Origin of the sequence: Nonomuraea sp. NBC_00507, assembly GCF_036013525.1 — a bacterium.
Lineage (GTDB): Bacteria > Actinomycetota > Actinomycetes > Streptosporangiales > Streptosporangiaceae > Nonomuraea.
In genome coordinates, this window is sequence record NZ_CP107853.1 from 8,538,240 (window position 1) to 8,594,111 (window position 55,872).

53 protein-coding genes, 1 pseudogene and 2 riboswitches (2 of these 56 running past the window's edge) are annotated in these 55,872 nt (G+C 68.2%); of the genes and pseudogenes, 34 read left to right on the forward strand and 20 right to left on the reverse strand.

The annotated features are described in order from the left end of the window. Positions 1-734, reverse strand: the 5' portion of a protein-coding gene (locus OHA25_RS41160; protein WP_327582319.1) for a formyltransferase family protein. The gene continues 151 nt to the left of window position 1, outside the view; the window shows 734 of its 885 coding nt (coding positions 1-734); the start codon lies at positions 732-734; its stop codon lies off the left edge, out of view. A 182-nt stretch (positions 735-916) separates the two neighbouring features. On the opposite strand from OHA25_RS41160, the gene OHA25_RS41165 reads away from it, so the two are divergent. Further along, on the forward strand, positions 917-1,081 hold the full coding sequence (locus tag OHA25_RS41165; protein WP_327582320.1) for a hypothetical protein: 165 nt from the start codon (positions 917-919) through the stop codon (positions 1,079-1,081). Here the strand turns inward: OHA25_RS41165 and OHA25_RS41170 are convergent. Next, complete coding sequence (locus tag OHA25_RS41170) at positions 1,072-2,454, reverse strand: sensor histidine kinase (RefSeq protein ID WP_327582321.1); 1,383 nt, start codon at positions 2,452-2,454, stop codon at positions 1,072-1,074. The two genes, OHA25_RS41165 and OHA25_RS41170, sit on opposite strands and share 10 nt — an antisense overlap. A gap of 2 nt (positions 2,455-2,456) precedes the next feature. Continuing rightward, a complete protein-coding gene (locus OHA25_RS41175) occupies positions 2,457-3,128 on the reverse strand; it encodes a response regulator transcription factor (protein ID WP_327582322.1) in 672 nt (223 codons plus the stop codon). 376 nt (positions 3,129-3,504) lie between these two features. On the opposite strand from OHA25_RS41175, the gene OHA25_RS41180 reads away from it, so the two are divergent. The 11 genes and pseudogenes from OHA25_RS41180 (at position 3,505) to OHA25_RS41230 (ending at position 14,125) form a co-directional block, all read left to right on the forward strand. Next, positions 3,505-4,971 carry a hypothetical protein gene (locus tag OHA25_RS41180; protein WP_327582323.1) on the forward strand — a complete coding sequence of 489 codons (1,467 nt, stop codon included), beginning with the start codon at positions 3,505-3,507 and terminating at the stop codon, positions 4,969-4,971. A gap of 16 nt (positions 4,972-4,987) precedes the next feature. After that, positions 4,988-5,551 carry a TetR/AcrR family transcriptional regulator gene (locus OHA25_RS41185; protein ID WP_327582324.1) on the forward strand — a complete coding sequence of 188 codons (564 nt, stop codon included), beginning with the start codon at positions 4,988-4,990 and terminating at the stop codon, positions 5,549-5,551. A gap of 45 nt (positions 5,552-5,596) precedes the next feature. After that, positions 5,597-5,995, forward strand: a complete 399-nt coding sequence (locus OHA25_RS41190) for a hypothetical protein (RefSeq protein WP_327582325.1) — start codon at positions 5,597-5,599, stop codon at positions 5,993-5,995. Between the two features lie 91 nt (positions 5,996-6,086). Continuing rightward, positions 6,087-7,619 (forward strand): multicopper oxidase family protein, encoded by a 1,533-nt coding sequence (locus tag OHA25_RS41195; RefSeq protein WP_327582326.1) that lies wholly within the window; start codon positions 6,087-6,089, stop codon positions 7,617-7,619. A 187-nt stretch (positions 7,620-7,806) separates the two neighbouring features. Next, positions 7,807-8,085: pseudogene (locus tag OHA25_RS41200) on the forward strand (plastocyanin/azurin family copper-binding protein); the annotation flags it as partial. Between the two features lie 235 nt (positions 8,086-8,320). Continuing rightward, positions 8,321-8,461: riboswitch (cyclic di-AMP (ydaO/yuaA leader) on the forward strand. A 4-nt stretch (positions 8,462-8,465) separates the two neighbouring features. Continuing rightward, positions 8,466-9,458 carry a coiled-coil domain-containing protein gene (locus tag OHA25_RS41205; protein ID WP_327582327.1) on the forward strand — a complete coding sequence of 331 codons (993 nt, stop codon included), beginning with the start codon at positions 8,466-8,468 and terminating at the stop codon, positions 9,456-9,458. Between the two features lie 11 nt (positions 9,459-9,469). Further along, positions 9,470-11,143 (forward strand): murein biosynthesis integral membrane protein MurJ, encoded by a 1,674-nt coding sequence (gene murJ, locus OHA25_RS41210; RefSeq protein ID WP_327582328.1) that lies wholly within the window; start codon positions 9,470-9,472, stop codon positions 11,141-11,143. Between the two features lie 54 nt (positions 11,144-11,197). Further along, positions 11,198-11,863: a GNAT family N-acetyltransferase gene (locus tag OHA25_RS41215; protein WP_327582329.1), complete on the forward strand. Its 666-nt coding sequence runs from the start codon at positions 11,198-11,200 to the stop codon at positions 11,861-11,863. Next, positions 11,860-12,855 carry a hypothetical protein gene (locus tag OHA25_RS41220; RefSeq protein WP_327582330.1) on the forward strand — a complete coding sequence of 332 codons (996 nt, stop codon included), beginning with the start codon at positions 11,860-11,862 and terminating at the stop codon, positions 12,853-12,855. The genes OHA25_RS41215 and OHA25_RS41220 overlap by 4 nt, the downstream gene beginning before the upstream one ends. A 21-nt stretch (positions 12,856-12,876) precedes the next feature. Continuing rightward, positions 12,877-13,245, forward strand: coding sequence for a BlaI/MecI/CopY family transcriptional regulator (locus OHA25_RS41225; RefSeq protein ID WP_442941946.1), 369 nt, complete (start codon positions 12,877-12,879; stop codon positions 13,243-13,245). A 13-nt stretch (positions 13,246-13,258) separates the two neighbouring features. Further along, entirely contained in the window at positions 13,259-14,125 is an 867-nt protein-coding gene (locus OHA25_RS41230) for a M56 family metallopeptidase (RefSeq protein WP_327582332.1), read from the forward strand. Here the strand turns inward: OHA25_RS41230 and OHA25_RS41235 are convergent, their stop codons facing one another. Next, positions 14,126-14,917 (reverse strand): class I SAM-dependent methyltransferase, encoded by a 792-nt coding sequence (locus OHA25_RS41235; RefSeq protein ID WP_327582333.1) that lies wholly within the window; start codon positions 14,915-14,917, stop codon positions 14,126-14,128. 102 nt (positions 14,918-15,019) lie between these two features. On the opposite strand from OHA25_RS41235, the gene OHA25_RS41240 reads away from it, so the two are divergent. From OHA25_RS41240 to OHA25_RS41255, 4 genes are all read left to right on the forward strand, one after another. Beyond that, on the forward strand, positions 15,020-15,664 hold the full coding sequence (locus tag OHA25_RS41240) for a class I SAM-dependent methyltransferase (RefSeq protein WP_327582334.1): 645 nt from the start codon (positions 15,020-15,022) through the stop codon (positions 15,662-15,664). A 282-nt stretch (positions 15,665-15,946) separates the two neighbouring features. Continuing rightward, the gene (locus tag OHA25_RS41245; RefSeq protein WP_327582335.1) at positions 15,947-17,611 is read left to right on the forward strand and encodes a VanW family protein; all 1,665 of its coding nucleotides are present in this window, start codon (positions 15,947-15,949) and stop codon (positions 17,609-17,611) included. A gap of 509 nt (positions 17,612-18,120) precedes the next feature. Continuing rightward, complete coding sequence (locus OHA25_RS41250) at positions 18,121-19,209, forward strand: PLP-dependent cysteine synthase family protein (RefSeq protein ID WP_327582336.1); 1,089 nt, start codon at positions 18,121-18,123, stop codon at positions 19,207-19,209. Further along, the gene (locus OHA25_RS41255; RefSeq protein WP_327582337.1) at positions 19,206-20,450 is read left to right on the forward strand and encodes an MFS transporter; all 1,245 of its coding nucleotides are present in this window, start codon (positions 19,206-19,208) and stop codon (positions 20,448-20,450) included. The genes OHA25_RS41250 and OHA25_RS41255 overlap by 4 nt, the downstream gene beginning before the upstream one ends. Here the strand turns inward: OHA25_RS41255 and OHA25_RS41260 are convergent. Continuing rightward, positions 20,434-21,216, reverse strand: a complete 783-nt coding sequence (locus tag OHA25_RS41260) for an alpha/beta fold hydrolase (protein WP_327582338.1) — start codon at positions 21,214-21,216, stop codon at positions 20,434-20,436. The genes OHA25_RS41255 and OHA25_RS41260 overlap by 17 nt on opposite strands. A 91-nt stretch (positions 21,217-21,307) precedes the next feature. On the opposite strand from OHA25_RS41260, the gene OHA25_RS41265 reads away from it, so the two are divergent. Together OHA25_RS41265 and OHA25_RS41270 are read left to right on the forward strand one after the other, a co-directional pair. Beyond that, complete coding sequence (locus OHA25_RS41265) at positions 21,308-21,907, forward strand: class I SAM-dependent methyltransferase (RefSeq protein WP_327582339.1); 600 nt, start codon at positions 21,308-21,310, stop codon at positions 21,905-21,907. A gap of 16 nt (positions 21,908-21,923) precedes the next feature. After that, entirely contained in the window at positions 21,924-22,520 is a 597-nt protein-coding gene (locus OHA25_RS41270; protein ID WP_327582340.1) for a DUF2218 domain-containing protein, read from the forward strand. Positions 22,521-22,686: 166 nt separating this feature from the next. Here the strand turns inward: OHA25_RS41270 and OHA25_RS41275 are convergent, their stop codons facing one another. The 3 genes from OHA25_RS41275 to OHA25_RS41285 all read right to left on the reverse strand — a co-directional run bounded on the left by OHA25_RS41275 (position 22,687) and on the right by OHA25_RS41285 (position 23,923). Further along, positions 22,687-22,998 (reverse strand): LuxR family transcriptional regulator, encoded by a 312-nt coding sequence (locus OHA25_RS41275; RefSeq protein ID WP_327582341.1) that lies wholly within the window; start codon positions 22,996-22,998, stop codon positions 22,687-22,689. 11 nt (positions 22,999-23,009) lie between these two features. Continuing rightward, positions 23,010-23,450, reverse strand: coding sequence for a cupin domain-containing protein (locus tag OHA25_RS41280; RefSeq protein ID WP_327582342.1), 441 nt, complete (start codon positions 23,448-23,450; stop codon positions 23,010-23,012). A 146-nt stretch (positions 23,451-23,596) separates the two neighbouring features. Next, positions 23,597-23,923, reverse strand: a complete 327-nt coding sequence (locus OHA25_RS41285) for a class I SAM-dependent methyltransferase (protein ID WP_327582343.1) — start codon at positions 23,921-23,923, stop codon at positions 23,597-23,599. Positions 23,924-24,032: 109 nt separating this feature from the next. Between OHA25_RS41285 and OHA25_RS41290 the strand changes: the two genes are divergently transcribed. Next, complete coding sequence (locus OHA25_RS41290) at positions 24,033-25,496, forward strand: zinc ribbon domain-containing protein (RefSeq protein ID WP_327582344.1); 1,464 nt, start codon at positions 24,033-24,035, stop codon at positions 25,494-25,496. 29 nt (positions 25,497-25,525) lie between these two features. Here the strand turns inward: OHA25_RS41290 and OHA25_RS41295 are convergent, their stop codons facing one another. Then, positions 25,526-26,374, reverse strand: a complete 849-nt coding sequence (locus OHA25_RS41295; RefSeq protein WP_327582345.1) for a hypothetical protein — start codon at positions 26,372-26,374, stop codon at positions 25,526-25,528. A gap of 17 nt (positions 26,375-26,391) precedes the next feature. Continuing rightward, complete coding sequence (locus OHA25_RS41300) at positions 26,392-26,610, reverse strand: hypothetical protein (RefSeq protein WP_327582346.1); 219 nt, start codon at positions 26,608-26,610, stop codon at positions 26,392-26,394. A gap of 107 nt (positions 26,611-26,717) precedes the next feature. On the opposite strand from OHA25_RS41300, the gene OHA25_RS41305 reads away from it, so the two are divergent. Then, a complete protein-coding gene (locus OHA25_RS41305; protein ID WP_327582347.1) occupies positions 26,718-27,374 on the forward strand; it encodes a response regulator transcription factor in 657 nt (218 codons plus the stop codon). After that, positions 27,371-28,594 carry a sensor histidine kinase gene (locus OHA25_RS41310; RefSeq protein ID WP_327582348.1) on the forward strand — a complete coding sequence of 408 codons (1,224 nt, stop codon included), beginning with the start codon at positions 27,371-27,373 and terminating at the stop codon, positions 28,592-28,594. The genes OHA25_RS41305 and OHA25_RS41310 overlap by 4 nt, the downstream gene beginning before the upstream one ends. 294 nt (positions 28,595-28,888) lie before the next feature. On the opposite strand, the gene OHA25_RS41315 is transcribed toward OHA25_RS41310, so the two are convergent. Further along, positions 28,889-30,598 (reverse strand): LVIVD repeat-containing protein, encoded by a 1,710-nt coding sequence (locus tag OHA25_RS41315; protein WP_327582349.1) that lies wholly within the window; start codon positions 30,596-30,598, stop codon positions 28,889-28,891. 495 nt (positions 30,599-31,093) lie between these two features. Here OHA25_RS41315 and OHA25_RS41320 point away from each other — a divergent pair, with 495 nt between their 5' ends. Further along, the gene (locus tag OHA25_RS41320) at positions 31,094-32,458 is read left to right on the forward strand and encodes an LVIVD repeat-containing protein (RefSeq protein ID WP_327582350.1); all 1,365 of its coding nucleotides are present in this window, start codon (positions 31,094-31,096) and stop codon (positions 32,456-32,458) included. 87 nt (positions 32,459-32,545) lie between these two features. Next, positions 32,546-34,351 carry a choice-of-anchor B family protein gene (locus OHA25_RS41325; RefSeq protein WP_327582351.1) on the forward strand — a complete coding sequence of 602 codons (1,806 nt, stop codon included), beginning with the start codon at positions 32,546-32,548 and terminating at the stop codon, positions 34,349-34,351. Positions 34,352-34,465: 114 nt separating this feature from the next. On the opposite strand, the gene OHA25_RS41330 is transcribed toward OHA25_RS41325, so the two are convergent. After that, the gene (locus OHA25_RS41330) at positions 34,466-37,036 is read right to left on the reverse strand and encodes a tyrosinase family protein (protein ID WP_327582352.1); all 2,571 of its coding nucleotides are present in this window, start codon (positions 37,034-37,036) and stop codon (positions 34,466-34,468) included. A gap of 190 nt (positions 37,037-37,226) precedes the next feature. On the opposite strand from OHA25_RS41330, the gene OHA25_RS41335 reads away from it, so the two are divergent. Then, on the forward strand, positions 37,227-37,601 hold the full coding sequence (locus tag OHA25_RS41335) for a hypothetical protein (protein ID WP_327582353.1): 375 nt from the start codon (positions 37,227-37,229) through the stop codon (positions 37,599-37,601). Positions 37,602-37,618: 17 nt separating this feature from the next. Here the strand turns inward: OHA25_RS41335 and OHA25_RS41340 are convergent, their stop codons facing one another. The 3 genes from OHA25_RS41340 to OHA25_RS41350 form a co-directional block, all read right to left on the reverse strand. Further along, the gene (locus tag OHA25_RS41340) at positions 37,619-38,719 is read right to left on the reverse strand and encodes a C40 family peptidase (RefSeq protein WP_327582354.1); all 1,101 of its coding nucleotides are present in this window, start codon (positions 38,717-38,719) and stop codon (positions 37,619-37,621) included. Between the two features lie 115 nt (positions 38,720-38,834). Continuing rightward, positions 38,835-39,989, reverse strand: coding sequence for an FAD-dependent monooxygenase (locus OHA25_RS41345; RefSeq protein WP_327582355.1), 1,155 nt, complete (start codon positions 39,987-39,989; stop codon positions 38,835-38,837). Further along, positions 39,986-41,398, reverse strand: coding sequence for an MFS transporter (locus OHA25_RS41350; RefSeq protein WP_327582356.1), 1,413 nt, complete (start codon positions 41,396-41,398; stop codon positions 39,986-39,988). The genes OHA25_RS41345 and OHA25_RS41350 overlap by 4 nt, the downstream gene beginning before the upstream one ends. A 92-nt stretch (positions 41,399-41,490) precedes the next feature. Here OHA25_RS41350 and OHA25_RS41355 point away from each other — a divergent pair, with 92 nt between their 5' ends. From OHA25_RS41355 to OHA25_RS41375, 5 genes are all read left to right on the forward strand, one after another. Further along, a complete protein-coding gene (locus OHA25_RS41355) occupies positions 41,491-42,090 on the forward strand; it encodes a TetR/AcrR family transcriptional regulator (protein ID WP_327582357.1) in 600 nt (199 codons plus the stop codon). Between the two features lie 695 nt (positions 42,091-42,785). Continuing rightward, complete coding sequence (locus OHA25_RS41360) at positions 42,786-43,700, forward strand: amidohydrolase family protein (RefSeq protein WP_327582358.1); 915 nt, start codon at positions 42,786-42,788, stop codon at positions 43,698-43,700. Between the two features lie 348 nt (positions 43,701-44,048). Continuing rightward, on the forward strand, positions 44,049-44,561 hold the full coding sequence (locus OHA25_RS41365; protein ID WP_327582359.1) for a 2Fe-2S iron-sulfur cluster-binding protein: 513 nt from the start codon (positions 44,049-44,051) through the stop codon (positions 44,559-44,561). After that, positions 44,558-45,535, forward strand: coding sequence for an FAD binding domain-containing protein (locus tag OHA25_RS41370; protein ID WP_327582360.1), 978 nt, complete (start codon positions 44,558-44,560; stop codon positions 45,533-45,535). Before OHA25_RS41365 ends, OHA25_RS41370 begins: the two co-directional genes overlap by 4 nt. Then, positions 45,532-47,823, forward strand: a complete 2,292-nt coding sequence (locus tag OHA25_RS41375) for a xanthine dehydrogenase family protein molybdopterin-binding subunit (RefSeq protein ID WP_327582361.1) — start codon at positions 45,532-45,534, stop codon at positions 47,821-47,823. Before OHA25_RS41370 ends, OHA25_RS41375 begins: the two co-directional genes overlap by 4 nt. 95 nt (positions 47,824-47,918) lie before the next feature. Here OHA25_RS41375 and OHA25_RS41380 read toward each other — a convergent pair whose 3' ends face one another. Both OHA25_RS41380 and OHA25_RS41385 read right to left on the reverse strand, forming a co-directional pair. Beyond that, positions 47,919-48,539, reverse strand: coding sequence for a DUF305 domain-containing protein (locus tag OHA25_RS41380; protein ID WP_327582362.1), 621 nt, complete (start codon positions 48,537-48,539; stop codon positions 47,919-47,921). Between the two features lie 647 nt (positions 48,540-49,186). Beyond that, positions 49,187-49,402, reverse strand: a complete 216-nt coding sequence (locus OHA25_RS41385) for a heavy-metal-associated domain-containing protein (protein WP_327582363.1) — start codon at positions 49,400-49,402, stop codon at positions 49,187-49,189. A 149-nt stretch (positions 49,403-49,551) separates the two neighbouring features. On the opposite strand from OHA25_RS41385, the gene OHA25_RS41390 reads away from it, so the two are divergent. The 4 genes from OHA25_RS41390 to OHA25_RS41405 all read left to right on the forward strand — a co-directional run bounded on the left by OHA25_RS41390 (position 49,552) and on the right by OHA25_RS41405 (position 53,049). Continuing rightward, the gene (locus OHA25_RS41390; protein WP_327582364.1) at positions 49,552-50,730 is read left to right on the forward strand and encodes an NAD(P)/FAD-dependent oxidoreductase; all 1,179 of its coding nucleotides are present in this window, start codon (positions 49,552-49,554) and stop codon (positions 50,728-50,730) included. Between the two features lie 73 nt (positions 50,731-50,803). Beyond that, a complete protein-coding gene (locus OHA25_RS41395) occupies positions 50,804-51,178 on the forward strand; it encodes a BlaI/MecI/CopY family transcriptional regulator (RefSeq protein ID WP_327582365.1) in 375 nt (124 codons plus the stop codon). 2 nt (positions 51,179-51,180) lie between these two features. Then, a complete protein-coding gene (locus OHA25_RS41400) occupies positions 51,181-52,128 on the forward strand; it encodes a M56 family metallopeptidase (RefSeq protein ID WP_327582366.1) in 948 nt (315 codons plus the stop codon). A gap of 42 nt (positions 52,129-52,170) precedes the next feature. After that, the gene (locus OHA25_RS41405; RefSeq protein ID WP_327582367.1) at positions 52,171-53,049 is read left to right on the forward strand and encodes a F510_1955 family glycosylhydrolase; all 879 of its coding nucleotides are present in this window, start codon (positions 52,171-52,173) and stop codon (positions 53,047-53,049) included. 12 nt (positions 53,050-53,061) lie between these two features. Here the strand turns inward: OHA25_RS41405 and OHA25_RS41410 are convergent, their stop codons facing one another. From OHA25_RS41410 to OHA25_RS41420, 3 genes are all read right to left on the reverse strand, one after another. Further along, positions 53,062-53,829 carry a CHAP domain-containing protein gene (locus OHA25_RS41410; protein ID WP_327582368.1) on the reverse strand — a complete coding sequence of 256 codons (768 nt, stop codon included), beginning with the start codon at positions 53,827-53,829 and terminating at the stop codon, positions 53,062-53,064. A gap of 15 nt (positions 53,830-53,844) precedes the next feature. Beyond that, a riboswitch (cyclic di-AMP (ydaO/yuaA leader) is annotated at positions 53,845-53,998 on the reverse strand. 128 nt (positions 53,999-54,126) lie between these two features. Next, the gene (locus tag OHA25_RS41415) at positions 54,127-54,660 is read right to left on the reverse strand and encodes a hypothetical protein (RefSeq protein ID WP_327582369.1); all 534 of its coding nucleotides are present in this window, start codon (positions 54,658-54,660) and stop codon (positions 54,127-54,129) included. Then, positions 54,657-54,869 (reverse strand): hypothetical protein, encoded by a 213-nt coding sequence (locus tag OHA25_RS41420; protein ID WP_327582370.1) that lies wholly within the window; start codon positions 54,867-54,869, stop codon positions 54,657-54,659. The genes OHA25_RS41415 and OHA25_RS41420 overlap by 4 nt, the downstream gene beginning before the upstream one ends. A gap of 206 nt (positions 54,870-55,075) precedes the next feature. Between OHA25_RS41420 and OHA25_RS41425 the strand changes: the two genes are divergently transcribed. Beyond that, positions 55,076-55,872: the 5' portion of a sensor histidine kinase gene (locus OHA25_RS41425; protein WP_327582371.1), read on the forward strand. The gene runs 439 nt beyond the window's last position; 797 of the gene's 1,236 nt are visible here — the first part of the coding sequence; it begins with the start codon at positions 55,076-55,078; its stop codon lies off the right edge, out of view.

The following is a 55,872-nucleotide window of genomic DNA, read 5'->3' on the forward strand; positions in this document are numbered from 1 at the left end:
GCCAGATGCACGCGCTCGGGGTAGGAGTAGTAGCTGCCGCCGGACTGGTGGACCGCCTCCGCAAGGTGCCGGTCGAAGTCGCCGAGCACCTCGTCCAACAGGTCGACGCCGGCACGGTTGACCCAGCTGTCGTTGAAGAGAACGCTGCGACCGGGCGGCGGCGTGGTGGTGCGCTGGGCGAGGACGGGGCCCGCGTCGATTTCGCGGTTCTCGATGAGGTGGGCGGTGATGCCGAACGGCGTGCCCGGCTCGATCGCGGAGTAAAGGGTGGGGAACAGGCCGCGGCAGTGCGGTAGGTACGCCGCGTGGAGGTTGATCACGGCCCGCTTGGGGGCGGTGATGACGCCCTCGCGCAGGATCTGGTCGAACCAGTAGACGACGATGAAGTCGAGGTCGGCCTCGCGCAGAGCGGCCACGACCTCGGGGGCGTTGACGTTGCCGGTGTGGATGTGGCGGATCCCGTGACGGGCGCACAGCTCCCGGACGGGGCTCCGGTTGGGGACGAACCTGAGGATCAGCGGATACAGCAGGAACGAGTAGGTCAGATACTTCACGAAGGCCGGCCCCGAACGGCGCAGGTTGGTCCAGGTCTGCTTGGCCAGGCCACCCCGGCGGGTGGCGTGGACGTCGCTGGTGACGACGAGGGCCAGCTCGTCGTGATGGCGCTCGACGATCTCGGTGATGGCGTCGCCGAGCTGTGCGCACTCGGTGGTGAACAGGGCGATGCGAGCCATGGGTCTCCTCTCTCAGCTGTGGTGCCGACGCTAGGGAGAGCCGTGTCAGAGACCCTGCAGGCGCATGTAAGCGGGGCGTTCGACTTGTGATGCCGACGTCTTGTCGCGGGCCTGGGCTGCCGCTGTCGCACCGGTTCCTAGCGTGGGCGTGCAGGCGTTCTCCGAAAGAAGGGAGCATTCTCGTGATCGACACCGATGCCGTTCAGGCGGCGATCAACGCCGTCGTGATCGTGGCCGGGGTGGCCATGGTCATCGTGGCCTGGACGCTGGCGGCCTGGCGGCACTCCACTCGTCAGGCCGAACCGGCCCCGGCGAATGAGCCCACGCGCGAACCGGTTCAGGTATGAGATCCGTTCGGCCGCCAGGCCGGTAGGCGCACCACCACGTCCAATCCGTGCGGCACGGCATCCTCCAAGGTCGCCGTGCCGCCGATGTTCTCCAGCAGCGTCGCGACGATCGCCAAGCCCAGGCCGGAGCCCTCCCGTTCCGCCGAGGACGAGCCGCGCCAGAACCGATCCCAGGCGCGCGTCTTCTCCTCGGCCGTCATCCCCGGCCCTTCGTCGGCGACGTGCAGCAGGACGCTGTCGCCCTCTTGCGCCGTCCGCACGCGCACGGTGCTCCCCAGCGGCGCGTGGTCCACGGCATTGTCCAGCAGCACGTCCAGAACCTGGCCGAGCACGGCGACCGAGGAGGACGCCTCGACCGGCGCACCCTCGAACACCAGCGTCACACCCCGGGCGTCGGCCGCCGGATGCCAGGCCTCGATCCTGTCCTTGGCCAAGGAGGAGACGTCGACGCGCCCCAAGGGTGTCTCCCGGCCCTCGGCCTGCGCCAGCCGCAGCAGCGCGTCCAGGATGCCGCCGAAGCGCTCGGCCTCGATCGACGCCTTCCTCACCTCCTCGGAGGTCGCCGGGGCGACGACCTCTTCCAGATTCTCCAGCCGCAAGCGCAACGCGGTCAGCGGATTGCGCATCTGGTGAGACGCGTCGGCGGTGAAGCTCTGATGGGCGTGCAACAGCGCGACCAGCCGGCCGGCCATGGTGTTGAAGGCCTGTGCCAGACTCCGCAACTCCGGCGGACCCGTGTCGGCCGGCGCTCGGACCTCGTAGTTTCCGGCCGCGATCGCGCCCGCGGCGGCGTCCAGGCTCCGCACCGGCCGCATGACCCATCGTGTGAACGGAGCGGCCAGCAGGGCCGCCGCCGCCAGTCCCAGCACGAGGACGACCACCAGGACCAGCAATGTCCGGGTGCCGGAGTCCCGCACCTCCTCGGTCGGTGAGATCATCACCACCGCCCCGACGACACCCTGCTCAGCTCTGACCGGTTCGGCGATGAACAGCGGGAGCGCGCTGACGTTGTAGGGGTAGTCGACGAAGTCCGCCCGCTCGCCGGCCAGGGCCAGCATCAGCCGCGCCCGCCAATCCGGGTCGGTGATGGCCACATCTCCCGCGGCGGACACCACGGTGCCGGACGTGTTCACCACGGCGATCCGCGAACCTGTCGAGGCGCGATAGTCGCGCATCTCCCGTTCCAACCGTCCCCACTCCCCCTCCGTCAGAGCGGGGACGGCCTGCCCAGCCAGCCGGGCGGCCTCGCGTAACCGCGTGTTGGCTAGGTGGTGGAAGTCGTTCATCACGAACGTGAAGAACAGCGGGATCTCCAGCGCCAGCAACAGCAGCGCCGTCAGCGACATGTACGTCAGCATCAACCGCCGGCGCATGGTCAGGAACCGGGTTCGACGAGCCGGAACCCGACGCCGCGCACCGTCTCTATCCACGACGGATCGCCCAGCTTGGCGCGCAGCGAGCCGACGTGGACGTCGAGGGTGCGGGTGGAGCCGAACCAGTTCTCGTCCCACACCCGATCCATGATCTCTTCACGGGTGCGTAAGGCGCCGCCGTCCTCGGCGAGGAAGGCCAGCAGGTCGAACTCCCGGCGAGTGAGCTCGAGCGCGACCCCGTCGAGCAAGGCCCTGCGCGTGCGACGGTCGACGACCAGCTTGCCGCGGTCCGCGGGCGGTTCCTCCTCGGCATCGCGCCGCTGCCGCGACGCCCGCCGGGTTACCGCCTCGATCCGGGCCAGCAGTTCGCGGAAGCCGTACGGTTTGACCACGTAATCGTCGGCGCCGCCCTGCAGCCCGATCACGCGGTCGATCTCTTCTGATCGGGCGGTCAGCACGATGATCGGCACGTCGGAGAACTCGCGTAACCTGCGGCACACCTCCAGGCCGTCCAGATCGGGCAGGCCCAGGTCCAGCAGTACCAGGTCGGCCTTCCCCGCGAGCAATGCCTCCGCGCCCGTGGTCACGTGCTCCACATCGTGCCCATGCCGCTCCAGTCCGGCCTTCAGCGGCTCGGCCACATGCGCGTCGTCTTCCACCAGCAAGATCCGCACCCCGGACTCACCCCCGTCGGAAGGTACGATCCACTAAAGGGAATAGTAGAGCGGGTCGTGGACTTAGCCAAGGGGATTGTCCAAGCGTTCATGGATCGGTAACGACCTGTCCTAGTAGGGCAGTCCGCGGCCGGACGGCGTGCGGAGGTCGAGCGCGACACGGTTGTCCGTGCGCTTCGGTTTGGTGCGCTGGATCTGACGCAGACGCATGTCTTCTCCCGCCCTTCGGGTTTTCTCCGTGGGCCCACGCTAGAAGCGGAGATAGCAGCACTGAGCCAGAGTGGCGACAGCCGTACGTCATCCGAAGGACAACGAACCCTTCACTGGACGACGCCCACGGATTGACGTCTGGGCGCGTAAGTCGCAGTATTGCGATATGAGAGTCGCATATGGGGGACATCAACGTCGCATCCCGCTTGCTCTCTGGTCGGTCGGCCTGATCGTGGCGGCCGGGTTGGGATCACTGTTTGCGACGTACTGGGACGACGCCTGGCACACGGACATCGGGCGGGACGACGCCCTCATCCCTCCGCATCTGGCGCTGTACGGGTCGGTCGCGGTGGCCGGGCTGGCGGTGGCCGCGTGGGGCTCGCTGGTGGTGTGGCGGTCACGTTCGCTGCTGGCCATGTTGCGGCATCCGGCGCTGCTCACCGCCGCGGCCGGCGGTCTGGTGACGCTGGGCTCGGGTGTGGCGGACGCCTTCTGGCACGAGGCGTTCGGCCGCGACGCCGTGCTGTGGAGCCCGCCGCACATGCTCGCGGTCTTCGGGACCGTGGCACTGATCGTGGGCGTGCTGGCCGGAGCCAGTCCCGGCACGCCGTCGTGGCTGCTCTCCGCAGCCGGAGGGCTGCTGCTCGGCAGCACCCTGATCGCCGTGCTGGAGTTCGAGACCGATGTCCCGCAGTTCAGCGAGACGCTCTACCTGCCCGTGTTGCTGGTCAGCGCATTGTTCGCGCTAGGTATGCTCCGCCGGCTCCTTCCCGGCCGCTTCGCCGTCACCCGGGTGGTCGGCATCTATGTGCTGGCACGCCTGATCGTGGCCGTGGTGCTGACGGCGCTCGGCCGCACCGCCCCCGATCTCCCGCTCGCCATCGTCGGTCTCGCGCTGGCGGACCTGCCGTGGCGGCGGCCGGTCACCGCCTACGCCGCGGGCGCGGCAGGAGTATCGGCCACGACCTTGGTCTCCGGGACGATCGGCACGGCGGGGGTTCCGGTCATGAGCGTGTTGCCTACGGCGATCCCGGTGATCGCAGTCTTTGTCGCGGCCCTGCTCGCGGACTTCCGGTTGCGTCCGATCGCCGCGCTGCTCTTCGCGGGCGGAATCGCCGCCCTGCCGATGTCGAGCCCGGACCCGGCCCTGGCGCACGACCCCGGTCAGGGCGAGCCCGTCGCGCAGGTCCTTCTGGCAGGGGCCTCTGACGGGAACGGCACCCTTACCCTGGCCGCTGAACTGCCGGTCGCGTGCTCGACCTCCGATCCCTGCCGGGTTCTGGCGCGCCGAGCAGGCGAAGTGATCAGCGGAACCCTGAGCGTGGAGGGCCGGCAGGTCACGGGAACCGTCCAGGTTCCGCCGACCAGTCTGTGGTTCGTCTACTTCGAGGCGGCCCATGCCCGCGGCCCGGTCGAGACGTGGTTGGCACTGGATGCGAGCACCGCGCAACGGATCAGCGAGCGGCGCGATCTCTACCTCCCGGCGGGCCGGGACGAGGGAGCCGCTCTGCCCGTCGCGGAGATCGCCGCGGGCGTCGTACTCTATGGCCTCGGCCTGGCCGTGCTCGGCCTCGCCGTCCACCAAACGCGGCGGTCCCAGCAACCGGAGACCAGGATTGCGACGTCAATGTAGCGCTAGTGTGTCGTCCGTGACCGCGATCGAACCCGCCCTCGTCGACGCCACCGCCGCTGCCGTGGCCAAGTGGGGCCTGCCCCAGGCCACGCTCGAAAGGGTGGCCGACGAGGCCGGCATCTCTCGCGCGACCTTGCACCGCCGCGGTGTCAGCCGGGAGGCGCTGGTCGCCGCACTCGCCGCCCGCGCCGCCGACGAGTTCCGCACCGCTCTGTGGCCCGCGCTCACCGGCCCGGGAAGTGCCGCCGAGCGGCTCAGGGCGATGCTGGAGGCGATGTTCCAGACCGCCGACGGCCACCTGGAGTTGCTGGCCGGCATGTACATGGCGCACGGCGAGATGTTCCACCAGCCCGGCCCCGAGGCCCTCACGGTCGACATCTTTGCGGCTCCCTTCGAGCGGTTGCTCCGCGACGGCGTGCTCGACGGCTCGCTCCGCGAAGTTCCTCCAACCGTCACCGCCACGGTGCTGTTCAACACCGCCGGCTGGGGCTACGTACACCTACGCGCCAGCCACGAGTGGCCGCCAGAGCGCGCCAGGGACGCCGTCATCGACCTGGTCATGAACGGCCTGCTGCCCTAAGCGTTTCTACGACCGACCATAGGAGTCATCCCATATGCTCTGGCCATGAGATCAACGGAGGTGGGACGGTCGGCGGGCATGCTGCCGCGTCTGCTGCTTCTCGTCCTCCTCATGCTGGGCGTGGCAGCGATGCACACGCTCGGCCACCTCGACGGCCACGACACGCCTCAGCCGTCGGTCACCGGCATGATCCACGCGGAGGGCGCGCACTCTCCCGTGCCGGACTCCGGATCCGACGATGCGCCGAGCGGGGCATCCGACGCAGCGTCCGTCTGCCTGGCGATCCTGGCCGCTCTCCTCGCCCTGGCACCGCTGGGCCTGCGCAGCGCAAGTCTGGCCGGTGCCTGGCTGCGATCACATCCCGGACGGCGCGTACCACGGCCGTTCCGAGGCCCCCCTCCTCTGTCGCTCATCCTGACGCGCACGGTCGTGCTGCGGACGTAGGCGTTTCGATCCGGACCGCTGGAGCCGTCGTGCCCAGCCTCGTCCGCTCTCCGCCCGTCCGTCAGCGCAAACCATCAGCGAGGCATCAACCATGCACAACATCAGTCGACGCGCCCTCCTCCGGGGCGGTATCGGTCTCCTGGGAGGGGCCGCCCTCACCGCGTGCGCCCAGAACCGCACCGCCACCTCTTCCCCCGCTTTCATCGGCCCGACGAGCGACCAGGTCCGCGCCGCCGAGCAGGCCCGCCGTGCCGGTGCCGTGCGCGACTTCACCCTCGTGGCCGCCGAGAGCCAGGTGGACCTCGGCGGCCTGACCACACGAACCTGGGCCTACGGCGGCCGCATCCCCGGCAGCCCCATCCGCGTGAAGGCGGGCGAGGTGATCCGGGCCCGGCTGGCCAATACCCTGCCCAAAGACACCAGCATCCACTGGCACGGCCTGGCACTCCGCAACGACGCCGACGGCGTGCCCGGCGTCACACAACAGCCCGTCGAGACCGGGGCCACATACGTCTACGAGTTCACCGCTCCCGACCCGGGCACCTACTGGTTCCACCCGCACACCGGCACCCAGCTCGACCGCGGGCTCTACGCCCCGCTGATCGTGGAAGACCCGAACGAGCCGCTGACCTACGACGACGAATGGATCGTGATCCTCGACGACTGGCTGGACGGGGTCACCGGTACGCCGGACGAGGTACTCGCTGAGCTGTCCGGCGGCATGGGAGGCATGGACCACGGCGGCATGACCGGGATGACAGAGATGACGCCCAGCCCATCGCCCGGAACGAGCAAGCACATGCTGATGGGCGCCACCAGCCTGCTCCTCGGCGGGGACGCGGGCGACGTGCGCTACCCGCACTTCCTGCTCAACGGGCGGATCGCCACCGCACCGGAGACTCTCCGCGCCAAGCCCGGCGCGCGGCTGCGAATCCGGATCATCAACGCGGGCGGCGACACCGCCTTCCGCGTGGCGCTGGCCGGACACCGGCTGACCGTCACTCACATGGATGGCTTCCCCGTACAGCCGATGGAGACCGACGCGCTGCTGATCGGCATGGGCGAGCGCTACGACGTGCTGGTCACCCTCAAGGACGGCGTCTTCCCGCTGGTCGCACTCGCGGAGGGCAAGAACGCGCTGGCCCGCGGCCTGATCAGGACTGGCCGGTCGGCCTCGGCGCCCAAGGCCGACCTGCGCCCGCGTGAACTGGAGGGCGACGTCCTCCGCTACGCCAAGCTCCGCCCGGCCGAGGCTGTACGACTCGCGCCCAAGAACCCCGACCGCACCATCAAGCTGGAGCTCACCGGAAGCATGGCGGCCTACGACTGGGGGATCAACGGCAAGAAGTACGACCCGAAGATCATCTCAGCGATTCGGCCAGGAGAACGGGTCCGCCTGTCGTTCGTCAACCGTACGACGATGTGGCACCCGATGCACCTGCACGGCCACACGTTCGCCCTGGCGGAGGGCGGCATCCGAAAGGACACCGCCATCGTCCTTCCAAACGTAAGGCTGGACGTCGACTTCGACGCCGACAACCCCGGCCTGTGGATGATCCACTGCCACAACATCTACCACGGCGAATCCGGCATGATGACCCTGCTGGGTTACGAGACGACCTGACGCAACCCCACCCGCCGGGTTCAAGGAAGAGATACGACGCAGGCGCACGCCGACCAATCCACTATCTCTGATAGTAGAGTGGCTCGGGATGACCCCCTCCCGGGACATCCGTCCCGGGAGACGGGACCCCTGAGGCAGAGGGAGGTCCACCGCGGCCACATCGCCATCGCCATCCACCACGGAGGGCGCCATGGTGAGCGTGACGATGAACGAGTTCTCCTTCGCCTTCGCCAACCAGGAACTCCGCGCCGGAACCTACGTATTCATGCTGGACAACGCGGGCAAGGCCCCCCACGCCATGTCCATCAAGGGCCCCGGCATCGACACCGAGCAGCAGTCGGAGACCATCGACGGCGGGCAGGAGACTCAGTTCACGGTCACCCTCCAGCCTGGCACCTACGAGGTGTGGTGTCCGGTGGGCAATCACCGAGCGCAGGGCATGGAGAGCACGCTCACCGTGAAGTGACAGCGTCCCACGGTGAGGACGCCATTGGCGGCGAAGACACCAGACGCCACGGAAGCGCCTGCACCGGGCGCCAGGCCGACGACCAGAACAGGCACCTCCTCAATGCTGTTCGCGTGCACACAATGAAGCCGCAGGGCCCCGGCCTCATGAACATGTCGCGGGAGGCATACCTCTCCGCGCGAAACCACTGCACTCTCACGCAGCCTCTACTATGGTTCCTCGTAGTGCGGCTGCCCCCAGCCGCGAGCCGAGTCCCGGTCCCCCGACCGGGAGCCGGGGACCCACCGCGCAAGGGGTGAATCGGCGACCTCTGTCGTCGTAGGGCGACTCCCGTCCGAACCCGTCAGCTAACCCGGTAGGCAGAAGGAGAGGAGCTCTACGTGGCGGGTCGTCCCCCCACGCCATGCCGTCGTGCCTGGTATCCGCTGGCGGCCCTGCTGGTCGCCCTGGTCATGGGCGCTAGCGTCGGTGCCGCAGCTCACGCGGCCCCAAAGCCCGATGCCAAGGAGCTGCGCCGGCAGCTCGCCAAACAGCAGAAGGAGCTCGACGCGCTGATCGGCGACTACAACGCCAAGCGTGTTTCGCTCGCCGCCGCCAGGAAGACCGAACAAGCAGCCCAGGCCCGGCTACGAGCGGCGCAGACAAAATACGAGCAGGCCAAACAAGGTGTCCGAGAGCTGGTGACGCTGCGCTACCAGCAACCGGACCCGAATCTCACGATGTTCTCGGGGGGAGCCGATCCGAGCACCACCCTCAGCCGCGCGGCCATCTTGCAGCAGCTCGCCGCCGAGGAGGCGGCACTCGTAGCGGGCTTCGCCAAAACGCGGGACGACTATGCTGACTCGGTCGACGATGCCGCACAAAAGGTCAAGGACCTCAGCGCGGCCACCGCCGCGGTCGGCGAGCGGCGTGAGGAGGCCGAGGATCTCATCGAAGAGATCAAGGACAAGCTCGACAAGCTGACCACCCCCACCTCACGAAGGTCCGACGGCACCTGGGTGCCGGAGCTGCCCTCGGGGCCCGACAACATCACCCCGCGGATGCGGAACGTACGTGACCTGATCCGGCAGCGCTTCGATCTGTCCTACGGCGTCGGCTGCTACCGCGGCGTCAATGACGGCGGGGAGCATCCGCTCGGTCGCGCGTGCGACTTCATGCTGAGCTCCGGCGGCGCGATGCCCTCGCCCGAGCAGGCGAGGCTGGGCGATGAGATCTCCGCCTGGGTGATCGAGAACGCCCAGCGGCTCGGCATCATGTACGTGATCTACAAGCAGCGCATCTGGCACGTCCGCACGGGAGCGTGGAAGCCCATGAGCGACCGGGGCGGTGTCACGGCCAACCACTACGACCACCCGCACATCTCGGTCTACTAGGAGGGCGTGTGATGGGCGTGGAGCCCGCGAAGACCGGCGATGACACCGCGCCGGCCCCTGCTCCCGTGGACGCCACGCGGACGACGGGTAGCTTGCTGCGGTCCGGATCGATCATGGCCGCGGGCACCATGGTCTCCCGTGTCACCGGATTCGTCCGGACGGTGGTGCTGGCCGCCGCCGTGGGGACGCAGTTACTCGGCGACGCCTATAACACCGCCAACACGATCCCCTTCGCCCTCTACGACCTGCTGGTCGGGGGTCTGATGACCGGTGTCCTGGTGCCCCTGCTGGTGAAACGGCGGGCGCGTGACGCCGACGAAGGCAGGGCCACGGAACAACGGCTCACAACGGCGGCAAGCGTCGTGCTCCTGGCCCTCGCCCTCGTGGCGGTCGTGGGGGCGGAGTGGCTGATCGGGCTGTATGCGGGAGGGTTCACCCAGCCGCAGTTCGAGGTCGCCGTGCTGCTGGCCCGCTACCTGCTGGCTCAGGTGTTCCTTGTGGGGCTCAGCGGCGTGCTGGGCGCGATGCTCAACGTACGCGGCCGGTTCGGCGCCCCGATGTGGGCGCCTGTCTGCAATAACCTGACCATCATCGCGGTGGGGGCGGCGTTCCTCGTCGTCGCCGGGCCCGGAGTAGAGCCAACGGACATCACCCAGCCACAGATCGCGCTGCTCGGGCTGGGGACCGTGGCCGGACTGCTGGCCCAAGTCACAGTGCTGGCCCTGGCGCTGCGCTCGACCGATTTCCGCTGGCGCCCGCGTTTGGACCTGCGGGGTTCCGGACTGGGCGAGGCCGTACGGGCGGGCGGATGGATGCTGGTCTACGTATGCTGCACCCAGCTCGGGTTCGTGCTCACGGCGAACCTGACCAACCGGGCCGGCGCCGTGAGCGCCACAGGCGAGGCGGGCACGGGCGCGGGACTCAGCACCTATACCTACGCCTACCAGCTGTTCCAGCTACCCTACGCGGTGATCGCGGTGTCCTTGATGACGGCGCTGCTCCCCCGGATGAGCGACCACGCCGCCGATGAACGCTGGGCCGAGCTGCGCGGCGACTTCCTGTCCGGGGCTCGTACGGCGTCGGCCGCCATGGTGCCGCTGTCACTCGCGCTGGCGGTCGTGGCGGTCCCCCTGTCGCAGGTCGTGTTCGCCCGCGGCGCCACCTCGGCGGCCGATGCCGCCAACATCGGCCGCGTGCTCGCCGTCCTCGCCGTGGGCCTGGTGCCCTTCACCGTTTACCAGCTGATGCTTCGCGTCTTCTACGCGATGGGCGACACCCGCACGCCCGCGATGCTGGCGGCGGCCAATCTCGGCGTCCACGCCGTCCTGGGCATGACGGCCTACCTGCTGCTGCCACCGAGCCGGGTCGTCGTGGGCGTGGCCGCAGGCTTCATGATCTCCTACGGATCCGGCGCCCTGCTGGCCGGGGCGCTGTTGAGCCGCCGCCTGAGCGGCATCGGCGCCCGCGCCTTATTGGGAACGCTTGGCGCGCTATATGTCGCGGCTACGCCGACGGCCGGAGCCGAGCTCTTCACCGTGTGGTGGGCCGCACCACACGGACCCGTGGCCGCGCTCATCGCATCCTCGGCGGCCTGTTTCCTGGGGCTCGCGGCTTATCTACTGATCGCACGAGCTTGGGGAGTTCAGGAGATTCGCCTCCTCCTGGCCCGGCTCCGCCGTACCTGAGCCACATCTACTATTATCCATCGCATCTATTACAAATGTAGTAGATTGCGGACTATGTCGCTACCCTCGTCCGCTCAGACGCCGGTCGTGTCGTTGCGGGTCATGGAACTCCGTGACCTCCCCACCGTCGTCGGCCTACACCGGGCCGACCTGTCCCGAGGGTTCTTCGTCGAACTCGGGGACAAGTTCCTGAGCCGCTACTACCGCACCTTCCTCACCAGCCCCGCGGCGGTCGCGCTGATCGCCGAGGTCGACGGGGAACGCGCCGGATTCCTGGTGGGCTGCACCGACGCGGCCGTACATCATCGGCACGTGATCCATCTGGAGCGGTGGCGGCTGGCCCGTGCCGGTGCCACCTCGTTGCTCCTGCGGCCGGCCTTGACGGCGAAGTTCGTACGCACTCGGGCACAGCGGTACACGCGCGGCATCAAGCGTGCACGCGATCACCAGCCGGTCAGCACGACGGAGTCCCGAAGAGTGGGTGTGCTCAGTCACATCGCGGTGCGTGATGACCTGCGACGCCACGGCGTGGGCCGCACTCTGGTCACCGCATTCGTGAACATCGCCAAGGTCCACAGTGTCGAACGCCTCCAACTGCAGACGGCCGCGGACAACGTCTCAGCGCAGCGGTTCTATGAGCACCTCGGCTGGAAGCAAGAGACAGAGGTGCAGGACCCCGACGGCAAGATGTGGATTTCTTATGTGCTGGAGCCGCGATGAGGCTCGCGGCGCTGTGCGCCGGATTGATGATCGCGCTGGCAGGGTGCGGCCTGTCCGAAGCCATGTCGCGTACTCCGGCGGATTCGGGTGCGGCACCGCGCGCTGCGACCACCGGCCCCTCCGTTTCTCCTTCGGAGAAGGAGAGGCCCGCCTTGCCCGAGGTCACACCGTTCACCGTCGCCGCGGACGAGCCGGCCCGCCCCGTCAAACGAGCGGCCGTGGCCTTCCTGGAAACGCTGTTCAACTATCCCCAAGGGGGAGGAAGCCTCGCTGCGAGCCGTGAACGCCTGGCCGCCCGCGGGCTGCCCGCACAGAACATCGCGACGGCCAAGGCGCTGCTCCACGAGGACGCCACTGGCGCACTGCAAGTCGTCTATCCCCAACTGGGCGGCCTCACCGCGACCAGTTCCTCGATCATGACGGTGGTACGGCAGGCGGTACTACGCGACGGCAAACTGACGACCAGTACGCGCACGCTCGATGTCAGGCTGGCCAAGCGCGGCGGCATCTGGGGGGTCACGCGGATCGCCTCGACGGGCGGCAGGGCGACCAAGGCGGTGGGTACCAGCGCCCTGGCCAGGCAGGTTCTGAGTTCACGGAAGATCGTTCTGCCCGACACCGCGCGCTGGGACATCCAGGCGGGGCGCGTCGACGACCGAGTCTTGCGCATGCTCCTCCGGCTGTCCCGCGATCACAAGCTGTCGGTGTGCGTGCTGTCCAACGGCCACCCGGCCAACGTCTACGGCAGCACCTCCGTGAGCAACCACACCCGCGGGCGCGCAGTCGACATCTGGACCATCGACGGCAAGCGGGTCGCCACCTACGCGCGACAACCGGGAGACGCGCGGAACCCGGCACGCGTCCTCATGGAGAGAGCCTTGAGGTATGGTTCCGACGAGGTCGGCGGCCCGTGGTCATTCGCTACCCGGGACGGCGGCACGTTCACCAACACGGTGCACGAGGATCACCTGCACATCGGCTTCAAGCGGTGAACCAGGCGGCTGGAAAGGAGGATGGAGGTGTCACGCCGCAGACTGGGTCAGTTGGAGGCCGAAGTGCTCGCGGTGCTGGCCGGAGCCGACGACTACCTCTCCCCGGCCGAACTGCGCGAGCGGCTCGCGGGCACGCCGGCACACACCACCGTCAACACGGTTCTGTTCCGGCTCCTGGACAAGAAGATGGTCGAGCGCCTCCCGCGCGGGCGGGGGTTCGTCTACCGACTGGTCGCCGACGAGTCCGGCCTGGCGGCCGAGCGGATGTTCGCCCACCTGCGTCTGGCCCACAATCCCTCCAGCGTGCTCAGCCAGTTCGTTCAAGGACTCAGCGCATCTGAGGAAGCCGCGCTCCGCGCGTTCCTCGACGAGCGCGGAGAAGGCACGTGAACAGGGGGAATTTATGAGCACCGAAGCCCTCCTGCCTGCGACGCTGCTGGCGACGGTGAGCCTGCTGTTGGGATGGCACCAGCCGCGCCTGCATCCCTCCTGGACGGCTCGCCTCTTGATCGCGCTGTCCGCGACCACCGCGATGACCGTCTTCGGCACATTGGGCTTCGTGATCCTGATCGCGACGGCGCAACCGCCTCCCAAGGGCCCGGCTCAGGCCGTGCTACCCGGGCATGGCCCGATTCCCCTCCCCGCGGCCGTCGTGGCCGCCATCGTCATGGCGTTGATGGCGGCCGCGATCGTACGGCTGGGCTGGCATCGGCAGCGCGACGCCAGACACGTGCGGGCGCTGGGTCGTGGCGTGGTGGCGGATGACCGGCCGTTCGCTCTGGCGGTCCCGGGCCGCAGCGGAGGCGTCGTGGTCTCCACCGCGCTGCTGGGTCTGCTGTCGGGACGGGAACTGAGGGTCGTCTTCCAACACGAGGCGGCTCACCTCAGACATCGCCATCACCTGTACCTGGCGATCAGCTCGGTGGCCGTCAGGATCTTCCCTCCCCTGGCCTATACGCACCGGGCACTTCGCTTCGCCCTTGAGCGCTGGGCAGACGAGGATGCCGCCGAGGCGGTGGGAGACCGGGCCCTCACAGCGCGCACGATCGCCCGCGTCGCGCTGGCCCATCCCCGCCCGGCGCCCGGGGGCTATCCGGCGCTGACGGATTCCCACGTGGTCCGGCGCGTCCAGGCCCTGCTTGAGGAGACGCCCCGCGACAACAGCCTCGCGGGGCCCATCTTGCTCAGCGGCACATGGGTGGCCACCGGCGGCGCCGTCTCATCGGCCCTGCAACTCCACCACGCCGCCGTGCTGCTCGTCTTGTTCTGATCAGTGTCCGCGGGAGCTCAGAGCGTCCACTCGCGCCGTCTCGCCGGTGCGGGCCGGCAGGACGTCGTAGAGATGGATGGAGGCCCTGCGAGACCACTCCCGTCCCGGGCGCGGCCGACGCACCCGGTGAACCAGACGCACTCGTCCGGTGGCCAGCAGGCGTTCATGCTCGACAGGGCACAGGTAGACGATGCGCAGCCAGCGCGGGTTGGTGTCGACGGAGGCCAGCAGACGGTCGATGACCGTGTCGAACGTCTGCCCGGTGAACGGGTTGAAGAAGAACGCCATCGTGACGTCGTCGGGAATGTCGTAGTCGAGCACGTTACCGTTCACCAGCTCGACGTTCTGGCAGAGGAACCGGGGACGATTGCGTTCGACGTTCGCCTGTGCGATCTGGTGCAGGTCCCGGCTCAGTTCGACGCCTATGACGCGCCGAAACGGGTAGTGCGCGGCGGCCTGGAAGACGATGCGGCCCATCCCCGACCCGAAATCGATGAACACGTCATCGGTCCGCACCCATTCGGGGGGAATGGCACGGCGCAGCACCGACCAAGGGGCCGGCGAGTAGCCGTGCTGCTCTGCGTCGGCGATGCCGAGTTCCTCTGCCGGGATGATTCCAGCAGTGTGGATCCCGTGACGCCGCTCGAGCACCGAAACGAGCCTGTCGCGGCCGAAGGACCACAGCGGCATCACGACGGCATCGAGCAGGCCCATGGCGAGTTTCTCCGCGATGGACTGATCGGCCGTCGTCAGCCTGAGCCGTTCTCGACGAGGTGTACGCCTTCGCTCCATTGGCCGACCCACATTCTCTCGCCAGCTACTAGATATCATAGTAGGTAATCTGAGCAAAGCATGACTCCAGGACAGGCGGAGAGGCAAGGGCCGAGAGGAAATATGAGCGGGCTGCACAAGGCGTTCTTCGGACTGCTGTCTCTGGCGGGTCGCCGGGCACACGGTCTGCTGCTGCGCTGTTACTTCGACATCTGGCATCTGGTGCCCGACCCGTGGAACCACGCCACCAGCACCTACGAGCGGCAGAAATACACCACCACGCTGGCCTGCGTGCCGAAGGGGAGCTACCTGCGGATCCTGGACGTAGGTTGCAGCGAGGGCACCTTTACTCTGCTCGCCTCGGCCACCCATCCGGGCGCGGAGACCGTCGGCGTGGACATCTCCCGTCGTGCGATACGGCGGGCGGCGCGGCGAGCCCGCGATAGCGGGGCACAGGTCGGCTTCGTCAGGAAAGACGTCCTCAACGAGTTCTTCGAGGACCACTTCGACCTCGTCTTCTGCGGCGAGGTCCTGTACTACTTCGGCAGAACGGGCCGCCAGCGGGATGCCGTGGTGCGCCTGGTGTCGCTCGTCGAGCCCGGCGGGCTGCTGGTCCTCACCCATGCGGCGGACCAGGCACAACGGCTGCATCCCGACTTCGACGACCATCCGATGCTCAAGAAGGTCGACGAAGTCCGCGCCGAGGGTTACACCGTCTCCGTCTACCGTCACGCGGATCCTGACGGCTCCCGCGACAAGCGCAACTGAACGCGGCACAGGACTTACCCAAGCTACTATATCGACTAGTAGAATCTGGGCTATGCGCGATCCACGGCTTCGTGCTGCAGCCGCAGCGCCGGCCATCCTGGCTCTTGTCGCGTCGGCATGCGGACAATCACAATCCTCCTCAGCACCCGACCCCGACGATCCGGGAATTGGCCTTACCGTCTATGAGTCCCGGAACGGCGGTGGCGACTTCACCGTCGTCTTCCCGCCGGCGGTCTCATGAGGGCTCCCCGGCCCAACCGCCGTCGTAGGTCCGGCGGCTTCATGAGCGTCCTGCGCTCGCCGCTCATGCTCATTCCGTCCGCTGTCGTCATCGTCGCGGCGCTCGCCTACGCCGTGCCCGCCATCGCGCTCGCCGGGAAGGTCCCTCCCGGCACCCGGGTAGACGGCGTCGACATCGGCGGGCTGCCACCCGAGTCTGCTCGTACCCGCCTCGAAGAGAGCCTGAACAGGCGGTTGAAGCAGCCATTGACGTTGATCGCGGCCAACAAGCGGAAACAGCTCACGCCCGCGGACCTTGGGCTCGGCTTCGACGCGCAGGCGACGGTCGAGGCAGCGATGGAGGGTGCCACCACGCCGACAGGCATTGCCCGTTCCCTCTTCGGCAGCCGGCAGATCCGTCCCGTGGTCACTGTGGACGAGCAGCGGCTCGCCGCCGGACTCGCCGGCCTGGCCAAGTCCGTGGACAGGAAGCCGGCGGAGGGCGGCATCCGCTACCAGGGACTGGAACCGCGAGCCACACTGCCCAAGCCGGGCCGCACATTGGACCTCGACAGCGCGGCAAGAGCCGTACGGGCTGCCTTCGTCGCCGGCCGTACCTCCGCCGAGCTGGACGTTCAAGTGACGCCACCCGCCCTCACCGCCGCGCAGATCCGGCGCGTCGCCGCCACCACCGCGCGCACGGCGGTCGCGGCTCCTGTAACAGTCGCCAGCGGCGGCAAGGAAGCCACCGTGTCCAGGGAGCAGTTGGCCGCCGGCCTCCGCTTCGTCTCTGACGGCAAGGGCGGTCTGCGGCCCTCCTTCAACGCCTCTGAGGTCAGCGCGGCCCTGGCCAAGACCTTGGTGAGCACTGCGCCGGAGGACGCCTCCTTCAAGATCGTCAACGGCAGGCCTCAGGTCGTCCCCTCACGGGCGGGCCGTGGCGCCGACGTCGGGGCGCTCGGTCGGACGATCAGCGAGGCCGTGGCTGCGGGCAACCGGCGCGTCGAGCTGCCCGCGGTGGCGCGGCAGCCCAGGGTGACCACGGCCGAGGCGAAGAAGCTGGGTGTCAAGGAGAAGGTGAGTTCGTTCACCACCCAGCACCCGTGCTGTGCCCCGCGCGTGACCAACATCCACCGCATCGCCGACATCGTGGACGGCTACGTCGTGCAGCCCGGGGAGACGTTCTCGCTCAACGGCGTGGTTGGCAAGCGGGACAAGGCGCGCGGCTTCGTCGAAGCGCCGATGATCCTCAACAACCGCTTCGTCAACGACGTCGGGGGCGGAGTGTCACAGTTCGCCACCACCATGTTCAACGCCGTCTTCTTCGGCGGCTTCGAAGACGTCCAGCATCGCGCCCACCAGTACTACATCTCCCGCTATCCGGCAGGGCGCGAGTCCACGGTCTCGTATCCCCAGCCGGACTTCCGCTGGCGTAACGACTCGCCGTACGGAGTGCTCATCAAGACGTCGTACACCGACACGTCCATCACCGTGCAGTTCTGGAGCACCAAGCGCTATGACATCGAATCGCAGAGTTCGGGGCGCTACAACGTCAAGCCCATCACCAGCCTTACCGACTCGGGGCCTGACTGCATTCCCATGGGAGGCGCGGAGGGGTTCGCCATCGACGTGTGGCGCATCTTCAAGAAGGACGGGAAGGTCATACGCAAACAGCGGTTCCATACCGTGTACGACGTCGAGCCCCGTCTCACCTGCACGAAGTCCTAGTGCGCTGATTACTATGAGTTGATATTTGCATACTGAAAGTGAGATAGGCTGATCCATGTGATCGTGAGCACTCACTGGAGCAGCGGCGTGCGGAGCGCGTTGTTCGTGGCGCTCACATTCCTTGCCGCGTTCCAACTTGTGCTCTGCAGCTTCGCGCCGCACACGCATCGCGGCCACCCTCAGCACGTCATGCATGAGGCCGATGCCCCGCTGGATCATGAGGAACACGGGGAACACCACGACCACCACGTGACGTCCTGCGAAACCCCCGCCGTCCAGCCTGCCCCCGTGATGGCTCCGTCTCCTGGCACAAGACTCGCCCCCGCCATCCCGCACCGTCCGGACGACTCCGCGGTGTCCCGGCCAGCGGACAGCGCGCCGCCGCTGCCGGGAGCCTCCCTACTCACAGTGGTCTGCGTGTCACGGGTATAGCCGCGCCCGGCGCGCGCCGGTCCGGCCGCGCCTGCCGTCCATCCAGGCACCTGTGACAGTGGCGAGGACCCAACATCATGAACACCACCCATCGGCGTCAGCCTGCCCGCATGTGGGCCGGCCGCTCATCTGCCGCCGCTCTCGTCGGCGGAACGCCCGTCCTGTGGATCGCCGAACTGCGGGGCCAGCGCGGACGCGGCTTCTGGGCCAAGCTCGAAGGCCACAACCCCGGCGGCATCAAAGACCGCCCGGCGCTCCACATGATCCGCCAGGCCCGCTGCCGCGGCGAGCTGCGACCGGGAGCCCCGATCATCGAGTCCACCAGCGGAACGCTCGGCCTCGGTCTCGCACTGGCCGGGATCGTCTACGGGCATCCGGTCACCCTGGTCAGCGACCCAGGCATGGAGCCGCTCATGCACCGGCTGCTCAGCGCGTACGGGACGCGCATCGAGACGGTGACGTATCCGCACCTCACCGGCGGCTGGCAGGAGGCCAGGCGCGAGCGCGTGCGTGATCTCCTCCGGGACAACCCCGGCGCCTACTGTCCGGACCAGTACCACAACCCGGACAACGTCAGCGCCTACGATGCCCTGGCACGCGAGCTGGCCGAGCAGCTCGGCCACGTCGACGTGCTCGTGTGCAGCGTCGGCACGGGCGGACACAGCGCGGGCGTCTACCGAACGCTTCAGCGGCTCAGCCCGGGCGTGCGACTGGTCGGCGTGGACACGATCGGCTCCACGATCTTCGGCCAGCCCGCCCGCCCTCGTCTGATGCGCGGCCTGGGCAGCAGCATCTACCCGAGCAACGTCGCTTACGAAGCTTTCAGCGAGGTCCACTGGGTAGCGCCCGCGGAGGCGGTGTGGGCCTGCCGCCGCCTCGCGGCCGGGCGCTATGCCACGGGCGGCTGGAGCGTGGGCGCCGTCGCGCTGGTCGCCTCCTGGCTCGCCAGAACGGAACCACCTGACAGCACCATCGTCGCGGTCTTTGCCGATGGGCCGCAGCGCTACTTCGACACGGTCTTCAACGACGCCTATTGCGCTCGCCACGACCTCCTGGACCGCGAGCCACCGCCCGCCCCTGCCCGGCTGGCCCATCCGGCAGAGGCGGAGGCGCAAGGCTGGACACGCTGCACCACGGTGACCGCGCCGGCCGAGGCGGGCCGGTGAAGGGGACGGTCGCGCAGGTACGTTCGTTCAACCGGCCGATCCGGCTGTTGATGGTGAACCAGCTCACCATCAATATCGGCTTCTACATGCTGATGCCTTACCTCGCGACCTACCTGACCGAGGATCTTGGGCTAGCGGTGTGGGTCACGGGCCTCGTCCTCGGCGTGCGGAACCTCAGCCAGCAGGGCATGTTCCTGGTGGGCGGGAGCCTGGCCGACAGGGTGGGATACAAGCCCATGATCCTCGCCGGGTTGGTGCTGCGGACGGTGGGGTTCGCCATGCTCGGGCTGGTCGAGGCCGTGCCCGCGTTGATCGTCGCGTCCGCGCTCACGGGACTGGCGGGGGCGTTGTTCAACCCGGCCGCGCGCGCCTATCTGGCTCAGGAGGCGGGCGAGCGCAAAGTGGAGGCCTTCGCCGTCTTCAACGTGTTCTACCAGTGTGGCATCCTCGCCGGGCCGATCATTGGCCTGCTGCTGGTGGAAGCCGCGGCCTTCCAGGTCACTTGTCTGGTGGCCGCAGGGCTGTTCGCGGTGCTGGCCGTCGCGCAGGTGAAGGCACTGCCCGAGCGGCGGGGCAACGCCGAGGGCGGCCTGATCAAGGATTGGCGGGAGGTTGTGTCCAACAGGCCGTTCCTGCTGTTCGCCATGGTGATGACCGGTTCGTACGTGCTCAACTTCCAGATCTACCTGAGCCTGCCGATCGAGGCGCGCCAGGCTGCGGGCGGGGAGCTGGGGGTCGCCCTGCTGTTCGCGCTCTCTGGCGGCGTGGCGGCGTTCGGGCAGGTGGGCCTTACGCGGTTGGTCAAGGAGCGGTGGGGGCCTGAGCAGGCGATGGAACGCGGCCTGTGGCTCATGGGAGCCGGCTTCCTGCCGCTGGCCGTGCCGCTTCCCGAGGGCGCCGCGCTTGCCGCCGTGTTGGTGACCGTGGTCCTTCTGACGCTGGGAACGATGATCGTCTATCCGTTCGAGATGACCGCGATTGCCAGGTTCGGCGGAGATCGCCTGGTCGGGACCTACTACGGCTGCTACAACACCATCTCGGGGCTGGGCATCGCGGCGGGGAACCTGGGCATCGGCGCCGCCCTCGACGCCGCCCGGTCGCTTGCACTGCCCGCCCTGCCCTGGTGGGGGCTGCTCGGCCTGGGCTGGGCCTGCGCGGCAGCCTTGTACGCGCTGAGGAGAACGGGGAGGTTGCGCGTTCAGGCGGCCGCCTTGGACGGATCCGTTAGAAGCTCTGGATGAGTTCGGCGGCGAACGCCGACGTGTCGGTGAGGAAGCCGATGTGGCCGCCGGGAAGCTCGACCACGTCGCGGCCCAGGCGCCTCCCCAGTTCCATGGTCGCCTCGTAGCACGGGTGGCCTCGCGATTCGCGTCCGGCTGCGGGAGTGATGCGGTCGGCGTGCGCGGCAAGCGCGGCGACGTCGATGGGAGCCGGCGGGTATTGGCGTAGTTCGTGCTCGAACCAATAGGCCGCGTTCGCGTCGTTCCTGGGGGCGTTCGCCATGTGCTGGTGGTCCGAGGACGCGAATGTCCGCTCCCTGAACATCGTCATCGCCGCCTCGGATCCTGAGCGCCGATAGAGGTCATATATCTCGGAGAAGAAGCCGATCCATTTGTCTCCGTCGGAGAGCAGTCGCATGGCGGGCGGCTCATGTGGGATGAGGGTGCGGACGGCGGAGGGGTGGCGGGCGAGGAGTTCCAGGGCGACGGTCGCTCCGGAGCTGGCGCCGAAGACGATCGCCGGCCCGGCATCCAGGTGCTCGATCAGGCGGTGGGCATCGTCGGCGTCGGTTTCGAGGCGGCGGTCATAGTCCTGCGGACCCTCGAGAAGGCTGCGGGAGAAACCTCGGCGATCGTAGATGGCGACGGTGTATCGGGCGGCCAGTTGTTGGGTGACCGCCCGGTAGACGTCGGCCACGCCGGGCGCTCCCGTGATCAGGAGCATAAGCGGGCCGCGGCCATGGCTCTCGTAGTAGAGACGGGCCCCAGGGACTTCGAGCATGCTCATCTGCCTTGCTCTCCTAGCTCACAGGATTTTTACGATACATACTGTATAGATGCGATACAGTGCGTTCAAGACAGAGGCATGGTGCAGCTCTATGACAGCTACTCCGCACGGATCGCGAGATGACCTCTACATCGGCCCGCTGCCCTGGGACATCGGCCGCCCGCAAACGGCTTTCCTCGACCTCGCTCAGACCGGCGCCCTCCGGGGCCGGGTGCTGGATGTCGGCTGCGGCACCGGCGAGCACACGCTCATGTGCGCCGCACTCGGCCTCGATGTCACTAGCGTCGACCTCGCTCCCAGAGCGATCAGCATCGCCCAGGCCAAGGCACGGGAGCGGGGGCTGACCGCGCGGTTCCTCCGCCACGACGCGCTGCGGCTGGCCGAGCTCGGGGAGTCGTTCGACACCGTGCTGGACTCTCTGCTGTTCCACATCTTCAGCGACGGCGACCGGGCCTCCTACGTCGACACCCTGCGCTCGGTGACCAAGCCGGGCAGCAGGCTGTTCCTGCTGTGCTTCAGCGACCGGCAGCCGGGCGCGGGTGAGTACGGGCCGCGGCGCGTAACGCGGGAGGAGATCGCGGAAGCGTTCGCCGACGGCTGGAAGGTCGACTCGATCATCGCCGCCGCGATCGACAACACCGTCTTCCCCGACGGCGTTCTGGCCTGGCTCGCCACGCTCAGCCGAATCTGACCCTGGAAGGAAAGCGATGCCAACCACCGCGCACGTCACCACCGAGCGCGCCAGCCGATACCTCGTCCAGCTCTGCCGGCACGCCGCCCAGATGGGCCACGGCTTCCCTGCTCACCCCGGCCGCGGACCCCACATGGGCGGCGAAAGACCCAAGAACATCAAGGCCGAGTGGTCGGAAACCGACGGGACTATCACCGTCGACGGGGGAACCTGCGTCCTGCATGCCACCCCGGAGACGTTGACGCTGCGGGTCGAGGCCGAGGACGAGGAACGGTTGCAGCGCATCCAGGCCCTCGTCACCAGGAACCTCACCAGGATGGGCAGGCGTGATGACCTGACCGTGGACTGGACTCGGCCCGACCCGGTCCCTGAGCCCGTCACGACGGTGGTGGAGTCCGTGCCGCGCCGAGGAGGACGGCACGCCCTGCTCGGCCTGGTGACGGCCGCCGTCCTGGCTGTGGCCGTGCACGCCGGTCTGGCCGCGGGCGTGCTCGCGATCCCGCAATGGGCAGCTCTGGGCCTGGACGCCATTCTGCTGATCGTGCTGGTCAAGGTCGCCCTCATCGCCGCGCCTGTCTGGCGGCGCCGCCGCGCGTCCTCCAGAGCGAGCTGAAACCGGCTCAGCCGACCCGCAGCCGGCCAGCGTGAGCGCGCCCTGCGCTCCTGCGCCGTCCCTGCCGGACCACCCGAACGACCTCTCCGCCGTCGGCAAGCCGGTCGAATGACCTTCTGGCAATGATGAAGGCGGGAACCGCACCCGGTTCCCGCCTTCTTCACCGTCAGCGTGCGGTGCTGAACAGGAACGCGCAGTCCTGCACGGCCTCCATACGATGCCGGCGTTCGGGCATGACCAGCAGATCGCCCGGCAGCCCGTCCCACGTGTCAGGCCCGGCGACCAGCCGCACCCGCCCGCGCAGCACGTGCACCGTGACCTCGCCAGGATGCTCGTGTTCGTGCATGTGCTCGCCCTGCCGCAACGCCATCACGGTCTGCCGCAGCGAACGATCGTGTCCACCATGGACAGTGGTGGCACTGCGACCACTGCCCGCCTCACGGGCACGCGTGAGCTGGTCGCGAACGAGCTCAGTCAACGAGACCTTGGTCATGACTGCGGTGCGCGACGGTCTCGCCGAGCCTCCAACTCCTCCGGGCTGACCGGGATCAACATCGGCTGCCCAGGCGCGCAGAACATCGTCACCACGAACGCCGACTCCTCATCAGCGAGGTGGTTGCCGTCCTGGTAGTGGATCACGTCCCCACCGGGCTCCCAGAACGCGTCACCAGGCCGGAGAACCCGCGCGGGTTCGCCTTCGAGCTCGAAGTTGACGGCGCCCTTGATCACGTACCCGTAAGCGGGCCCCGAGTGCCGGTGCGGCGGCGCACCAGGGCTGTTCGGCGGCAACGTGACCAGGAGCGTCATCGCCTCGGCCCCCTCCGGCGCAGGCGGCGCCCCCGGCACGGTGCCGACGACGTCGATCTTCGGCGGTGGCCCGCTCTTGTCGGGGTTCTCCAGGTGGTGAGCGTGCGCTTGATCGGTGCTCATCAGGATTCCTTCCGGAAAGTGGCCGGCTCGATCCGGCGTGCACCAGCTCAGACCAGACAGCGCCCCGATATGTGACAACGCCCTGAACAGTGCGCCTGCCGGAACCCTCACCCGCACAGTTCAAGCGGCATGTTGGCTATTCGTGGTCAGTAGGCACCGTCTTCGGCGTCGAATGCGGCGCGAAGGTCCGTCGCGTCCCCCACCGCGAGACGCACCCGCCCGGCGTAGCGCACCAGCCGCTGCCGGGCCCGCCGGATCATCGCGGGGTCCAGATCGACCGCGTCCACGTGAGCGGCACCGAACTGGTCAAGGATGAGCTTGGTGCCGTAGCCGCTTCCACAGCCAATCTCCGCTACCCGCCCACCCGGAGTACGACCGCCCAGCCGGATCAGAAGCGGCGTTTCGTACCACCGCTGCAGGGCTCGTCGGATTGGGTTGTTGACCATTAAGGTTTCAACCTGATTCATGAGCATACGCACCTCCTTACCTCCCGCGCCCGGTCTAGGCGGCCAGCAGATGTTCCGCCTTGACTCCAAGTGGGCAAGAATGATTCTTGTACTATCCGACGTAGGAGGTACGGCCATGCGCGGTCTCGCCTTGGTTGCGGCCGGCATTGCCGCGTTGATTCTCTCCTTCTCCGATCCCGCCCTGGCGCATGATCATCCGAGCGGCATCAGTGACCTGGTGACCCCTGCGGTGGTCCGGATCGAAGCCACCGCTCGCATAGAGATCGCATTGATCGACGAGTCCAGCGGAGCGCGTCAAGTCGAGCGCAGCTACGACGTGGAGATCGGCTCGGGCAGTGGCATAGTGGTCAATCCCGATGGTGCGATCGTGACGCTCACGAGAGTGGTCAAGAGTGACCGGAACCTCGCCGTCTACGCAGCCAATAGGATCTTCGCCGAGTTTTACAAGCTGAACATTCCTGCCGACTTCGCCAAGCACACCGTAACGAACGATCGGCTCAATCGGCAGCTCCAGCGGTGTTATTCGTTGGACAGCGAGTCGGCGACGTGCGACCTCGACTTAGCAACCTCTGCGACCGTATTTCTGAACACGGTGCCACCGGATACGCAGGGGGTCAGGGCCAAGATCGTCCTGGCCACAACGCCCGACAGCCCTGCGGTTCTCGTGCCAGTCGGCGGGACCGGAGGCGGCGAGCTCCCCACGGCGCCGCTGGCGGCCCAGGTTCCACGCCAGGAAGGCTCGCCCGTGAGCGTCGCCGGTCTCCTGGGCCGTCCATCCACGAGCAGCGGCGACCATGTCGAAATCGCGCACCTCGGCAAGCCCGGCACCGGCGAGACGGGACGAGGCTTCGCTGACCCGCAGCAGAAGGTCGACGAGCCGTCCAAGCTGGGCGAGCTGGTCGACAGGGGCCTCCTCGGCGGACCAGTGATCGGCGACAAGAACGGACACGTCATCGGCCTCCTGACCGGAGGCGACGGGGACGCGAGAATGATCGGCGTCCGTGAGATCACCTCCGCTCTCCAGAAGGCGGAGATCATCCCACGCCGAGGTCCCGTCGACGCAGCCTTCGAAGCGGCGTTGACACGCTTCCACACTCAGTACTACGGCTTGGCGGTACCGGGATTCCAGCGTGTCCTGTCCCTCTCGCCGGGGCACGTCATGGCAGCCGAGCACCTCAAAACAGCGCTGGCCAAGCGGGGTGGCGTCGAAGACAGGGGTGCAGCAGGGAGCGAACCAGCAAGGGGAACGCCATTGTGGCCGTCGGTCGCGGCGGCCGCGCTCGTCGCCGTGGCACTGGGTGGTGCGGTGCTTCTATGGGCCCGCCGCACAAGAAACTTGCGGGGGCAGGCCCCGCCGTCTCTGCCGTTGCCCTCAACGCAGCCGCCTTTGGACGAGGGCCCGAGCGCGACGGTCTCCGTTCCGCGACCGCACGCGCTTCCCTTCCCCGCGCCGATAGAGATGATTCGAGACCACAGCGGGGGCGATAGGTCCTCGGCGAAGTATTGCACCGCCTGTGGCATGCAGATTGATCAGAGCCACAGATTCTGCGGCCATTGCGGTCATCGGCGCGAGGCCTGACCTAGGCGAAGGGTTGGACACCGAGCATGTCACGGGCCAGTGTCCATCGACGGTCGGCCACCGGGCTCTTGTGCGAGGGGGCTCTCTGAACGTGTGTGCCTTCGCCGCCACAACCAGATCCCCATGGTCTGCCCAAGGAGGACCGCGACGACGGTGAACATGAGCACGAGCGTGAACGGGGATGTCATCCGCAACAGCGCCCCGTAGAAGAACGCGTGCAAGACGACCAACGCGAACAACGCATAGTTCAGGCGCTGCAGGTTCTTCCAACGTCTGGCTTTCAGTTCCCGCAGGGAGCGGTCGTTGGACAGCGTGAGCAGCCCCACCACGATCACCAGCGCGGCCAGCCCGACCCAGTTTCCCAGGCCGAAACTATTGGTCTTCGGCGTGCCGGTGGCAGAGAAGAAGTAGTTGACGAAGTTGAAGAAATTGTCGGCGTTGCCGTGAGCCTTGAGCCCCACGATCACGTGGGCGAGGCTGGCGATCACCGCCCATATCCCTGTGTCGCGCGCCAGCGAGGTGGAAACGGGAGTCCGCCTGCGGAGCAGGAGGTTGGCCGGACCGACGAGGAGCGTGAGCCCGAGGAACACGGTGGCGACATAGCCGGTGGCAAGGGTGAACTGCGCTTCGAACGTGCGACCGCCACCGCCGCCCCCGTGCGCCCCGTACGGGGCGACCGCCGGCAACGGGGACGGGGACCCCATGTCCAGCAACGCGAAACCCCCGTTGGTGAAGGGCGGGACGCCCATGAACAGAACAAAGAGCACGGTGCCCACGAGAGCGAGTGGCACGTGGTGGAAGAGGAGGCGACGATGCCAGTCGCGGCCGGTGCCCAGCGGGGGGCCTAGCTGGTGCGGTGATCGGGTGGCAGGTTGCATGCTCGGCCTCACTCCTCTCAATGGGCGCCCGCGGGCGGCCGATGCCCGGCCCCGGGCCCGGGCTGTTCCTGGTTCTGGCGCTGTACCGGTGCGTGTTTGTCCGGCCCTGCCCCACCGCCGATCCCCGCGGCGCCCGCGAGCACCGCGCTGACGACCACCCCGATCAGGACAAGGACGATGGTCCCGGGCGCCCGTACCCAGATTGGTACGCCGGTTGTCGAACCGCGCTCAGCCATGTGCACGCCCCTTTCTCGGTCGGCGCCAGTCCAGCAAGAGGGGCGTTAGGGCGGTGCTAGGGGATTCCCTAACCGGCTCCTAACACGGTGGGCGGGACGATGGCGGCGTGCGCGTACTGGTGGTGGAAGACGAACGACTGCTGGCCGACGCGATCGCCGCTGGGCTTCGCAACCACGCCATGGCCGTCGACGTGGCTTACAACGGCGACGCCGCGCTGGAGCGCCTGGCGGTCAACGACTACGACGTCGTCGTGCTGGACCGTGATCTGCCCCGCCTCTCTGGCGATCAGGTGTGCACTACTCTCGTGGACTCGGGGACCGATGCCCGGATCCTGATGCTCACCGCCGCCACCGCCGTCAGCGAACGGGTGCGCGGGCTCGGCCTGGGCGCCGACGACTATCTCACCAAACCGTTCGACTTCACCGAGCTGCTCGCCCGCATCCACGCCCTCGGCAGGCGGGCCCGACCTCCTGCCCCGCCGGTGCTCGAACGCGCCGGCATCCGCCTCGACTGGCACCGCCGCACCGTGACCCGCGACGGCAAGCCCGTCACACTGTCCCGCAAGGAGTTCGCCGTCCTGGCCGAACTGCTGCGCGCCGACGGCGGCGTGGTCTCCGCCGAGCAATTGCTGGAGAAGGCATGGGACGAGCACACCGATCCATTCACCGGCGTGGTCAGGTTCACCATCATGATGGTGCGCCGCAAACTGGCCGACCCGCCGATCATCGACACCGTCCCCGGGGCCGGATACCGCATCCCATGACCACGGTCCGGACCCGGCTCACCCTGCTGTACGCCGGCGCCTTCGTCCTCGCCGGCGTGGTGCTCATCGCCCTGATGTACGTCTACTTCGGGCACGCGCTCGGCCAGCATGCGGCCACCCGAGCCGCCATCGCCGAAAGGCTCACCACAGACTTCCTGAACCAACCCACCGCCCACGCCGGCACCGGGCAACTGCACGAAGCGCTCAAAGCCCAGTTCCAGCAGGACCGCAACGACACGCTGCGATCGCTGCTCATCTGGGCGATGGCCTCGCTCGGCATCGTCGGCCTCGGCGCGGGCGGACTCGGCTGGCTACTGGCCGGCCGGGCGCTGCACCCCCTGCAGCAGATCACCGCAACCGCCCGCCGCGTCGCCGACCGCAGCCTGCACGAACGCATCGCCCTCCAAGGGCCCGAGGACGAGATCAAGAACCTCGCCGACACCTTCGACGCCATGCTCGAACGGCTGGACCGCTCCTTCGACGGTCAGCGGAGCTTCGTCGCCAACGCCTCCCACGAGCTGCGCACCCCGCTGACGATCAACCGCACCCTGATCCAGGTCGCCCTCGACAACCCCGACGCTCCGCGGGCCACCCGCGAACTCGGCACCGCGTTGCTCGAGGTCAACCAGCGCCACGAACGCCTCATCGACGGACTCCTCATCCTGGCCACCAGCGACCAGCAGCTCACCGAGCACCAGCCCGTCGACCTCGCCGACGTCGCCCGTCGCGTCGCCGCCGTCTCCGGCGACGCGGCACGCAGCGCCGGGGTCGAGATCCGCACCACCACCACAACGCCCGCCCTCACGGCCGGCGATCCTGTGCTGCTGGAGCGGCTCGTGCAGAACCTGCTCGACAACGCCATCCGCTACAACCTCGACCGGCACGGCTGGGTCTCCGTCACCACCGGCATCAGCGACGGGCACGCCTGCCTCACCGTCGACAACACCGGCCCTACTGTGCCCGGCGACGAGATCGGCGGGCTGTTCGAGCCATTTCGCCGGCTGGCCTCGACCGACCGGCTCACCGACTCGGCCTCGGCCGTGCCCGGCCGCGGCGCCGGCCTGGGCCTGTCCATCGTGCGCTCAGTCGCCCACGCCCACCACGGCAACGTCCACGCCCGCCCCCGCGCGGACGGCGGCCTCACCGTCCATGTCCGTATCCCTGCCAGCGACCACACCACCGTGGCAGGCCAGGGCGGCTATCCGATCCAGGCGATGTAGAGCGCGTCCAGCACGAGGACCGCGCCGGTCAGCAAGGCAACCAGCGAGCCGTCCAGGGAGGGCCGACCTGGTTCGGCAGCGCAGCATCGCCTGTCTGATCAACACGTACAGCGCAACCGAGGTAATGCAACGCGCCATCGAGGGGACCGATCGGGAGCACCACCCAGAGCATGCCCATCCCGGCGAGCAGCGCGAGCGCGGACTCCATCAGTTGAGGGCGCGCGGCCGCCAGCCGTCTATCCGACGGCTGCATACAAAAAGGGCCACGGCGGGATCCCGCCGTGGCCCATGCGCTCATCCTCCTGTGTAGCGGAAGATCCAGAGCCCGCTGTCCCTGTCACTGCCGAAGATGTACATCTTGTTCTTGATCTTCGCGGCTTCGACGCCCCAGAAGTTGTTGCCGTTGGCGTCGATGTATCTGCCGACTTCCTTGATCCCCCACGGGCCCACCTTGATCACGCGGATGCCTCCGGCGTAGTAGGACAGGTAGGCCAGATCGCTACGCTCCGGGTCGGTGGCGACCTCGTGCACACTCAGGTCGCCGAAGCCGGTGGCGTACGCGGGATCGATGCCCTCCTTGATCGCATAGTTGTCGATCTCCCTGAGAGTGCGCGCGTCGAGCAGGTGCACGGTCCCCCAGCCGTCGAACGTGGTCGTCGCCTTGACGCCCGCGCCGATCGTGCCGAGGGCCGGCATGTCGGAGCCTTCCGGCGCGGAGGCGTACTCCGGCGAGTCGTCGAAGAGCAGGTGACCGGCCCGGTGGCCGATGCACACGGCGGACGCGGTGATCGTGAAGTCATGCCCCTGGGCACCACAGAAGTAGCCGTCCGCGAACCGCCCGGCACTGGTGGCGACGTGACTCTGGATGACGATCACCTTGTCGTAGCCCGCCAACTGCCCGGACTCGACCTTGATGGAGAAGAAGCAGGCCCCGCGGGTGAAGACCACGACGTCCGCTCCCGTGCTGGCCTTGCTCGGCACCTCGGCCCGGTCACTGACGCCGTTGCCGTCGACGTCCTCCACGCAGCCGGTCCCGCCCCAGACGGTCTTGGCCCCTTCGAAGGTCTTGGTGGGCAGGCTGCTGATGGGCACGGTCCAGTCGAACTCCCCTGCGCCGTACGTCCCGGCGTTGGCACCAGAGGTGACCTGGAAGGAGGTCCTGCTGGGGCTGAAGTCCTCGTCCGTGCCGACGATGAACCTGTTGTCCCTCGTCCACTCGGCCTGGTGCCCGTTACCCTCGGGCGGGCTGAAACCAAGCAAGTTCTCCGGGTCCGGGTAGCGGGAGTCGGTGACGTAGACGGGGTTGGCCGGATCGTCCAGGTTGAGGATGACCCATCCGGCGTCCCAGTAGGAGATCAGGCCGTACCAGTGCCCGCGGATCTGCTTGACCTGGAAGTCGTGGTTGAAGACTGTCTGGCCGTTGCCGCCCACCTCGGCGTTGGGCCAGTCGGCGATGCTGGTCTCGGCGATCAGTACCGGGTTCGCCGGGTCGGTGATCTCCATGATGTCCACATCGCCAACCGACTGCTCCAGGTCGTCGGACATCATCGCGAACGCCCGCTCGCCCGCCTGCCAGGCGAAGACGCTGTGCTCGTCGTTCGCCACCGTCTGCGTGCCGTCGTTGAAGTCGCCCTTGCCGATGGCCAGCGGGACGATGTTCTTCGGATCCGTCACGTTGTAAATCGACATGCCGCCGACGGCTTCGGGCGCGTCCGAGCAGATCTCATTGTTGGTGACCAGGATGTCGCCCTTGAACTTCGCCGTCTTCACCTTGATGACCTGCATTCCCTCACCGGGGTACGACCCGTTGGGGAAGGCGGTGAAGGACAGTTCCTTGGGCGCGTTGGGGTTGGAGACGTCCACCGTGTAGAAGCCGCCGCTGCCGCAGGGGTCGGTGTTCAACCGGCGGGCGGCCAGATAGGCGTAGTTTCCGAAGACGGCGACATCCGCGATGTGACCGGGACGGTTCTCGCCAGTGGCGCCGCTCACGTCGAGCTTGCCCACGAGTTGCACGTTCTTCTTCGTACCGGGGAGATGCCCCTCAGTACCGCCGTGCTGGTGATCATTGCCGGCGATCTCGGGATCCGTGGCTTCAGCTCTCAGGCTGGGGCTCGGGGTAGGGGGTTGAGGGCTCGCGATCCCGACGCCGCTCATGGCTAAGGTCAGGGTCATGACGGCCGGGACTACCAATAAGCCTCTTCGCATGCTGCTGGACCTCTTCGTCTCGTCTGCAGGGGACACGAGTGGCATGTGCGCACACTGATCGGACGGTACGTCCTACAACATGTAGGAGGAAGAGGCGTGCCCGGATCTGGCCAGATCATTTCATGACAGCCAATACCGCATAGGGGTCCGGTCCCTAACAGGACAGTTGCCCGATCACGGCGGCCCATGGCGGTAAACGTCGAATATTGACATCTCCTACAGCGCGTCGGACACTTTGCAGGTTTCACCGACGAAGGGCGTATCCCAGGCGTTGACTCCCACAGGAGCGTGCCCATGCGAATCCCGTCCCGATTACCGCTGCTCCTCGCCATCACCGCAGGTTTGGTCCTCCTGCTGCCGCAGGCCGCCGTGGCCGATCACATCGACGCCGCGAGCACGTTCACCACCAGCAAGAACATGCACGCCATCGGCCTCTCCTCGAGGGCGAACACGATCAACCCGTTCACCGCCAACTCCGACCTCGCCTTCTGGCGGAACCGCGCCTACCAGGGGCATTACGGCGGCTTCCGCACCCTCGACATCAGCAACCCGACCCGCCCCAAAGAGGTCGTCTTCCAGGAATGCCGCGGCGACCAAGGCGACATCGTCGTCTGGGACAAGATCCTGATCCGCTCATGGAACTCCCCGGCGCCCGCAGGAGCGACCTGTGACGGCCAACCGGTGGCCGAGGGCTTCGAGGGTGTCCACGTCTTCGATCTCACCAACGAAAAGGATCCGGCGCTCGTCGGCTCGGTGGAGACCGAGTGCGGCTCGCACACCGCCACCATCGCGCCAGACCTCCGCAGCCGCCGCCTGATCGTCTACAGCAATGTCTCCAGCGGCTGCGACGCGATCGACGTCATCGAGGTACCGCTCGCCAACCCGGCCGGCGCCCGCCTGCTGCGCACCGAACCGCTCGATGGCCCGTTCACGACCGGCGTCGCACCAGGCTGTCACGACATGGGCGTGATCCAGGGCTCAGCAAACCTGGCCGCCTGCGCCAGCGCCGATGGGACCAACGTGTTCGACATCGGCGACAACGCCTGGCCCGGCGGCAGCGTGGAAGACCCGGCATTCCTCTACACGATCAGGGAGCCGGGAGTCGGCGATCTGACGCAGGGCTCCGGCCGATGGCACTCAGCCTCCTTCACCTGGGACGGCAAGGTGATCATCCTTGGCTGGGAGCCCGCCGGTGGAGGTGGTCCAAGATGCACGGCGACAGGCACCGTGCTGCCCGGTGGCGTCCTCCAGACCGACACACACAAGTCGCTGTTCTTCTACGACGCGGCAAATGGCGCCAAGCTCGGCCAGTGGGTGCTGCCGCGTGCCCAGACCGTGGAGGAGAACTGCACGCTGCACAACTACAACGTGATCCCGCTGAACCACCGGTACGTCCTTGTCAGCGGTAACTACCAGTCCGGGATCAGCGTCCTGGACTTCACCGACCCGGCCAAGGCCAAGGAGATCGCCTACGCCGACCCGGCGCCGCTCGTGCCGACGCAGCTCGCCGGCGACTGGTCGACGTACTGGTACAACGGGTTGATCTACGAGTCTGACATCACGCGGGGCCTGCTGGTCTGGTCGTTGTTCGACGTACGTGCGCTCGGGCGCCCGCAGCACCACCTCAACCCGCAGACCCAGGAGACGACCCTCCGTTGACCGCGCCGCGCCCGGCCGTAGCTGCTAGGGATCTGATACGGCCGGCGCGACGCTCCCCACTGACCCACCCTTGTCATGGGAGCCACCATGCGCCCGAGAACCCGCATCCTCCCCCTGCTCGCCTGCCTCCTCATCGCCTCACCAGGCTGGACGGTTGCCGACCCCGATCCGCATGACGGCAAGAGCCACGGCTGGCAACCGGCGGCACCACAGCAAGCACAGGCCCTTGCCGCCACCCCCTGCGTCGGCGGCTCAGCGGCCGGCTACCCCTGCAACAAAGTCGACCTGATGGCCCAGCTGCCGCTGAACACGATCGGCGGCGGCAGCGGCAACGACATCTGGGGCTGGACCGACCCTCAGACCGGCCGCGAGTACGCGCTGGTCGGCAGGTCCAGTGGCACGTCCTTCGTCGACGTCACCAACCCTGCCGCGCCCGTCTACCTGGGCAACCTGCCCACCGCCACGGTCAACTCCAGCTGGCGCGACATCGAGGTCCACAACAACCACGCCTACATCGTCTCCGAGGCGTCCGGCCACGGGCTCCAGGTCTTCAACCTCACCCGGCTGCGCAACGTCACCAGCCCTCCGGTCACGTTCACCGCCGACGCCCGCAACACCTCCTTCAGCACCGCCCACACCATCACGATCAACACCCAGACCGGCTTCGCCTACGTCAACGGCTCCAACACCTGCTCGGGCGGGCCGCGCATGTTCAATCTCGCCACCCCAGCCAATCCGGTCTTCGCCGGCTGCGTCAGCGCCGACGGCTACACCCACGACTCACAGGCCGTGATCTACAACGGGCCCGACACCCGCTACACCGGCAGGGAAATCCTCCTGAACTCCAACGAGGACACTCTGACGATCTTCGACGTGACCACCAAGTCGGCCCCCGTCCAGCTCTCCCGCACGACCTACAGCGGCCGCGGCTACACCCACCAGGGCTGGCTCACTGAAGACCACCGCTACTTCTTCCTCAACGACGAGACCGACGAGCAGAACTTCGGCCACAACACCCGCACCCGCGTCTTCAGCATGGCCAACCTGACCAGCGTCTCGCTGCTCGGCTTCTACTCCGGCCCGACCGCCGCCATCGACCACAACCTCTACATCAAGGGCAAGTACGTCTACGAGTCCAACTACACCGCCGGCCTGCGCATCCTCGACAGCACCAACGCCGCCAACCCCGCCACGATCACCGAGGCCGCGTTCTTCGACGTGCACCCGGCCAACAACAACGCCACGTTCAACGGCACCTGGGCGAACTACCCGTTCTTCAACAGCGGCACCGTGATCGTCAACAGCATCGAACGCGGCCTGTTCGTCCTCAAGCCGAACCTCGACGGCCCGCCTCCCGTCACCGTCTACTCCGACGACTTCGAGTCGGCGACCGGCTGGACCCCCAACCCTGCGGGCTCGGACACCGCGACCGCGGGCCAGTGGGAGCGAGGCGACCCCGAGGCGACCAGCTCCGGCGGCACGTCACTGCAGCAAGGCACGACCGTGAGCGGCGCAAACGACCTCGTGACAGGACGGCTTGCCGGATCGAGCGCGGGCACGGGCGACATCGACGGCGGAACGACCAGCATCCAATCCCCCGCCATCACGCTCCCCGCCTCGGGACCGCTCACCCTGTCCTTCTCGTACTCCTTCGCGCATCTGAACAACGCCAGCTCGGCCGACTTCTTCCGCGTCAGGATCGTCGCAGCCGCCACCAGCACGGTCTTCCAGCAGACGGGCGCGGCGAGTGCCCGCTCAGGCGCATGGACCTCAGGTTCCGCAGATCTGTCGAGCTTCGCCGGTCAGACGATCAGGATCCTGATCGAGGCGGGTGACGCGGCGGGCGGCAGCCTGGTCGAGGCCGCCGTGGACGATGTAAGGATCACTCAATAGGAACGCGAGGTGTGCCGGCGCGGGTCCGTGTGCTAGATCATGCCGCGCCAACACACCTACTACGAAGAATAAGTGCTCCCTTACCAGTCTCAGAACCCAGGGGTGCGCTGAGACCTACGCACGTTCGTCCCTCGGGATGGATCGGTCGTCCCCGCGGGTCCATACCGCGATCGTGCGGAGCTCTTCGCGGGTGAACGGCTCGCCGCGCAGCGAGCTGCCCTCTGCCCGTACGAGCACTCGATAGAGGCCGGCCACGGGGGTGGGTACGGTCCCGGCGAACTCGCCGTCCGCCACTTCGGGCAACGGCATCCGGTGCGGCTTGGCGGCGGGCCCGCTGACCACGGCGCTGACCGAAGCCGTGTGCGCGAGCGGGATCCCGGCCTCCGCCAGCGACACGGTGAGCTGCGCGTCGCCGCCGGGGCGGCGCGAGGACTGCTTGACGGTGATCGCCATCCGGATGGCCGAGCGAGCCTGGACGGCCAGCGTGTAGGGCAGGCCGTGCGTCTTGATCCGGTTGATCGTCTCGAAGTCCCTGCGTTCCTCCAGCTCATTGATGATCCGCTTCAGTTCGTCCGGATCGATGGACAGATGCGCCTTCCACTCCCCGCCGACCGGCCCCGGCAGTGCCGGGCTGGGCAGGGCCAGCCGGAGCACGCGGTGGTTGGCCGTGGCGGCGAGCTGGGCGCCGTTGGTGTCGTCGATGCGGGTACGGTCGGGCGCTTCGAGCGCCACTTTCAACGCGCGGGCGAACGGGGTGAGCACGATCACGTCGCTGCGGCTGTCGGCCTCGGTGAGCGGGTACGGCTCCACGGCCGTCCCGCCGATCGGGACGAAGCCGTCCGGATCGACGATGATCTGGGAGTTCGTCATGCCCGCGATGATCTGGGCGTAGTACTTCTGCAGCCGGATCTGGTCGTCGGCGCCCGCCTGCCCGGTGAGCAGCAGGTACCCGCCCGTGCTGTCGACCAGGTCACCCAGTGCGGCGGGATTGAGCTGCTCGGCCGTGCCGAGACCGACGGCGAACACCCGTGCGGTGATCAGCGGCGCGACGTCGGCGATGAACTTCGGCGCCGTCTCGAACCCGTCGGTGAACACCACGGTGGCCTGCGAGCTGAACCCGGAGGTCACCCCGAGCTGCGTGGCGGCCGCCTCCAGGCCGTCGCCGATCGAGGTGAGACCGTTGGGGTCGGTGACGTGGTTGGAGATCGCGTTCAATGCGTTCGTCCTGCCCAGGCCGCCGATCGTGCCGCCCGCCACCTCGACGGGCATGGCCTCGGCGGCGTCGGTGTCGAACTGGATCACGCCCACCGCGTCGTCGTCGCCGAGCAGGTGCACGAACAGCGGCGCGGAGTTGCGCAGCACCTCGATCCGCTTGAGCCCGGCGACGCCGGACGGCGCGTCCATGCTGCCGGAACGGTCCAAGACCATGGACGAGGCCACGGTCGGCTTGGCGATGACGTTGGCCTCGATCGGGATGCTGAAGGTGTCGCCGGTCTCGGCAACGTTGACCTCCAGCGTCCCGGACGCGGACGAGCCCGCCGTCCCCGGGTTGAACAGCACCCACACGAAGACGTCGTGCGCCACGTAGGCCTGCGGGTCCGGTGTCACCACGGTGGATTGAAGCAGGGTGACGGCCGGGTCACCCTTGACCGCGGCCTGGCAGGTGACCGGGCGGCAGCCGCGTACCCGAAGGCGCAACGCGCGGGCCGTCTGCTCGCCCTCGGCCACGTCCAGGAACCGCAGCGGAATGCCGGGAGCCGGGGCGATCTGCGTGACGGTCACCGGCAGCGAGTCGTAGCACGGCGGGGCGACCACGGAGGCGTGGCGGCAGTTCTTCACCTCGATGTCGGTGGAGCCGCTGGTCCACGGCGGGATCGGCGACCCGAACTCGACCGTGCCGTCCCACGGCTGCAGGTTGTGCAGGATGCCTTCCGACCCGGTCGAGTTCGTCTCGTTCCCGTAGACCTGTGCCTGATCCAGCCGCCATTCCTGGCCCGGCCGGGTCTGCCACATCGCGAACAGCCGGTCGACGTTGGAGTGCAGCAGGAAGACGAACGGGTCCTCGAAGGATGCGTGGGGGTTGAAGATGTTGCTCCCCGGCCCGAAGAACGTGTGTGCGGTGTTGTGCGAGCTCTCCAGCGCGGCCCGGAAGCTGGGCCACTGCTGTCCCTGGGGCAGCGTGTCGCTGCCGGTGATGATCGTGGCGTCGGGACTCACCCCTGGCGCTCCGGGTGCACAGAACCGCTTGATCGCCGGGGGTGGGTCGGCGGGATTGCCCGTCTGGTCGCGGCTCCCCGCGAGCTGGTCACCGTTGTGGAGCGGCGCCAGCACGCCCTGCACCAGGCCGCTCGCCGTACCGAAGAAGTCGTCTGTCGTCAGGTCCACCGTGCCGCCGTTGCCGTCGTCGGCGGCGCGCGGGTCCTGGGTCCAGTCCCAGTAGTGCAGCGCCACGTCCGGGTCCACCTGTTGCAGGAGGCGTTCGTAGCGATTGCACAGCTCCCGGTGCCACGGGATGAACGACGGCCCTCCGTGGTTGTGGGTGCCCTGATGGATCTGGTCCTGCTTGTCCCAGTACGACACGCCGTCGGCATACGAAAGGAGATCCGCCTTCCGCACCGCCGCCACGAAGGCGTCGCGCTCGGCCTTGGTGAGATGCGCGATGTTGCGCCGCATCGGTCTGGCCATGATGGTCCCCCCACCCGGGTTCGGACACTGCTAACAGACCGACGCTACGGGGCAACGCCCTGTTCGGCCCCGGGGCACGACCTAGGGATGTCCCTAGTCGTGCCCGCGAGCCGTACCGCTAGAAGCCGCGCAAGCCGCGCGGTTTGACGATCCACAGGCCGGTGGTCATGTCACTGCCGAGGATCAACCCGTGCCTCCTGTCGACGAACACGCCCACACCTGCGGCGGGACGTCCCCTTCCGCGGGCGGAACGAACTGGCCAAGCTGGCGGGAGACGTCCTGGTCGTTCCGCGACCTGGCCCTGACCGCCTGGCACTCCGGCGGCCTGCAGGCCATCGACATCGCCGACCCCCGCCGTCCGGCCCAGGCTGGCTGGTACTCCCCTACGCCCCTACCGTCCGTCGCCATCGAGGACCCGGCGCTCAACCGCGGCCCCAACAAGGTCACCATGTGGAGTTTCCCGATCGTCCGCAACGGCCTGATCTACGTCGTGGACATCCGCAATGGTCTGTACGTGCTGTCCTACACCGGCCGGCACACCAAGCAGGTCCGTGCCACCCACTAGTACGCTCCTGAGCGAGGTCAGTTCCCGCCGGTCACCCTGACGACGCCCGCGAGATTTCGGGTGTGCACGGGCACGATCTTGACCACGTCCCCCGTCCTGGGAGCCTGGATCATCTTCCCGTCACCCCAGTAGATCGCCGCATGGGAAATGTAACCAGGGTTGGTCGGATCCAGCCGCCAGAAGATCAGGTCTCCTGGCCGTATCTGTGCGAAGGGGACCTGGGGACCGCTGGCGAACTGCTGGTGCGTCACCCTGGGCAGGAGGATCCCGGCGCGTCCGAACGCCCACTGGATCAGCCCGGAGCAGTCGAACGCGTCGGGTCCCTCGGCGCCCCATACATAGGGAGCACCGAGCTTGCTCGCGGCTGCCGCCAGGACCGCGCGGATCCGCTCGTCGGGAAGCGAACTCGGCAACCTCCTAGTTCGCGCAGGCGTGAAAGCGGGCTTGAGGACGACGACTTGAACACCCCGCGGCAGTTTGCGCGACAGGGCATCCTTGAGTCGGGCCGAATCGGCCCGGGGCGCGCTCACCAGCAGGGCGTTCTTCTGCGGGAGCCCCAAGCGCAGAGCCGTGCGCCTAGACACAACCGCGTCGACAATGCCCAGCCCCATGGTGGCCACGGCCCCAATTCGCAGGTTCTGGCCTGCGGCCTGTATCGAGCTGCCGAGCGCGAGCCCGCCATCGGTTTCCAACCCGAAGGAAACCGCGGCGTCGCCGGCGGCGATGCTCTGCCACAGCGAATCCGAACGCGCGGTGGGGCCGGGCGTGTACGAGCGGAACGACGACGGATCGACGCCCATGGTGGCCACATTCCGGCCCGCGATCGTCAATCTCGCAGCGTCGACCTGCTCGACCGCCGTCACTCCCGTCCGCCCGCGAACGCGCGCGACCACCTCGTCGGACAACGTACGTTCCCCGAGCACGAGAAGATGCGCCTCCCGCCGTCGCTTCAGCGGCGCGACCGGTTCGACCACCGGTGCCGCGGTAGGAAGACTCCTGCTCATGGCGGATGGCCGCTTGACCGGTTTCGTGGCGTCGGGAATGGGCTCCATCCCGACGAGGACCACCACACCTGTTGCCAGGACGACGACGATCACTGCCGACAGCAGGTAGATCACCGAGAAGCTACTACGATTCATCGTCTCATCAAGCCGTGCCGACCCTGGTGCGTAGAGCCGAGATGATGTCCCCCTTATCCATTGCTACTACGCAATATAGTGATGATGACCGATATTAGTGGAGGCGCAGGTGTTTGCGCATCCAGCGAGTGACCGGCGGAAGGGCGGCCAGACGAAGTGGCAGATCGCGCTTCAGCAGGTCCAGCCGGTTGGCGGGCGCATGGGAGCCGGTGTTGCGGCGGCCCATGGCCTGTCGTTCTTCGGCTTCGGGGCGCAGTTCGGCCTCCCATTCGCGGAGCGCGGCGGGAACATCGTCGGGGTGGCGGAGCAGCGCCGTGCCCAGGAGTTCGGCGCCTCCGACGGCCAGTGAGGAACCGTAACCGGCGAACAGCGTGACGCACCAGGCGGCGTCGCCGAGCAGCACCACCCGGCCGTCGCTCCACCGGTCGGCGACGATCTGACTGACGCTATCGAAATAGACGCTGTCGGCGGACATGCCCCTGATCAGGTCTGGAGCAGCCCAGGTGACGTCGCGGTAGGCCTCGGTCAGCGCCCGTCGTGGCCCCTTGGCCAGTTCCGCGGCCGGATCCACGACGCCGTAGGTGAAGAAGGCCGCCGTCCGGCCCGGCCCAAGGTTGGCGATCATGAAGATGTGACCGACGCGGGTGACCGTGGTGAAGGCGCGTTCACGTGCCCCGTCGGGCAGGTGGTCCAGCCTCATGGCGGCAACCACATGTCCGAGGTCGCGGCGGAAGCCCTCTTCGGGACCGAAAACGAGCTTGCGTACCGTCGAGTGCAATCCGTCCGCTCCCACCAGCAGGTCGGCATCGAGTACGGTGCCGTCGTCGAGCTCGACGCACACGCTGTCTTGGTTCTGCTTCACCGCGGTGAGCGTGGTGCCGAACCTGATCGCCACCTTGCCCTCCACCGCCTCATAGAGCGCTTCCTCGACGTCGCCCCGCATGAGCGTCAGCCCGCGGTCCCCGAGCAGGGCTTGCACGGCACGGTGCGGGACAGTGAACCGGTGCCGACCGTCGGCCTTCTTGTAGATCATGTCCACGGCGCCGAAATGGCGGTCGCGCAGCGCGGGCAGGACGCCCATGCGCTCGGCGGCGTCGTAGCCGCGGCCGAAGAACGCGACCGCGTATCCACCGCTCCGGCGGGCCGGGGCCCGCTCGATGACCACCGGCTCCCAGCCGATGCGGTAAAGCCGCAGCGCGGCGGCCAGCCCGGCGATACCCGCCCCGACGATGACGGCTCTGTAGGTCATGATCCTTCCCTTCTGTTGTGCAGGACAACGAGTGCAATGACGACGACCACCGCCATGAGCCCGGCGGCGACGCCGAAGCCGAGGCGGTAGCCGGCGACGAGCGCCGTGGCGGACCCCACAGGCCCGTCAGCGGAGGCGCCGACCGCGACGGCGGACAAGACCGCGAGCCCCAGCGCCCCGCCAAGCTGGGCGCTGACGTTGAGCAGCGACGAGGCCACGCCGCTGGAAGAGGGCGGCACCCCCGTCAGCGCGGCCGTGGTGAGCGGGACCACGATCACGCCGAGACCGAGCCCGACGACCAGCAGCGGCGGCATGACGTCCGCCAGAAGCGTGCCGTCGGGCGACAATCGGGTGAACAGCGCCAATCCGAGCGCCGTGACGAGTGCTGCACCGGCGATCACCAGGCGGGTGCCGAAGCGCCTGACCAGCCGTGGGCCGAGTGCAGACGCGGCGATGAGGATCACTGTCAGCGGTACGTAGGCCAGCCCGGTCACCAGCGCGGAGTAGCCCAGCACGCGCTGCATGTAGAGGGTGGCGAAGTAGAACACGGCGAACATCGCGGCGCCCCGCAGGGCCTGGATGATGTTCGCCCCAAGCAGCGATCGGTTGCCGAACAGCCGGAGCGCGACCAGTGGTTCCCTGGCGATGCGCGCCTCCTGGAGCACGAACCAGGCCAGCAGCGCGGCGGCGACGCCGAGCAGGACAAGAGTGCGCGGCGAGGACCAGCCGTTGACGTCGGTCTGCAGGACGGCATAGGCCAGCAGCCCCACACCCGCCGTGGAGGTCAGCGCGCCGAGAAGGTCGAAGCCGCGAGAGGTGCGGGCGGGCTGTTCGCCGTCGCCGAGCAGCCGCCCGGCGACCAGTAGGAGCAGGCCGACCGGCAGGTTGACGAAGAAGATCCACCGCCAGCCCGGCCCGTCGGCGAACAGCCCGCCCGCGATGAGTCCCACGGTGCTCGCGGCCCCGGTCGCGGCGCCCCAGACGGCGAACGCTCGATTCCTGGGCGGCCCTTCGGGAAAGATCAGGGCGATCAGTGCCAGCGTCATCGGGGCGATGAACGCCGCGCCCATGCCTTGGACGGCCCGGGCCGCCACCAGCGCCCATTCGCTCTGCGCGAACCCGGCTGCGGCGGAGGCCGCGGTGAACAGCGCGACCCCGCCGAGCAGCACGCGCCGGTGGCCGTACAGGTCCCCGAGCCGGCCGCCGAGCAGGAGGAACCCGCCGAACACCACCATGTACGCGTTGATCACCCAGGACAGGGCGGCGGCGGAGAATCCGAGGTCGTTCTGGATCGCCGGCAGCGCCACGTTGACGATCGTGACGTCCACGCTGTCCAGCACCTGGGCCAGGCATAACACGCCCAGCGACCACACGTGTCTGCGGGTCCAGACGAATTCGCGCGTCTCCATGGGGCTCCTCACAGCAGAGAATGAGCATATGCTCATTCAGTATGAGCATGTGCTCATTCTCTGTAAATGCTGTTCGGGTAGATTGGCTGGTCATGTCACCGCGTGGCGTTGCGATCCCGGACGTACGACAGCAGCTCTTCGAGGCCGCCGAGCGGGTGCTCATGAGCAAGGGACCTTCGGGTCTGACCGGGCGCGCGATCACCAAGGAGGCCGGGTGCGCCACCGGCCTGCTCTACAAGCACTTCGCGGACCTGGACACGTTCCTGGCCGCGCTCTTCCTGGACCGGGCCGGCCGGGCGAGCGCCGGAATGGCCAGCCTGCCCGGCCTGGCGGGCAGCGGTGACATGGTCGACAACCTTATGAGCGCCATCGAGACGCTGTTCGCCGGCAACCTGCTCGCCCTCGCCGGTCTCGCCATGGCCAGACCGTCCATCATCAGCCACCTGGGCGACGCGCTCGCCGATGGCACACTAGAGATGGACGCCAGCGAACGCGCCTTCGCCGCCTACCTCCGCGCCGAGCAGGAACACGGCCGCGTCCACGCCGACGCCGACGCCGAATCGCTCGCCCTTGCCCTAGTGGGCGCCGCACACCAGCTCCTGCTCACCCGCGGGCCCCATGCACCCGACCTGCGCGACCGCATGCGCCGGACGGCAACAACCTTGATCGCCGGTGTCAGACCAAAGGCGTAGCAGGGAATTGCGACCGAGCCTCCTGAGCGGCCTGGCCAACCTGGCGCCCCCGCGGCACTGATGCTGAACGAGCACCGCGCAGACCACATGCGGCACGCACCGCCTAGGGCTGCCGGCTGCACGGCCATACGAGCCGGTGTACAAATCGGCGTGCTCGAAGACCTCCGCTCGCGCCAGTGACGTGGCCTACCTCCACACTTAACTCGTACAATACTGTTCAGCTTTCCAGTCGGCTTCGCGCCGGGCACGCCAGCCTTCATGCACGGCGTCCTCAGCGATGCTCCAGGCGGCGATGGCCGCCCACCACTAGATACAGACAGGCATGGTCATCGCCGAGGTACCGCGCCGGGGAGGCCTGCGCGTCCCGCCCTGACCTAGGGGTATGTGCATGAAGAACGTGACGCCTGCTTTGGCGGAGCGGACTCGCGTGGCGTGCAAGTCCCGCGCAAATCAGCTGTCGATCATTCGAGGCCCGCGCCCCGTCGCGGCGCGACCGCGAGTGAGGGGCGCGCCTTTGCAACTCCGTCGAAACCTCTACATCAGGAAGAGCGGCCCGTGAGAGTCATCGCCATCGAAGAGCATTTCGCCTTCGCAGACCTGCACGACCCCGGATACCTTGGCACGGCCAGCCAACATCCGCATCTCGCTGACGTTGGCGCCAAGCTCCTCGATGTCGGTGTAGACGGCTCGCCGAGATGGACGCTGCCGGGATTGACCTCCAGGTCCTCTCGCACACCGTTCCCGGCCCCGGGATTCTGGACGCCACGCGCGCCGTGCCCGCTGCGAGGGCGGCCAACGACGCTCTCGCCGAGGCCGTGGCCGCATACCCGCATCGATTCGCCGGTTTCGCAGCGCTCCCCACTCCGGACCCGCGTGCCGCCGCCCGGGAACTCGAGCGTGCCGTGTCCGAGTTGGGCATGCGCGGCGCGCTGCTCAACGGCCTGACCCATGGCCAATTCCTCGATCACCCCTGCTACGCTCCGCTCCTCGAATGCGCGGCAGCACTCGGCGTCCCTCTCTACCTGCATCCTTCGCGGCCACCCGAGGCCGTCACCCGCGCTTACTACGACGGGTTGTCGCCGTTGATGGCCGATCATCTCGCCACCGCCGCCTGGGGCTGGCACTCAGAGACCGCTCTGCACCTGCTGCGGATCATCGTGAGCGGCGTGTTCGACCGCTTTCCCGACCTGCAGGTGATCGTCGGGCACATGGGGGAAATGATCCCGTTCGCACTGGCGCGCATCAACACAGTGCTGACTCCCGTGGCCGACCACCTCAGGCAACCTGTCGCCGACTATTTTCAGACCAACATCTGGCTCACGACCAGCGGGTACACCACATTTCCGCCCCTGCAGTGCGCACTGTCGGTGGTGGGGGGCCGACCGGCTCCTCTTTGCCGTCGACTATCCCTACACACCCAACGCACCGGCGCGTGCCCTGCTCGACACAGGGCCCATCAGCCCGGCCGACCGCGAGAAGATCGCTCACGGCAACGCCGAACACCTCCTCGGACTCGACGCCGCCGGCCAATCGACCAATCGAACCCCAGAGGCTTCATGAACCCCGCAGCAACCTCGGCAGACCACGTGTGCGCCGCGCCTCATCGGTGACGTGCTGGAGTCTGTTCGTCACGCGCAGCCGAGCCGGCGCGGCGATCGATTACGTGCCCGTACGCTCGCGCGAGGAGCACGTCGTCGCCGTGATGCTGGACGCGCTGTCGGACCTTCCTGATCGCGGCCCCGTCCTGGCCAGATTCGTCGAGATCGTTGACTCCGAGGACGCCCAGAGGCTCCTAGACGCGCTGGCCGACCGGAGCACGAGCGCCCCGGCACGGAGCGGCGCGAGGGGCAGCAATGCTCAACGGACGCCACTGTCGCACCCAGCCGTCCGCTTCATACATCCAAGGGGTATGGTGGTGCCGATAAGTCGTACACACATGTACGAAATCGGAGGCGTCGATGAACGGCCATATCCCGATCTGTCTGCGCGTGAACGGGCAGGCGTACGAGCTATCGCTGGATCCCCGCGTCAGCCTGCTCGACTGCCTGCGCGAGCATCTGGATCTAACCGGCACCAAGAAGGGCTGCGACCAGGGAGCCTGCGGGGCCTGCACGGTTCTGGTCGACGGTGAGCGGATCAACGCGTGCCTGACGCCCGCCGTGCAGTGCGACGGCGTGGAGATCATCACCATCGAAGCCATGGCGGGTCATGAGCTGGGCACCAAGGTGCAACAGGCGTTCCTGTCGCACGACGGATTCCAATGCGGCTACTGCACCTCCGGTCAGATCTGCTCGACCGTCGCCATGCTGGCCGAACACCGCCACGGCCGCCCGAGCGCGGTAACCGAGGACCTGACCGAGCCCGCAGCGCTCACCGACACCGAGATCAGGGAGCGGATGGCGGGAAACCTGTGCAGGTGCGGCGCCTACAACGGCATCGTGGCCGCCATCAGGGAGGTGGCCGAGGCATGAGGGAGTTCGCCTACGTACGAGCAGAAGATGTGGCCGAGGCAGTTGAACTAGCGGGCCCGCAGGTGAGATACCTGGCCGGCGGGACGAACCTGTTCGACCTCATGCGCGAGGAGGTGGAGCGGCCCGAGCGGGTCGTCGACATCTCACGCCTACCCCTGGCTGCCGTCGACGACCTGCCGGACAGCGGGCTGCGCCTGGGCGCGCTGGCCCGCAACGCGCACGTCGCCGCCGACGACCGAGTCCGCCACCGCTACCCCGTGCTCGCTCGCGCCCTCCTCAAAGGCGCCTCACCGCAGCTCCGAAACCGCGCGACCATCGGCGGCAACCTGCTCCAGCGGACACGCTGCCGCTACTTCTACGACCTCACCGCCGCCTGCAACAAGCGGACGCCCGGCGCAGGATGCGACGCCCTCGCCGGGTTCAACCGCGGGCACGCCATCCTGGGCGCGAGCTCGAGCTGCGTCGCCGTGCATCCCTCCGACATGTGCGTGGCCCTCGCCGCCCTGGACGCGACCGTCAACCTCACCGGCCCCGAAGGCGAGCGCAGCGTGCCGGTCACCGACTTCCACCTCCTGCCGGGCGAGACACCTCATGTCGAGACCGTGCTGCGGAGCGGAGAGCTGGTCACGAGCGTGGACCTGCCGCCCTGGCCACCGGTCTCCGGTGACTACGTCAAGGTGCGCGACCGGGCCAGTTACGCGTTCGCGCTGATCAGCGCCGCTGTGCTGCTGCGCGTCGAGGAGGGCCGGGTCGCGGTGGCGCGCATCGCGCTGGGCGGTGTGGCGCACAAGCCGTGGCGCGCGTACGCAGCCGAGGAGCTCCTGATCGGAGCGGCGGCCGACGAGGCGGCTTTCGCCCGGGCCGCGGAGGAGGCGGTCGCTGGGGCACGCCCGCTGGAGCACAACGCGTTCAAGGCCGAGATGGCCCGGCGGCTGGTCCGGCGTACGCTCATGGACCTGGCGAGGTCGTCATGAACATTGCCGCACGCGGTTTCAGCCTCGCCACGCGCGCCTTGGGCAAGGTATCCAAGCTCCTGCCCGACGGCCGCCACGACCCGCTGTCAGTCCAAACCGGCGACATCGGCCGCCACGTTGAGCGGCTCGACGGGCCGGCGAAGGTGTCCGGCGGCATCCGCTACACCGCCGACCACCTCCCCGTGCGGCTCGCCTACGCCGTCGCCGTGCCCAGCACGATCGCCAAGGGCCGCATCACCGCCGTCGACTCCTCCCGAGCGCTCGCGGCGCCCGGGGTGGTGCTGGTGATGACGCACGAGAACGCGCCACCGATGAAGCCCACCGGCGCGTACGCCACGCTCAAGGGCGTGGTGGCGGCCGCCGCCATGACGCTACCGATCATGAACACGGACCGGGTCTTCTGGCACGGCCAGCCGGTCGCGGTCGTCGTGGCCGAGACCCAAGAGCAGGCCGAGCACGCCGCCCGGCTCGTCGAGGTGCGCTACGAGGTAGAGCCGGCCACGCTGGCGATGACGGACGAGGGCGCCTACACCCCGGCCCACTCGGTGCTGGAGGAGTCGAAGACCGTAGTCGGCGACGCGCGCGCCGGGCTGGCCGCCGCGGCGGCCAGCGTGCGTGGGGTCTACACCACGCCGCTCGAATATCACAACGCGCTGGAACCCCACGCCACCGTGGCGATGTGGGACGGCGACGATCTCACCGTGCACGACACCTCGCAGTACCCGTACGGGGTGAAGGAGATGCTCGCCAAGAAGTTCGGCCTGCCGCCGGACCGGGTGCACGTGCTGGCGCCGTACATCGGCGGCGGGTTCGGCGGCAAGACCACGGCCTGGCCGCACGTGGCGCTCACCGTGGCCGCCGCCAAACTGGCAGGCCGGCCGGTCAAGCTCGTGCTGTCACGCGCGCACACCTTCCACATGACCGGCGGCCGAGCGCCCACCCGGAGCAGGATCGCACTGGGCGCCGACGCCGACGGGCGGCTGACCGCCATCGTCCACGACGCCCTGTCCACCTGCACGATCGACGAGTTCGCCGAGGCCGCCATCGCGCCCTCCCGCCACCTGTACGCCTGCCCGAGCATCGCCGCCCACCAGCGGGTCGTGCGGGTGGACCGGATCCAGAACGCCTTTTTCCGCGGGCCCGGCGTCACCCCGGGATCGTTCGCGCTGGAGTCGGCCATGGACGAACTCGCCTACCAGCTCGGCATGGACCCGCTCGAGCTGCGCCTGCGCAACGAACCCGGCCGCGACCCCATCTCCGGCCACCGCTTCACCAGCCGCCACCTGCGCGAGGCCTACACGCTCGGCGCGGAAGCGTTCCGCTGGAGCGAGCGCGCCCCGGCACCGCGCAGCACCCGGGACGGGCACTGGCTCATCGGACAGGGCATGGCCGCCGCGCTCAACCCCGACGCCATGCTCATCGCCGCCGTCCGGCTCCAGCTCTCCGCCGACGGCACCATCACCATCCACAGCAGCACGAACGAGCTCGGCGCCGGCACCTCGACCGCCCAAACCCAGGCGGCCGCCCAGCGCCTCGGCGTGCCGATGCACAAGATCCGCTTCCTGCAGGGCGACTCGGACGTGGCCAAGACCCGCATCCCCGGCGCCTCGGCGGCCACCACGACCCTCGCCTCGGCCATCTGGAACGCCCGCGACCGCCTGGTCCGCGAGCTCCTCACCCTCGCCGAGGGCAGCCCACTAGCCGGACGCAGAGCCGAGGACGTGGAGACGCGTGACGAGGGGCTCTTCACGAGGGACGGCCGTGGGGAGACGTACCGGCGCATCCTGGAACGGGCCGGACGCGACCACGTCGAGGTGACCGGCAGGTCGGCGGTGCCGTACCAGACCATCAAACGGGGCACCAGCACCTACGGCGCGCACTTCGCGGAGGTGCGAGTCGATGAGGACACCGGCGAGGTACGCGTCTCACGCTGGGTCGGCGCGTTCGACGGCGGCCGCATCGTCTCGCCCAAGCAGGCCACCAGCCAGATGCGCGGTGGCATCATCCAGGGCATCGGCATGGCGCTGATGGAGGAGACACTGCTCGAGGAGCGCTCCGGCCGGATCGTCAACGCCAGCCTGGCCGAATACCACATCCCCACCCACACCGACGTGCCCGACATCGAGGTCCGCTTCGTGAACCTGCCTGACCCGCAAACCCCGCTCGGCGCCAAGGGCATCGGCGAGCTGGGCATCGTTGGCGTGGCCGCGGCCGTCGCCAACGCCGTCTACCACGCGACCGGCACCCGCATCCGCGCTCTCCCCATCACGCCCGACAAGCTGCTTTAGAACGATGCCGCGGGCCCTGGGAGCCGCGGGCCGCATCCCCCGACCGGTGAGGCATGACTGGCCCGGGTGCGATCGTACCCGGGCCAGTCATGGCATCAGAGCCGGTCGAGGATCTTCTGCAGTTGCTCCACCTCGGCTTGCTGAGTGGTCTCGATGGTCTTGGCCAGTTCCTTGGCCTTGGGGTTCGAGCCATTGGCCTGCTCGGTCTTGGCCATCTCGATCGCCCCGTTGTGATGAGCGATCATCTGCTGAACGAACAGCTTGTCGAACGCTTTGCCCTTGGCGGCCTCGAGCTTCTTCATGTCCTCCTCGGACATGACACCCGGCATGCTGTGCCCCATCCCGCCGGAGTCCGGGTGGATGCTCCAGTCGGTGAGCCAGTCCTTCATGGTCTGGATCTCCGGGTCCTGAGCAGCCTTGATCTTGACGGCGAGCTCCTTGATCTCCGGGTCGCTCGCGCGCGTCGCCGCGAGGTCGGCCATCTCGACGGCCTGCTCGTGGTGCGGGATCATCATCTGCGCGAACATGACGTCGCCGTCGTTGAAGGTGGCCGACGGCGACGTGCTGGCGGTGGTGGCGGTGGTGGCGGCAGGCGCGCTGCTGCTGCTCATCCCCTCGTGTCCGGCCATGGAGTCGCCGTTGCCCCCGCCACAGGCGGTCAGCAGGGCGAGCGCACCCGTAGCGGCAGTGAGGGAGATCTTGCGGTTGATACGCATGGTTGTTTGGTCTCTCGAATGGTCGGAACGGTCGGCCTGTTCGCGGACAGCCTCGAAGGCCCGTCCGCACGGGTCATCGGCCTATATCCGCAATATCGAGAGACTCGCCAGCCGCAGCGCCGTAGGCTTCGGCGGAGGCCGGGCGACCCGCGGGACGGCTGCCGGCGCCCCACCGCCATCATCAGATTGTTGCCCCGCTCTGGCCGAGGCCGCGATCAGCAACACGACCATGAACGAGGTCAGAATGGCCAGGCAGACACTGGTCGGATCGAAACCGGGCATCTCACGCTCGGGGACGAAAGCCCGTAGCGCCGCTGGACTGGCCACAAGGGGCTCTTGAGCGACGCCCATGCCGTGCGCATCCGATGGAGAGCCAGCATGCCGGTCATGGACATGCCCCAGGGTGTGCATGCCGCATACTCCCAGGGCGAGGAGGACGAGCAGAAGGCCGCGCGCGAGGCGGCGCCGCACCACTCCCATCGGCCCTCCTTGGCGATCGGCATGCCACGAGACCCATCAGTGTACTAAGGGAACTAGTAGCACCCGCCCAAGCCGGCCGGGTGCCCCCATGGAGGGGTACGGCACCCGGCCCGTGGCGGTTCACCCAAGAAGCCGGTTTCTCGCGCCTTTCTCGCCGGGCGCTCGGGTCAGACGGCGGTCAGCTCGTAGCCCGCCTCCTCCACGGCCTCGCGCACGAGCGTCTCGCCGATGGGCTCGTCGCCGGTCACGGTCACCTTGCCGGTGGCCAGGTCCACGTCGACAGCCGTCACGCCGGCGATCTTGCCGACCTCGGACTTCACGGTGCCCACGCAGTGGCCGCAGGTCATCCCGCTCACGGTGTACGTAGCGCTCGCGCTGGTCATCTCGACCCCCTCGTCGCCAATACCCCCAACAGGTATCAGCCGCTTGCACAATACGCCCGAACGGTCCCACCGACAACCCCAACCCCTAGGGGTATATGAGACCTATCTCACGTCGTGTCCTATACCCCTGCCGGGTATTGTCCATTTGCATGAGACAGCTGAACGCAATCGCGGTCGTCGGAGCGTCGCTGGCCGGTCTCCGGGCAGTCCAGGCGCTACGACGAGAAGGTTTCGACGGCACGATCACGCTGATCGGTGCGGAGCGGCATCTCCCCTACAACCGTCCGCCGCTGTCGAAGAGCATGCTGAAGGGGGACGACGAGGTCACGCTCCCCGGCGCCGAAGAGCTCGGCGACCAATGGCTGAAGGGTCGCCACGCGATACGGCTGAACGCCTCGGAGCGGCGTCTCACCCTGGACGACGGCTCAGAGGTCCACTACGACGGCCTCGTCATCGCCACTGGCGCCAGCCCTCGACGACTGCCTGAGCACCCCGAGGGCGTGCACACCCTGCGCACGGTCGAGGACTCCCGTGCCTTGCGCGCCGAGCTGGCCGCCGGACCCAGCAGCGTGGTGGTCATCGGCGGCGGGTTCATCGGCGGCGAGGTCGCCTCAACCGCCCGCTCCCTCGGCCTGCCGGTCATCCTCGTCGACGCCTCCCCTTACCCGATGAAGAACGTCCTGGGCACCGAGGCGGCGCGGTGGCTCGCCCGCCACCACGAAGACAACGGCGTGGAACTGGTCAGCGAGACCCGCGTGACTGGATTCGAAGGGACCGGCCGTGTGACCGGCGTACGGCTGAGCAACGGACGCACGCTGCCCGCCGACCTCGTGATCGCAGGCATGGGCGTAGTGCCGAATACCGAATGGCTGGAGGGCAGCGGGCTGATGGTGAGCGACGGCGTGGTCTGCGACAACAGGCTGTTCGCCATGGGCACGGCGGACGTGGTGGCCGCCGGCGACGTCGCCCGCTGGCCGCACAGCTTGTACGGCGGCGCGCTCATCCGCGTCGAGCACTGGTCGAACGCCAACGACCAGGGTGGCATCGCCGCACTCAACCTGCTCGCCGGGCCGGAGAACGCCAAGCCGTTCGCCGACCTCCCGTCCTTCGCCACCCACGTGCACGGCGCCCGCATCCAGACCGCCGGCCTGCCGCACCTCGCTGACACCAGCCGCGTCGTCGCCGGATCGCCGGAGGAGGACCGCTTCGCGGTCGCCTTCGCCAAAGACGGGGTGCTCGTCGGCGCGGTCGCAGTGAACGCCCCCAAAGAGCTGATCCGCGTCAAGCGCGCCATCGTGGCCGGCGACCGCCTGGACGCCCTGGCGTGACGTAAAGAACCCCTCCCCGTACTCTACGACCGCCGGTAGCATTGAACGAACTGCGGGCAGAGGAGACTGGTAAATGGTGCGTGGCCTGGGGGAGCTCGAGTCCGCGATCATGGATCGCATGTGGGCCACCAACGCACCCGCCTCTGTCAGGGACGTCCTCGAACATATCCGCAAGGACCGCCCCCTGGCTTACACGACGGTGATGACCGTGATGGACAACCTCCACACCAAAGGCCTGCTCAAGCGCAAGCCGGTCGGCCGGGCATACATCTACGAGGCGGTGTCGTCGAAAGAGGCCTACACCGCCGACGTGATGCGCGAGTCCCTGGCCAGGAGCGGCAACAGGGCGGCCACGCTGGTGCACTTCCTCGAACGGCTCACCCCCGAGGAGGCCAGCGCCTTGGAGGCGGCGCTCCAGGTGTGCCCGCCGAGGGGACGTAGCCAGTGACGGTGGCGATCATCCTCGCGGTGTACAGCGCGTTCGCGGCCTTGGTGCTGCCGAGGATGCTGAGGCGGGCCACCTGGGCCGACCGTGCGCCCAGGTTGGCCATCGCCATGTGGCAGGCGGCGAGTGCGTCGGTGGTCGCCTCGGCGCTGCTGTCGGCGTTCGCCGTCGCCGTGCCCGCCTCCGTGGTGGGGCACGGCCTGGCGGGGCTGTTCGAGGCCTGCGCCGCCCTGCTGGGCGATGAGGCGATATTGAGCTCGACGAGCACCCGGATCGGCCTCGCCGTCGGCGGGCTCGTCCTGGCACGGCTGGCCTACACCGGTGGAGCCGTCATGCTGGGCGCGCGCCGCGCACGCCGGCGGCATGCCGAGGCACTCGCCCTGCTGGGCGAGCACGATCACGACCTCGACGCACTCGTGGTGGACTACGAGGAGCGCCTGGTGTACTGCCTGCCCGGCCGGAAGGGACACGCCGTCATCACCACCGGCGCGCTGCGCTCGCTGGCGCCAGAGCAGGTCGCCGCCGTGCTCGCCCATGAGCAGGCACACCTGCGCGAGCGCCATCACCTGGTGCTGGCCGCCGCCGAGACTCTGGCTCAGGCGTTCCCTCGTGTGCCGATGTTCGACCAAGCGCGAGTCGAGATCGCCCGCCTGGTCGAGTTGCAGGCCGACGATGTGGCCGCACGCCATCACCAGCGCGTCCACATCGCGGCGGCCCTGATAAGGCTGGCGACCGGACGGGTTCCCGCTTTCGCGCTCGGCGCGGGCGGGGAAACGGCTCTCACCCGCGTCCGCCGGATGCTGAACCCGCAGGCGCCGCTCGACCGGCGCGAACGCCTCGCGGGACTCTCGGCGGTGGCGGCGCTGCTCGCCGGTCCGGCCGTCCTGGCCGCGGCCCCAGGCGTGGGCGCGTTTCTCGCCCACCATTGCCATTCCTTCCTCATCACGCTCTGATCTTCTACGAAGAGTGGTAGTAGCCGACTGTAGACTCGCGCCATGAGGTATGTGGGTCGGCGGCTGCGTACGGGCGCCGCAGGAGTCGTGCTGGCTGTAGCCCTGGCAGCCTGTGGCCAGGCGTCGCCGGAGCCCGGCGGAGCGGCTGAGCCGGACCTGGGCGTAGGACACGTTCACGGACTCGGCGTCGATTCCGCCGACGGCGCCCTCTACGTCGCGGGGCATTACGGGCTGTTCAAGGTCACGTCTCCGACCACCATGGCCCGGGTAGCCGACCGCAACCAGGACCACATGGGCTTCACGATCGCCGGCCCGAAGACCTTCCTGGCCAGCGGGCACCCCTCGGCCGAGGACGTCTCACCCGGGGTCCCGCCGCACCTCGGCCTCATCAAGTCGACGGACTCAGGGGTCACCTGGAAGTCGATCTCGGAGCACGGCTCCGCCGATTTCCACTCCATCCAGCCCGCCGGCGACAGCCTCTACGCATTCGACAGCCAGACGTCGAAGGTCTGGCGAAGCCTCGACGGCGGTGCCACCTGGACGCAGGGCACCGAGGAGAGGGTGATCGACCTCGGGGCGGGCGCTGACGAGCCCTCGCGCGTGTATGTGACGACGCCGGATGGGCTGAAGGTCAGCGAAGACGGAGGGGTGAACTTCACCGACGTGGCGAAAGCGCCCCTGCTCAGCCATGTGGACGCCCTCGCCGGCGGGTGGCTGGTGGGGCCGGGAGCCGACGGCAAGATTCACACCAGTCAGGACGGCGGCAAGACCTGGTCGGCCGCCGGCGCACTTCCCACCCAGGCGGTCGCGTTCACGGCCGTGGACCGGCAGCGCCTGCTGGTCGCCCTGGAGGACGGGACGGTGCTGGAGTCAAAGGATGGCGGCAAGACCTTCGCCACCGCATTCCGCGCCGCAAGCTGAGCCGCCGCCCGGCTAGGCGGCCAAACTCCGATGCCTGTCGCTCGTCCTTCGATGCCGCCCACCCGTCGAGGAGGATTGCGCGGATGGCCGCATCCTCGACCGCTTGATGATCAGGACGGCGCCGAGCAGCGCGGCGAGGGCGCCTGCCGGGACGGCCATCGTGTCTACGAGGGACATGGCCTCTGCTGGATTCGGCGCGATGACCGCCGCCGCGGCTTTCGGCGGCACGGCTTTCCCGAACGCGGCAGGCTGCTCCGGAGGTGAGTCCAGTTCGCCTTCGAGCATGAACACTTCCCTATCGTTGTCTCCCGCCTTCTCCTGCACCTTTCTCGGCAGCCCGTACCCTACGACCTTGCTCTGGTCGCGCTGCTTGCGCTTCAGCCATAGCTTGTCGACGTTGCCCTCGATCGTGGAGATCCGTTCGCCGTCGGCCCTCTCAACGATGCCCGCGTGATCGATGCCCTCGACGTTCTTGGAGCCGCTCCAGTCGTAGAAGACGATCGCACCCGGCTCCGGCGTGTCACTCCAGGCCCTTTGAGCCTTGAACCACTTCGCATGGTCGACGGTGTAGGCGAACTCGCCGACGTACTTCTCCACGCCCGCCTGGGTGGCAGCCCACGTGATGAACATGTCGCACCATGGAGCGGTCTTGAAATAGGGATCGCTTTGATCCACGTTGGCGTAATACCAGTCGCCGAACTTGGTGTAGCCGTTGCTCTGTTCCTGGTAGCCGAGATACTTCTGGGCAGCCTCAAGCAGGCCCTCAGCAATGGACGCCATGGGTCGGGGGAATGGCCCTTTCTCCTTGACCGCCTACCGGGTTAGCTGACGGATTCGGGCCAGGAGACGCCCTACCACCGCGTATGCGGCCGATTCACCCCGTGCGTGGATCGCTCCACGCGATTGGTTCCCCGGTTCCCGCCACGGCGGGATTGAGCGGCTGACCGGTCGCCTTCGGGAGAAGGCAGGTCACCCAGCCAGTACGACCCAGGGTAGTAGAGAACTTGACCTGATCGTGACGTAATGCCCAAAAGATCTGCCTGGAGGAGAACATTGGGCACCGCCCACCCACCGCGTCTATGCCGTGGTTACCGTGGGCTTCTCGCTCTTCTTACGGCGTTGCTCCTGCTGCTTGCGCCACCCGTACCGGGTCAGCCCCGACGGCTTGACCACGGAGAGGGTAGTGATCAAGAGCAACACCACGAGGCCGCCGAGGGAGTGCAGCAGTGTGCCGGGCGTGGCGCGGGGATCGGCGCCGGAGGCGGCGAACTCCGCCATAGCGCCGACCGTCTGCGTCTCCTTCAGCAACACAGCGGTGGCAACGACCGTGAGCAGGAACTTCACCAGTACCCAATAGTGCCGCAGCAGGCCCCACGGCGTTCCAAGCGACTGGAGGAGGCCAGTGGCCAGCGACGAGAGGGCCAGGGGGACGATGACGTACGAGACTGTCAGCTCCATCGCGAGGTATCCGCCTCGGACGGTCGCGACGTCCTGGCTGGTCACTGCAGCGACATCGAGTGCCGTGTACGCGGCGACCGCGCCGAGCCAGCCGACCGAGGAGGTGACATGGGCGATGAGGGCGGCCTTGCGGACGCCGGGGGACATGGTCATTTGTTGCCGCTCCCGGCCGGGGCCTGCTGATCTGTGACGCCGCTTCCCGCGGGCATGTGGCGTCCAGGTCCGTGCTCCCCGCCGAGGCCGGTGAGCAGCGTGATGGTGAAGCCCAGAACCAGGATGCCGATGACGATCCCGGCCGCTTTCACCCAGCGAGGCATGCGTGGGGGCGTCCTGCGCTCGGGAACGGGGAACAGGTCAGCCATGTTCGCGGTCCTTTCTCCTTGGGCCCACAGGTTTCGGGCGTCACGACGCCATGTGCGGGGCGTCGAGCGCCATGGCCACCAGTCCACAACGAACGGCCGAACCGCGAATCCCCTCAAGAGGAGATCCTTCGCGTCCCCACGGTGTGGACGAGGGTCACCCTTTGGGGGGATTCTCGGCTGATCCCGCGCGAGTAACCTCTAGGTTTGTGTCCTCGAAGACCATCGCATACCGGCTCTTCGCGGTCCGGCCAGTCTGGGGAGTGCTGTTCGACATCACGCTGACGATCGTCGTGTTCGTCGGTTCCCTGGCTCTGCTGGCGCATGGACTCGGGCTCCTTCCGCATCGCGGCATGGACGTCCCTCACGTTGGATCCGAAAGCATCGATGTGATGGGCCTGGCGCTCGTGGGATGCTCCGCGCTGCCGCTGCTCGCCTGGCGGCGCTTCCCTCTCGGCGTGTTCGCCGTGACCGCGGCTTCCAGCACGCTGCTGGCCGGCCTCGGATACGGAGGCGCCCCGATGCTCGGCCCCGTCGCCGCGCTCTACCTGCTCACCGCCAGCCGCGAACAGCGCCACCCCTGGACGCGGCGGACCACAGCCACCGTAAGCGGCCTGGGCGTGACCTATCTGGGGATTTACCTGGGTTCGACCGCCGCGGCGACCGGCACCTTCCCAAGGATCGAGGTACTTTCCCTTACCCCCGCCGCCTGGGCCTTGGCCTGGTTCGCCGGCGAGCGAACACGCCTGCGGCGTGAGCAGATCGCCGAACTCCAAGCACGTGCCATGCGCGCCGAGCGCGAGGCCGAGCGCGAGCGGCTGCTCGCCACCGTGGAGGAACGCGCCCGCATCGGCCGCGATCTGCATGACTCGGCCGGCCACGCCATCAGCGTGATAGCCGTCCGCGCCGGCGCGGCCCGGCTGCGGCACCATAAGGATCCTGATCGCTCGCTCCAGGCGCTGGAGGCCATCGAAGAACTGGCACGGCAGACGGTTGAGGAAATCGA

Excerpts from the sequence above, each read along its gene's own strand:
- OHA25_RS41325 (WP_327582351.1), top strand. The coding sequence starts at position 32,546 with ATGCGCCCGAGAACCCGCATCCTCCCCCTGCTCGCCTGCCTCCTCATC.
- OHA25_RS41300 (WP_327582346.1), bottom strand. The coding sequence starts at position 26,610 with ATGGCTGAGCGCGGTTCGACAACCGGCGTACCAATCTGGGTACGGGCG.
- OHA25_RS41310 (WP_327582348.1), top strand. The coding sequence starts at position 27,371 with ATGACCACGGTCCGGACCCGGCTCACCCTGCTGTACGCCGGCGCCTTC.
- OHA25_RS41405 (WP_327582367.1), top strand. The coding sequence starts at position 52,171 with ATGAGGTATGTGGGTCGGCGGCTGCGTACGGGCGCCGCAGGAGTCGTG.
- OHA25_RS41355 (WP_327582357.1), top strand. The coding sequence starts at position 41,491 with ATGTCACCGCGTGGCGTTGCGATCCCGGACGTACGACAGCAGCTCTTC.
- OHA25_RS41225 (WP_442941946.1), top strand. The coding sequence starts at position 12,877 with ATGGAGGTGTCACGCCGCAGACTGGGTCAGTTGGAGGCCGAAGTGCTC.
- OHA25_RS41270 (WP_327582340.1), top strand. The coding sequence starts at position 21,924 with ATGCCAACCACCGCGCACGTCACCACCGAGCGCGCCAGCCGATACCTC.
- OHA25_RS41370 (WP_327582360.1), top strand. The coding sequence starts at position 44,558 with ATGAGGGAGTTCGCCTACGTACGAGCAGAAGATGTGGCCGAGGCAGTT.
- OHA25_RS41240 (WP_327582334.1), top strand. The coding sequence starts at position 15,020 with ATGAGCGGGCTGCACAAGGCGTTCTTCGGACTGCTGTCTCTGGCGGGT.
- murJ (WP_327582328.1), top strand. The coding sequence starts at position 9,470 with ATGGGCGTGGAGCCCGCGAAGACCGGCGATGACACCGCGCCGGCCCCT.
- OHA25_RS41280 (WP_327582342.1), bottom strand. The coding sequence starts at position 23,450 with ATGAGCACCGATCAAGCGCACGCTCACCACCTGGAGAACCCCGACAAG.
- OHA25_RS41410 (WP_327582368.1), bottom strand. The coding sequence starts at position 53,829 with ATGGCGTCCATTGCTGAGGGCCTGCTTGAGGCTGCCCAGAAGTATCTC.
- OHA25_RS41190 (WP_327582325.1), top strand. The coding sequence starts at position 5,597 with ATGAGATCAACGGAGGTGGGACGGTCGGCGGGCATGCTGCCGCGTCTG.
- OHA25_RS41420 (WP_327582370.1), bottom strand. The coding sequence starts at position 54,869 with ATGGCTGACCTGTTCCCCGTTCCCGAGCGCAGGACGCCCCCACGCATG.
- OHA25_RS41290 (WP_327582344.1), top strand. The coding sequence starts at position 24,033 with ATGCGCGGTCTCGCCTTGGTTGCGGCCGGCATTGCCGCGTTGATTCTC.
- OHA25_RS41380 (WP_327582362.1), bottom strand. The coding sequence starts at position 48,539 with ATGCGTATCAACCGCAAGATCTCCCTCACTGCCGCTACGGGTGCGCTC.
- OHA25_RS41250 (WP_327582336.1), top strand. The coding sequence starts at position 18,121 with ATGAACACCACCCATCGGCGTCAGCCTGCCCGCATGTGGGCCGGCCGC.
- OHA25_RS41195 (WP_327582326.1), top strand. The coding sequence starts at position 6,087 with ATGCACAACATCAGTCGACGCGCCCTCCTCCGGGGCGGTATCGGTCTC.
- OHA25_RS41330 (WP_327582352.1), bottom strand. The coding sequence starts at position 37,036 with ATGGCCAGACCGATGCGGCGCAACATCGCGCATCTCACCAAGGCCGAG.
- OHA25_RS41295 (WP_327582345.1), bottom strand. The coding sequence starts at position 26,374 with ATGCAACCTGCCACCCGATCACCGCACCAGCTAGGCCCCCCGCTGGGC.
- OHA25_RS41285 (WP_327582343.1), bottom strand. The coding sequence starts at position 23,923 with ATGCTCATGAATCAGGTTGAAACCTTAATGGTCAACAACCCAATCCGA.
- OHA25_RS41235 (WP_327582333.1), bottom strand. The coding sequence starts at position 14,917 with ATGGAGCGAAGGCGTACACCTCGTCGAGAACGGCTCAGGCTGACGACG.
- OHA25_RS41245 (WP_327582335.1), top strand. The coding sequence starts at position 15,947 with ATGAGCGTCCTGCGCTCGCCGCTCATGCTCATTCCGTCCGCTGTCGTC.
- OHA25_RS41265 (WP_327582339.1), top strand. The coding sequence starts at position 21,308 with ATGACAGCTACTCCGCACGGATCGCGAGATGACCTCTACATCGGCCCG.
- OHA25_RS41220 (WP_327582330.1), top strand. The coding sequence starts at position 11,860 with ATGAGGCTCGCGGCGCTGTGCGCCGGATTGATGATCGCGCTGGCAGGG.
- OHA25_RS41385 (WP_327582363.1), bottom strand. The coding sequence starts at position 49,402 with ATGACCAGCGCGAGCGCTACGTACACCGTGAGCGGGATGACCTGCGGC.
- OHA25_RS41320 (WP_327582350.1), top strand. The coding sequence starts at position 31,094 with ATGCGAATCCCGTCCCGATTACCGCTGCTCCTCGCCATCACCGCAGGT.
- OHA25_RS41365 (WP_327582359.1), top strand. The coding sequence starts at position 44,049 with ATGAACGGCCATATCCCGATCTGTCTGCGCGTGAACGGGCAGGCGTAC.
- OHA25_RS41395 (WP_327582365.1), top strand. The coding sequence starts at position 50,804 with ATGGTGCGTGGCCTGGGGGAGCTCGAGTCCGCGATCATGGATCGCATG.
- OHA25_RS41375 (WP_327582361.1), top strand. The coding sequence starts at position 45,532 with ATGAACATTGCCGCACGCGGTTTCAGCCTCGCCACGCGCGCCTTGGGC.
- OHA25_RS41215 (WP_327582329.1), top strand. The coding sequence starts at position 11,198 with ATGTCGCTACCCTCGTCCGCTCAGACGCCGGTCGTGTCGTTGCGGGTC.
- OHA25_RS41350 (WP_327582356.1), bottom strand. The coding sequence starts at position 41,398 with ATGGAGACGCGCGAATTCGTCTGGACCCGCAGACACGTGTGGTCGCTG.
- OHA25_RS41360 (WP_327582358.1), top strand. The coding sequence starts at position 42,786 with ATGGACGCTGCCGGGATTGACCTCCAGGTCCTCTCGCACACCGTTCCC.
- OHA25_RS41180 (WP_327582323.1), top strand. The coding sequence starts at position 3,505 with ATGAGAGTCGCATATGGGGGACATCAACGTCGCATCCCGCTTGCTCTC.
- OHA25_RS41260 (WP_327582338.1), bottom strand. The coding sequence starts at position 21,216 with ATGAGCATGCTCGAAGTCCCTGGGGCCCGTCTCTACTACGAGAGCCAT.
- OHA25_RS41390 (WP_327582364.1), top strand. The coding sequence starts at position 49,552 with ATGAGACAGCTGAACGCAATCGCGGTCGTCGGAGCGTCGCTGGCCGGT.
- OHA25_RS41170 (WP_327582321.1), bottom strand. The coding sequence starts at position 2,454 with ATGCGCCGGCGGTTGATGCTGACGTACATGTCGCTGACGGCGCTGCTG.
- OHA25_RS41415 (WP_327582369.1), bottom strand. The coding sequence starts at position 54,660 with ATGACCATGTCCCCCGGCGTCCGCAAGGCCGCCCTCATCGCCCATGTC.
- OHA25_RS41345 (WP_327582355.1), bottom strand. The coding sequence starts at position 39,989 with ATGACCTACAGAGCCGTCATCGTCGGGGCGGGTATCGCCGGGCTGGCC.
- OHA25_RS41230 (WP_327582332.1), top strand. The coding sequence starts at position 13,259 with ATGAGCACCGAAGCCCTCCTGCCTGCGACGCTGCTGGCGACGGTGAGC.